This is a genomic window from Mesorhizobium sp. 10J20-29, assembly GCF_054130485.1.
Genome location: NZ_CP199156.1, coordinates 4,923,515 through 4,981,185 on the forward strand (window position 1 = coordinate 4,923,515; position 57,671 = coordinate 4,981,185).

Annotated in this window: 45 protein-coding genes (2 of these 45 running past the window's edge); 24 read left to right on the forward strand and 21 right to left on the reverse strand. The window is 65.0% G+C overall.

Going from position 1 to position 57,671, the window contains the following annotated elements:
• On the reverse strand, positions 1-412 hold the 5' portion of the coding sequence (locus ACT2BZ_RS23630; protein ID WP_457938274.1) for a hypothetical protein. Its footprint begins 92 nt before the window's first position; only the first 412 of its 504 coding nucleotides appear in the window; it begins with the start codon at positions 410-412; the stop codon falls past the left edge of the window.
• A 182-nt stretch (positions 413-594) separates the two neighbouring features.
• Here ACT2BZ_RS23630 and ACT2BZ_RS23635 point away from each other — a divergent pair, with 182 nt between their 5' ends.
• A complete protein-coding gene (locus tag ACT2BZ_RS23635) occupies positions 595-1,611 on the forward strand; it encodes an alpha/beta fold hydrolase (protein ID WP_457938275.1) in 1,017 nt (338 codons plus the stop codon).
• A gap of 27 nt (positions 1,612-1,638) precedes the next feature.
• On the opposite strand, the gene ACT2BZ_RS23640 is transcribed toward ACT2BZ_RS23635, so the two are convergent.
• A complete protein-coding gene (locus tag ACT2BZ_RS23640; protein ID WP_457938276.1) occupies positions 1,639-2,946 on the reverse strand; it encodes a DUF930 domain-containing protein in 1,308 nt (435 codons plus the stop codon).
• 164 nt (positions 2,947-3,110) lie between these two features.
• On the opposite strand from ACT2BZ_RS23640, the gene ACT2BZ_RS23645 reads away from it, so the two are divergent.
• The gene (locus ACT2BZ_RS23645; protein ID WP_457938277.1) at positions 3,111-3,893 is read left to right on the forward strand and encodes a BA14K family protein; all 783 of its coding nucleotides are present in this window, start codon (positions 3,111-3,113) and stop codon (positions 3,891-3,893) included.
• A 30-nt stretch (positions 3,894-3,923) separates the two neighbouring features.
• On the opposite strand, the gene ACT2BZ_RS23650 is transcribed toward ACT2BZ_RS23645, so the two are convergent.
• Positions 3,924-4,406, reverse strand: a complete 483-nt coding sequence (locus ACT2BZ_RS23650; RefSeq protein WP_457938278.1) for a hypothetical protein — start codon at positions 4,404-4,406, stop codon at positions 3,924-3,926.
• Positions 4,407-4,654: 248 nt separating this feature from the next.
• Between ACT2BZ_RS23650 and ACT2BZ_RS23655 the strand changes: the two genes are divergently transcribed.
• Both ACT2BZ_RS23655 and ACT2BZ_RS23660 read left to right on the forward strand, forming a co-directional pair.
• Entirely contained in the window at positions 4,655-5,017 is a 363-nt protein-coding gene (locus ACT2BZ_RS23655; RefSeq protein ID WP_457938279.1) for a hypothetical protein, read from the forward strand.
• Between the two features lie 144 nt (positions 5,018-5,161).
• On the forward strand, positions 5,162-5,596 hold the full coding sequence (locus tag ACT2BZ_RS23660; protein WP_457938280.1) for a hypothetical protein: 435 nt from the start codon (positions 5,162-5,164) through the stop codon (positions 5,594-5,596).
• Between the two features lie 310 nt (positions 5,597-5,906).
• Here the strand turns inward: ACT2BZ_RS23660 and ACT2BZ_RS23665 are convergent, their stop codons facing one another.
• From ACT2BZ_RS23665 to hutI, 7 genes are all read right to left on the reverse strand, one after another.
• Positions 5,907-6,554, reverse strand: coding sequence for an RloB family protein (locus ACT2BZ_RS23665; RefSeq protein ID WP_457938281.1), 648 nt, complete (start codon positions 6,552-6,554; stop codon positions 5,907-5,909).
• A complete protein-coding gene (locus tag ACT2BZ_RS23670; protein ID WP_457938283.1) occupies positions 6,554-7,222 on the reverse strand; it encodes an AAA family ATPase in 669 nt (222 codons plus the stop codon). The genes ACT2BZ_RS23665 and ACT2BZ_RS23670 overlap by 1 nt, the downstream gene beginning before the upstream one ends.
• On the reverse strand, positions 7,219-7,875 hold the full coding sequence (locus ACT2BZ_RS23675; RefSeq protein ID WP_457938284.1) for an AAA family ATPase: 657 nt from the start codon (positions 7,873-7,875) through the stop codon (positions 7,219-7,221). The genes ACT2BZ_RS23670 and ACT2BZ_RS23675 overlap by 4 nt, the downstream gene beginning before the upstream one ends.
• A gap of 94 nt (positions 7,876-7,969) precedes the next feature.
• Positions 7,970-9,640, reverse strand: a complete 1,671-nt coding sequence (gene hutU / locus ACT2BZ_RS23680) for a urocanate hydratase (RefSeq protein WP_457938285.1) — start codon at positions 9,638-9,640, stop codon at positions 7,970-7,972.
• Between the two features lie 93 nt (positions 9,641-9,733).
• A complete protein-coding gene (hutG, locus tag ACT2BZ_RS23685) occupies positions 9,734-10,540 on the reverse strand; it encodes an N-formylglutamate deformylase (RefSeq protein ID WP_457938286.1) in 807 nt (268 codons plus the stop codon).
• Positions 10,540-12,081, reverse strand: a complete 1,542-nt coding sequence (gene hutH / locus ACT2BZ_RS23690) for a histidine ammonia-lyase (protein WP_457938287.1) — start codon at positions 12,079-12,081, stop codon at positions 10,540-10,542. Before hutH ends, hutG begins: the two co-directional genes overlap by 1 nt.
• Positions 12,078-13,313, reverse strand: a complete 1,236-nt coding sequence (gene hutI / locus ACT2BZ_RS23695) for an imidazolonepropionase (protein WP_457938288.1) — start codon at positions 13,311-13,313, stop codon at positions 12,078-12,080. The genes hutH and hutI overlap by 4 nt, the downstream gene beginning before the upstream one ends.
• Before the next feature lie 87 nt (positions 13,314-13,400).
• Between hutI and ACT2BZ_RS23700 the strand changes: the two genes are divergently transcribed.
• The 6 genes from ACT2BZ_RS23700 (at position 13,401) to ACT2BZ_RS23725 (ending at position 22,735) form a co-directional block, all read left to right on the forward strand.
• A complete protein-coding gene (locus ACT2BZ_RS23700) occupies positions 13,401-14,756 on the forward strand; it encodes a formimidoylglutamate deiminase (protein WP_457938289.1) in 1,356 nt (451 codons plus the stop codon).
• Between the two features lie 149 nt (positions 14,757-14,905).
• Positions 14,906-18,268: a transglutaminase family protein gene (locus ACT2BZ_RS23705; protein ID WP_457938291.1), complete on the forward strand. Its 3,363-nt coding sequence runs from the start codon at positions 14,906-14,908 to the stop codon at positions 18,266-18,268.
• Between the two features lie 39 nt (positions 18,269-18,307).
• The gene (locus tag ACT2BZ_RS23710; RefSeq protein WP_457938293.1) at positions 18,308-20,719 is read left to right on the forward strand and encodes a circularly permuted type 2 ATP-grasp protein; all 2,412 of its coding nucleotides are present in this window, start codon (positions 18,308-18,310) and stop codon (positions 20,717-20,719) included.
• A gap of 59 nt (positions 20,720-20,778) precedes the next feature.
• Positions 20,779-21,657: a transglutaminase family protein gene (locus ACT2BZ_RS23715; RefSeq protein WP_457938295.1), complete on the forward strand. Its 879-nt coding sequence runs from the start codon at positions 20,779-20,781 to the stop codon at positions 21,655-21,657.
• 111 nt (positions 21,658-21,768) lie between these two features.
• The gene (locus ACT2BZ_RS23720; protein ID WP_457938296.1) at positions 21,769-22,116 is read left to right on the forward strand and encodes a hypothetical protein; all 348 of its coding nucleotides are present in this window, start codon (positions 21,769-21,771) and stop codon (positions 22,114-22,116) included.
• Positions 22,117-22,216: 100 nt separating this feature from the next.
• Entirely contained in the window at positions 22,217-22,735 is a 519-nt protein-coding gene (locus ACT2BZ_RS23725; protein WP_457938297.1) for a copper chaperone PCu(A)C, read from the forward strand.
• Between the two features lie 41 nt (positions 22,736-22,776).
• Here ACT2BZ_RS23725 and ACT2BZ_RS23730 read toward each other — a convergent pair whose 3' ends face one another.
• Positions 22,777-23,502: a GntR family transcriptional regulator gene (locus ACT2BZ_RS23730; RefSeq protein WP_457938298.1), complete on the reverse strand. Its 726-nt coding sequence runs from the start codon at positions 23,500-23,502 to the stop codon at positions 22,777-22,779.
• A 174-nt stretch (positions 23,503-23,676) separates the two neighbouring features.
• Here ACT2BZ_RS23730 and ACT2BZ_RS23735 point away from each other — a divergent pair, with 174 nt between their 5' ends.
• The 8 genes from ACT2BZ_RS23735 to ACT2BZ_RS23770 all read left to right on the forward strand — a co-directional run bounded on the left by ACT2BZ_RS23735 (position 23,677) and on the right by ACT2BZ_RS23770 (position 30,840).
• A complete protein-coding gene (locus ACT2BZ_RS23735; protein ID WP_457938299.1) occupies positions 23,677-24,486 on the forward strand; it encodes an FAD binding domain-containing protein in 810 nt (269 codons plus the stop codon).
• Positions 24,487-24,530: 44 nt separating this feature from the next.
• Positions 24,531-25,025 (forward strand): (2Fe-2S)-binding protein, encoded by a 495-nt coding sequence (locus tag ACT2BZ_RS23740; protein ID WP_457938301.1) that lies wholly within the window; start codon positions 24,531-24,533, stop codon positions 25,023-25,025.
• Between the two features lie 11 nt (positions 25,026-25,036).
• Complete coding sequence (locus ACT2BZ_RS23745; RefSeq protein ID WP_457938302.1) at positions 25,037-26,398, forward strand: xanthine dehydrogenase family protein molybdopterin-binding subunit; 1,362 nt, start codon at positions 25,037-25,039, stop codon at positions 26,396-26,398.
• A gap of 1 nt (position 26,399) precedes the next feature.
• Positions 26,400-27,419, forward strand: coding sequence for a xanthine dehydrogenase family protein molybdopterin-binding subunit (locus ACT2BZ_RS23750; RefSeq protein WP_457938303.1), 1,020 nt, complete (start codon positions 26,400-26,402; stop codon positions 27,417-27,419).
• Between the two features lie 12 nt (positions 27,420-27,431).
• Positions 27,432-27,740 carry an EthD family reductase gene (locus ACT2BZ_RS23755; RefSeq protein ID WP_457938305.1) on the forward strand — a complete coding sequence of 103 codons (309 nt, stop codon included), beginning with the start codon at positions 27,432-27,434 and terminating at the stop codon, positions 27,738-27,740.
• A gap of 330 nt (positions 27,741-28,070) precedes the next feature.
• Entirely contained in the window at positions 28,071-28,796 is a 726-nt protein-coding gene (locus ACT2BZ_RS23760) for an AAA family ATPase (protein WP_457938306.1), read from the forward strand.
• A complete protein-coding gene (locus tag ACT2BZ_RS23765) occupies positions 28,793-29,959 on the forward strand; it encodes a vWA domain-containing protein (RefSeq protein ID WP_457938307.1) in 1,167 nt (388 codons plus the stop codon). The genes ACT2BZ_RS23760 and ACT2BZ_RS23765 overlap by 4 nt, the downstream gene beginning before the upstream one ends.
• The gene (locus ACT2BZ_RS23770; RefSeq protein ID WP_457938308.1) at positions 29,956-30,840 is read left to right on the forward strand and encodes an amidohydrolase family protein; all 885 of its coding nucleotides are present in this window, start codon (positions 29,956-29,958) and stop codon (positions 30,838-30,840) included. The genes ACT2BZ_RS23765 and ACT2BZ_RS23770 overlap by 4 nt, the downstream gene beginning before the upstream one ends.
• Before the next feature lie 9 nt (positions 30,841-30,849).
• Here ACT2BZ_RS23770 and ACT2BZ_RS23775 read toward each other — a convergent pair whose 3' ends face one another.
• From ACT2BZ_RS23775 to ACT2BZ_RS23800, 6 genes are all read right to left on the reverse strand, one after another.
• The gene (locus ACT2BZ_RS23775; protein WP_457938309.1) at positions 30,850-32,274 is read right to left on the reverse strand and encodes a L,D-transpeptidase scaffold domain-containing protein; all 1,425 of its coding nucleotides are present in this window, start codon (positions 32,272-32,274) and stop codon (positions 30,850-30,852) included.
• Positions 32,275-32,280: 6 nt separating this feature from the next.
• Entirely contained in the window at positions 32,281-40,272 is a 7,992-nt protein-coding gene (locus ACT2BZ_RS23780) for a VCBS domain-containing protein (protein WP_457938310.1), read from the reverse strand.
• A 220-nt stretch (positions 40,273-40,492) separates the two neighbouring features.
• Entirely contained in the window at positions 40,493-41,809 is a 1,317-nt protein-coding gene (locus tag ACT2BZ_RS23785; protein WP_457938311.1) for an HlyD family type I secretion periplasmic adaptor subunit, read from the reverse strand.
• On the reverse strand, positions 41,802-44,000 hold the full coding sequence (locus ACT2BZ_RS23790) for a type I secretion system permease/ATPase (protein WP_457938312.1): 2,199 nt from the start codon (positions 43,998-44,000) through the stop codon (positions 41,802-41,804). Before ACT2BZ_RS23790 ends, ACT2BZ_RS23785 begins: the two co-directional genes overlap by 8 nt.
• A 51-nt stretch (positions 44,001-44,051) precedes the next feature.
• On the reverse strand, positions 44,052-45,368 hold the full coding sequence (locus tag ACT2BZ_RS23795; protein ID WP_457938313.1) for a TolC family outer membrane protein: 1,317 nt from the start codon (positions 45,366-45,368) through the stop codon (positions 44,052-44,054).
• Positions 45,369-45,576: 208 nt separating this feature from the next.
• Complete coding sequence (locus tag ACT2BZ_RS23800; RefSeq protein ID WP_457938315.1) at positions 45,577-47,826, reverse strand: CHASE2 domain-containing protein; 2,250 nt, start codon at positions 47,824-47,826, stop codon at positions 45,577-45,579.
• A gap of 277 nt (positions 47,827-48,103) precedes the next feature.
• Here ACT2BZ_RS23800 and ACT2BZ_RS23805 point away from each other — a divergent pair, with 277 nt between their 5' ends.
• Entirely contained in the window at positions 48,104-49,195 is a 1,092-nt protein-coding gene (locus tag ACT2BZ_RS23805; RefSeq protein WP_457938316.1) for a hypothetical protein, read from the forward strand.
• A 51-nt stretch (positions 49,196-49,246) separates the two neighbouring features.
• Here ACT2BZ_RS23805 and ACT2BZ_RS23810 read toward each other — a convergent pair whose 3' ends face one another.
• A complete protein-coding gene (locus tag ACT2BZ_RS23810) occupies positions 49,247-50,683 on the reverse strand; it encodes an aldehyde dehydrogenase family protein (RefSeq protein WP_457938317.1) in 1,437 nt (478 codons plus the stop codon).
• Between the two features lie 287 nt (positions 50,684-50,970).
• Between ACT2BZ_RS23810 and ACT2BZ_RS23815 the strand changes: the two genes are divergently transcribed.
• Genes ACT2BZ_RS23815 through ACT2BZ_RS23825 form a run of 3 tightly spaced genes read left to right on the forward strand, consistent with a single transcriptional unit; the run spans position 50,971 to position 53,614 of the window.
• On the forward strand, positions 50,971-51,930 hold the full coding sequence (locus tag ACT2BZ_RS23815; protein WP_457941426.1) for a dihydroxyacetone kinase subunit DhaK: 960 nt from the start codon (positions 50,971-50,973) through the stop codon (positions 51,928-51,930).
• Positions 51,931-51,942: 12 nt separating this feature from the next.
• Positions 51,943-52,587 (forward strand): dihydroxyacetone kinase subunit DhaL, encoded by a 645-nt coding sequence (gene dhaL, locus ACT2BZ_RS23820; RefSeq protein ID WP_457938318.1) that lies wholly within the window; start codon positions 51,943-51,945, stop codon positions 52,585-52,587.
• 46 nt (positions 52,588-52,633) lie between these two features.
• Entirely contained in the window at positions 52,634-53,614 is a 981-nt protein-coding gene (locus ACT2BZ_RS23825; RefSeq protein ID WP_457938319.1) for a hypothetical protein, read from the forward strand.
• Here ACT2BZ_RS23825 and ACT2BZ_RS23830 read toward each other — a convergent pair.
• The gene (locus tag ACT2BZ_RS23830) at positions 53,589-54,590 is read right to left on the reverse strand and encodes a hypothetical protein (protein ID WP_457938321.1); all 1,002 of its coding nucleotides are present in this window, start codon (positions 54,588-54,590) and stop codon (positions 53,589-53,591) included. The two genes, ACT2BZ_RS23825 and ACT2BZ_RS23830, sit on opposite strands and share 26 nt — an antisense overlap.
• Positions 54,591-54,800: 210 nt before the next feature.
• Between ACT2BZ_RS23830 and ACT2BZ_RS23835 the strand changes: the two genes are divergently transcribed.
• The gene (locus ACT2BZ_RS23835; RefSeq protein ID WP_457938322.1) at positions 54,801-55,670 is read left to right on the forward strand and encodes a glycosyltransferase family 2 protein; all 870 of its coding nucleotides are present in this window, start codon (positions 54,801-54,803) and stop codon (positions 55,668-55,670) included.
• Between the two features lie 22 nt (positions 55,671-55,692).
• Here ACT2BZ_RS23835 and ACT2BZ_RS23840 read toward each other — a convergent pair whose 3' ends face one another.
• The gene (locus ACT2BZ_RS23840) at positions 55,693-56,961 is read right to left on the reverse strand and encodes a Mur ligase family protein (protein ID WP_457938323.1); all 1,269 of its coding nucleotides are present in this window, start codon (positions 56,959-56,961) and stop codon (positions 55,693-55,695) included.
• Here ACT2BZ_RS23840 and ACT2BZ_RS23845 point away from each other — a divergent pair.
• Positions 56,858-57,136: a hypothetical protein gene (locus tag ACT2BZ_RS23845; RefSeq protein ID WP_457941457.1), complete on the forward strand. Its 279-nt coding sequence runs from the start codon at positions 56,858-56,860 to the stop codon at positions 57,134-57,136. The two genes, ACT2BZ_RS23840 and ACT2BZ_RS23845, sit on opposite strands and share 104 nt — an antisense overlap.
• A 10-nt stretch (positions 57,137-57,146) precedes the next feature.
• Here the strand turns inward: ACT2BZ_RS23845 and ACT2BZ_RS23850 are convergent, their stop codons facing one another.
• Positions 57,147-57,671, reverse strand: the 3' portion of a protein-coding gene (locus ACT2BZ_RS23850; protein WP_457938325.1) for a DUF922 domain-containing Zn-dependent protease. Its footprint extends 81 nt past the window's final position; 525 of the gene's 606 nt are visible here — the last part of the coding sequence; its start codon lies off the right edge, out of view; it ends in the stop codon at positions 57,147-57,149.

Here is a 57,671-nt window from a genome sequence, read left to right on the forward strand (position 1 = left end):
TTTGCCCGATATGCCGCCGCATCGCGCGCCAGCGGCCGATCTGGCGCTTGTCTTCTGCCTCGATCCGCCGCCCGAGATAATAGCGGCAATACCACTGGAACCAGCCGCGCGGGTCGTCCGCGAAGATCCAGCCCTTCTCCCGCCAGACCGACAGCGGCTGGCTTGCATCGACCCTGAAGAAGTTGAGCATCGGGTCGCGCCGCTCCGGCGACAGCTTCGCTCCGTCGAACCAGTCCTTCGGGAACTCGCCCTGCGTGTCGGTCATGTACTTGCCGCCGAACACGCCGAGCGCCAGCATCTCCTTCGGCGTCAGCTCCGGCTCGAAACCCTCGCCGAATTCTTCGCCCTCCGCCGCGACGAGTTCGTAGCTGTAGCCCTGCTGCATGCGGTCCTTGACGTGGATGGTGCGCATTGTCCGGTCTCTCCTGCCTGCGCAATACGCGCCATGCGGGCTTTCGGATCAAGGGCGGGCCGCTCTTTGCGCGTTCCGGGCCGGTCCCCGCGCTGCCGCATCGGTCGTTTCCGGAAAAGCCGCAGGGCTCGGCATGACATGCTTCTGGCATCCATCCTCACCGGACTCAAAGGAGCGACACCATGGCAGACCACCCCCAGAACCCCCTTTCCCGCACCGGGACCGCATCGCTGTCGCGCCGCTCGCTGCTCGAGCTCGGCGGCGCAGCCCTCGCCGCCTCCGCTTTTGCATCCACCCTTCCCGCTCCGGCCAGGGCCGCCTCGGCAACCGGCGCCCCCGCCACCGCTTCAGCGGAGGCCGCGACCATCGTCACCGCGGACGGCGTCGAGATCTTCTACAAGGACTGGGGCCCGAAGGACGCGCAGCCGATCATGTTCCATCACGGCTGGCCGCTGTCGTCCGACGACTGGGACACGCAGATGCTGTTCTTCCTGCAGAACGGCTTTCGCGTCGTCGCGCATGACCGCCGCGGCCACGGCCGCTCGGCGCAGGTCAGCGACGGCCACGACATGGACCACTACGCCGCCGATGCCTTTGCGGTCGTCGAGGCGCTCGATCTCAGGAACGTCGTCCATATCGGCCATTCGACCGGCGGCGGGGAGGTCGCGCGCTACGTCGCTCGGCATGGCGAGCCGTCGGGCCGCGTCGCCAGGGCCATTCTGGTCGGGGCCATTCCCCCGCTGATGCTCAGGACCGCAGGCAATCCCGGGGGGCTGCCGATCGAGCTCTTCGACGGCTTCCGCAAGAGCCTCGCCGACAACCGCGCGCAATTCTATCGCGACATCCCCGAAGGTCCCTTCTACGGCTTCAACCGCGAGGGCGCCAAGGCCTATCCGGGCGTCGTCGACAACTGGTGGCGCCAGGGCATGATGGGCGCCGCCAAGGCGCATTACGACGGCATCAAGGCCTTTTCGGAGACCGACCAGACCAGCGACTTGGAAGCCATCTCGGTGCCGACGCTGGTGCTGCATGGCGATGACGACCAGCTCGTGCCGATCGCCAATTCGGCCCTGAAATCGGTCAAGCTTCTGAAGAACGGCACGCTGAAGGTCTACAAGGGCTTTCCGCACGGCATGCTGACCACCCATGCCGACGTCCTCAATCCCGACCTGCTGGCCTTCGTGAAGGCCTCGGCCTGAGGCCGAGGGGCGAACGCGGCCGCCCGCTTACTGGGCCGGCAGGCCGCGCCGCTTCCATTCGCTGCGCGGCAGCGGCTTGCCGACCCGGTAGGAAAAGCCGACCACCCGGGTCGCCTTGCCGTCGACCTCGCAGCGATAGCTGAGATCGAACCAGCGCCCGCCGGTCCTGAAAGCCGCCTTGGGCACGTCGAGCACATTGCCCTGTTCCAGCTTGTAGGCCGGCAATATGTCGGGATAGTAGGGCGGCAGGCCGCGCCTCAGCTCGTCGCGCAGTGCCGTCACGCAAAGCCGCCCGGCACGCACCCCGCGCGGCACGTCGCCCATCGCGGTCGTCGCCACGGCGTCGTCGCTCGCCTCCGGGGACAGCAGTTTCGTCACGTCCTTCGGCGTCTCGTCCGCGGCCCCGGCGGCATCGTCCGGCTTGGGCACCAGCGCCACCGATCCCGCCTCGCCCGCAGCGCCCCCCGGTGCCGCCGTCAGCACCTCTGACTGGCCGGCCGGCGTCTCGCCGTCTCCCGCCGTCGCCGCCGCTTCCTCGGCGCCGTCGCCATCGGGCGCCTCGCGCGGCCCGGCATCCTCTTCGCCGTAGCGCTCGACCGGCTGCAGCACGCCGACCTTCGGCGACCCCGCCTCGGTCTCGCCTTCAGCCGCCTGTTCGCCGCCAGCCTCGTCCTGCGCCGCCGCGTTCGCCTCGGACTGCTGTTCCTGCGTCTTGGCTTCCTCCGCCGCCCTGGCTTCCTCAATCGCCTTGGCCACGTCGTCCGCCTTGGCTTCGGCCGCCGCTTGTTCGGCCGCCTGTTGCGCGGCCTTTGCTGCTTCCTGCGCGGCTGCTTCCGCTGCTGCCTTGGCTTCCGCCGCAGCCTTCGCCTCGGCCTCTGCTTCAGCCGCCTTCTGTTCCTCTCGCCTTGCCGCCTCGGCAGCGGCCTGCTCGGCCTCCGCCGCCACCTGTTCCGCCGCCTGCGCTTCCGCCGCCGCCTTCGCCGCCTCCTGCTGCGCCGCGGCCTGCGCCTGCGCTGCCGCCTCGTCGCGTTCCGCCAGGATTTTCGCCGCTTCTTGCGCCGCCGCGGCCTCGGCTTCGGCCTGCGCCTGCTCCTCGGCTGTCGCCTCGGCAGGCTCCGCCGGCTGCGCCTCGGGTCGGGCCGCCTCCTCCGCCGCCTCCGGGGCAACCGCCTCCTCCGGCGCCGGCACCAGCTCGACGCTGATCGCCTGCTCTTCCTCGGGCTGCTGGTGCGACGACGGCAGGCCGAACAGCACCAGCGCGCCGAGCGCGAGGTGCACCACGAGCGAGGCCGGCAGGGCCCCGCCGAACATCAGGCGCTGGTCGTCATCCTTCATGAGGGACGCATGTGGCGCTAAAAGCGGGCGGCATCAAGTTGCCCGCCGCAGAATGCCGAAATCGTGCGGCAGCCGTCGCGCTCCGTCGGGAACCCAAAGCCCGGCCGGGCATTCCATTCGAGACCGGCAGGCGATCACCCTGCCGGGCTGGAATGGAGGAAGACGTGAAACCCATCTATGGCGCCCTCGCCGTCACCGCCGGTTTCGTGGCCTCGCTCGGCATGTTCGCCGTCGGCGCCGGAACCGCCGCCTATTTCATCGCCGTCGAGCCCGCGCACAAGCCGGGTCCCAGCGTCGACGTCGCCGATCTCTGGAGCGCGACGCCGCGCGCCGTCGACAGCGCCGACCAGGATCTCGAGCGCCTGCCGCCCCGCGTGACGCCGCCCAGGCTCGAGCCCACAACCGCCCCGGTGGTCGGCGGGCAGTATGCTGCCCTTCCGCAGGAGGCCGTCGACCGCCCCGCCGACATCGACCCCGCCACCACCGCGTCCCTGCCCGCGCAGCAGGACCAGCCGCCCATCGAGATCCTGTCGCAGCACGTCGCCTGGTGCTTCGACCGCTACCGCTCCTACCGCGTCGGCGACGACAGCTACACGCCCTATGCCGGCGGCCGCAGCCCCTGCATCTCGCCCTGGTCCGGCGAAATCGCCGCCTGGGCCGAGGGGTCGGAGCCGGGCCTCGCCACCGGCTACGAGAACGAACCCGAACCCGCTACCGACGGCGACCTCGAAGCCCGCTACCAGAACGCCATGGACGACGACAATGTGCTCGGCGGCCCCATCGTGCGCGGCGCGGAGTCCGTCGAACTGCTCTACGCCGCCGACGACACCGGCTACGGGCTCTCGAACGATCATGTCGAATATTGCTTCGCGCGCTATCGTTCCTACCGCCCCGAGGACAACAGCTACCAGCCCTATGGCGGCGGCCCCCGCAGGCAGTGCCGGTAAGCCGCCGGCACGCCGCAGGCCCGCGCCGCCTCAGTCGAGCGCGATGATCTCGCCGCTCTCGCTCACCGTGCATTGCGTCGTGCGGCCGAGCGTGCCGACCGTCACCACCCAATGCCTGCCCGAGCGCCGGTAGCGCTTGACCAGGCTGGTGCCGATTTCCTCCTCCAGCAGCCTGTCGGTGCCTTCCATGCAGGCGTCCACCGCCACCCTCGGCGGCTCGGTCGCCGGCGCGCCTGCGCCTTCGGCAGCCGCCTGCATGCCGCAGTTGCCGGCCCCCACGATATCGATGGTCCTGAAATGCCCGTCCGCGACGCCGACCGTCACGCAGACGCCGCTTGCCGCGTTCCACCAGTTGCGGCCGCCCGCCTGCGCGTAGCCCTGCGCCTGCATCCTGCCTTCCGCGCTCGACACCGGCTGGCCGATCAGCCCGACGATGTCCTGCGGCGGCTCGGCCAGCGCCGGCAGCACGCCAAGCGCCAAGGCCGCCGCCAGCATCGCACCTGGTCTCCGCATCCTCATCCGCTCCCGCTCCTCGCCGGCGGCCTGGACGGGGCCGGCGAGGAAAGCAGCGAAACCGCCGCGGCAACAAGGTACTTCATCCCGACCTCCCCCAAATGCTTTGAAATTCGTAGGTGACTTGCGGACATGACGCAAGGTAAGCTTCCGTTCGAAGGCGCGCCTTGCGCACGCCGGACGCCGTTCCGTGCAATGCCGTCTTGACGGCGCCGCACGCCAACCGGGCGACAGGGGGAACAGGAACCGTGAAACCATCCGCAGCCAGGCTCGCGCTGGCCCTGGTCGTCCTGCCGCTGCTTGCCACCGGCGCGCCGGCCAGGACGCTCCAGACCTCCGTCGGCCAGAAGGTCGCGGTCACCGAACTCAGGAGCCCCTGCGAGGGCGGCCCCGCGCCGGGCCTCGCCCTGCTTGCGCAATGGCTGGTGAAGCCGCTCCGCTACGGCGCGCTGGAGGTCGGCCCCGCCTACCGGAAGCGCTCGCAAAAATGCCCGGGCAAGACGCTGTGGATGCGCCAGATGTATTACCGCGGCAACGCCAGGGGCAGCGACACGATCAGCATCGACTGGCCCGACGCAGGCGTCGTGAGCTGGAAAGTCAAGGTGAAGTAGGAGGCCCCCGGACACAGCCCTCCGCCGCGCGTCGCAACCCTTTCTCGGTTCCCGGTTGCATCCTGCGGCTACTGTCTGGCTGCGCGCGGCTGCGGGGCGTGGGCGGCACCCACCCTTTGTGAAAACCGGAAAGGAACATCCCTTATGACGAAATGCGCAGTTTCGCTTGTCGCCGGAGCCATGGCTCTTGTCTCCCTCACCGGCGCCGGCCTTGCCCAGGATGGCAGCGGGCTCACGGCCAGGCAGGCCGCCGAAACCCGATCCAGGCTCATGCTGGCAACCGGCGTCATTTCGCTCGGCCGGGCCGACAAGGACCCGATGATGCTGGTGGTCGGCGCAAAAATCCTCGCGAAGCTCGGCAGCGTCGGCGGCGAAGGAAGCACAAGCAGCGCCTATGACGTCTCGGCCGTCCTCGACGAGGCCAGGGGGCTTGCCGGCGACAACCAGTATCTGCTCGGCGAGATCGCCGCGGTTCCGACCGACCGTGCAGGCATCGCGCGCTACTGCAACTGGTACCAGAACTGCGGCTACAGCATCGTCGATCCCTTCGCCTGCGAGGAGGTCATGGTCTGTAACTAGGCCGCCCTGCGCCAAGCGCCCGCCTCCCATTGAGGGGGTGAGCGACCGGTTCGCCGAAGGCGAATTGGCCATGCCGGTGGCATGGTCAAAGGTCAGCGAACGCCGGGTCGCTGCTTTAGCAGCGGGGCACCCGGCCGGAGCGACCGGTTAATTCCGAAGGTTCGTCGGGAATATGTGCGCGGTCATCCTGTCGATACGCAAAACGGCTTGTCAGATAGCGGACCGCAGCGATGACAGGCACCTGAAAAGAATCAGCACAACTGCGTTTTCGATACAGATATTTTCGGTGAGTTAAGACTCCACCAGCAGGTCAGCCCGACTTCAACTTTTTCAGGGTGTCTACAAGTTCGTGCACGTCTGTGTAGGCATCCACACCAGGCAGGCGACTAAACTGCTGCTTAAGGGCGATTGCGCGATTTGTAGCAACCTCGAGATTTGCCAACGTTGCGGCGTATGTTCCTGCAGTACCTTTTGTGTACTCAATTAGGTGCTGTTGCAGTTGTGCCAAAGCTGCATGCCTGTGAATCGGAGCCATAATGTTTGCAAAGTGCAGCAGCAGCCACAACTCGAAACAAGGAACGCTGACACACGCTTCGAAGGAGACGGCTTTCTTCTCATCGCTTTTCAGCTTTTGGTCTCGTGCAACCGCCATAGCGATGGCATTTGCATATGTGAGATGCTCGTCGCGATCGAAGACGGCGTAGACTTTCTCAAAGCCCTTCGACTTAAGAAACTCCTCTTCGGCAGCTTCGACTACTTGCTGCGGTGCTGTTCCAAGTGGACTGTGGAGCACGCACACATTTACTGTTGGCAACCGCGCTTCCTGCCGAATTTCCTCGAAATAATTGACTTCTGTCTTGGCTCCTTCGCAGACAATCAGTACTCGCGGGTATGGCGCACGCTTCGGTGCCTTGCGTCTTAGGTCCCGGCCACTTCTCGCACGAGAGTGCCTAGCCATCACTTCACCTTCGGCGTGCGAAGGATAGGCACCCCACCATATCTTCCGGCAAGATATCCACGCTCAAGCGCCTCCCCCTTGCGAGGGGAGAAATCGGACAGGGGATAGAGACTTGAGGCTTGGTCCTCATCCTTCTCTGCGAACCAAATTTGATCGCGACGTAGCAGTTGACCGTCAAGCAGCGAGGTATCATGCGTTGTGAAGATCAGCTGCGCGCCGCTTTCGTTCTGTGTAGGGTCCTGAAACATCCCGATCAGTCTGCGTACCAATAGGGCGTGCAGACTGCGATCGAGTTCATCCACAACTAGCACTTGGCCGCGTCTGAGGATTTCAAAGATAGGGCCTGCAAGCGCAAAGAGCTTCTGTGTGCCCTCCGACTCGTCCTGAAAGTCAAACACCGCCGAACCGGTTCTTGCCACATGCTCGAAAGTCGGGACGGTGATCTCTCGAGGCTCGGTCGGAACAGATTCAAACTGCCCAGTTGCAAGATCGACCTTCATTCCACTCACAAACCCCTGCTGCTTCTTAAGCCTAATGTCGGTTATCCCGATATCTGCAGCCGAAAGAAACTCCCTCACACTATCAGCTTGATTTCTGGCAATATACGAGATCGTGTGGTCGGCAATGGGGCCGCTGCCATTCTCGAAGACCACCAAACCTTTGGTCAAGAATTGAATACTGGGCGCAGTTGTTCGCTGTTGAGCTGGACGGCAGTCGATAAAAACAGTGCATTATCGCGTGTCGCATCACTCCATATCGCCTTAGCCCCTAAAAGTTGCGAACTAAATTTGTACTCGTATTTTTGGGCAAGTTCATCGAATTTGCGATCATACCACGTTGCGGGTTGCGTCGATTTGTAAACGATCAGCCATTCGCTCAAGATTTTGTGCGGGGTGAGCGTGAATCCGAACTGATAGCGGACGTTCTTTAAAAGGAATGTGATTTCATATTCTATCGGTCGTTCCGCTTGGGCAGGATCAAGGCGGAATGGCTGGACGTTATACGTATGGCCTGCTTGCAATGTTGCAGAGTCGTTCACAATCCCCCGTAGTAATTGCATCGCGCGTACTAGGTTGGATTTTCCTCCTGCATTAGCCCCGTATATACCAGCGGCGCGCAATATCCGGGGAACAGACTTGTTTCCGGTGGTCTCTATGCTCGTTTTTTCATTGGTATCGTCCCGCGACGCCAACAGATTAAGAACGACCTCGTCCCTGAAGGACCTAAAATTCTTAACGCGAAACTCTATTAACATGGAGGCTTCCCTATTTTCCATGTCAATATCGCATAAATTCCGCAATAAATCCATTGAAACTTGCATTTAGATGATTCTATCATCGCAGCCAGCTGTCCTGCCATGAGCGAGAGTGGACCGACAACTTCTCGTGAGACGCAAACGACGTCTGTCCCTCCCCCTACCCCAAGATCCCCGGCAAATTCAGCTGCTTCTCCCGCGCGCACTCCAGCGCGATCTCATACCCCGCATCGGCATGCCGCATGACGCCCGTCGCCGGGTCGTTCCACAGCACCCTTTCCAGCCGCCTTGCGGCGTCGGCAGTGCCGTCGGCGACGATCACCATGCCGGCATGCTGCGAAAAACCCATGCCGACGCCGCCGCCATGGTGCAGCGACACCCAGGTGGCGCCCGACGCGGTGTTCAGCAGCGCGTTGAGCAGCGGCCAGTCCGACACCGCGTCGGAGCCGTCCTGCATGGCCTCCGTCTCGCGGTTGGGTGAGGCGACCGAGCCTGAATCGAGGTGGTCGCGGCCGATCACCACCGGTGCCTTCAACTCGCCTTGTCGTACCATTTCGTTGAAGGCGAGCCCCAGCCGGTGGCGGTCGCCGAGCCCCACCCAGCAGATGCGCGCCGGCAGGCCCTGGAAGGAAATGCGCTCGCGCGCCATGTCGAGCCAGTTGTGCAGATGCGTGTTGCCGGGCGTCAGCTCGCGCACCTTGGCGTCGGTCTTGAAGATGTCCTCCGGGTCGCCCGACAGCGCCACCCAGCGGAACGGCCCGATGCCGCGGCAAAACAGCGGGCGGATATAGGCCGGCACGAAGCCCGGGAAGGCGAAGGCGTTTTCGAACCCCTCCTCCTTCGCCACCTGGCGGATGTTGTTGCCATAGTCGAGCGTCGGCACGCCGGCGTTCCAGAAATCGACCATCGCCTCGACATGCGTGCGCATCGAGGCGCGGGCGGCTTTCTCCACCGCCTTCGGGTCGCTGACGCGCTTCTCGCGCCATTCGCCCATCGACCAGCCGGCGGGCAGGTAGCCGTTCAACGGGTCGTGCGCCGAGGTCTGGTCGGTCACCATGTCGGGGCGCACGCCGCGGCGGAAAAGCTCCGGCACGATCTCGGCGGCGTTGCCGAGCAGGCCGACCGATTTCGCCTCGCCGGCTGCCGTCCAGCGCTCGATCTTTTCCAGCGCCTCGTCGAGCGTATCGGCGCGCTCGTCGACATAGCGGGTGCGCAGGCGAAAATCGATCGAGTCCGGATTGCACTCGATGGCGAGGCAGCAGGCGCCGGCCATCACGGCGGCGAGCGGCTGCGCGCCGCCCATGCCGCCCAGCCCCGCCGTCAGGATCCACTTGCCGTTCAGGTCGCCGCCATAATGCTGGCGGCCGGCCTCGACGAAGGTCTCGTAGGTGCCCTGCACGATGCCCTGCGTGCCGATATAGATCCACGAGCCGGCCGTCATCTGGCCGTACATGGCGAGCCCCTTCCTGTCGAGCGCGTTGAAGTGCTCCCAGGTCGCCCAGTGCGGCACGAGGTTGGAATTGGCGATCAACACGCGCGGCGCATCGGGGTGGGTGCGGAACACGCCGACCGGCTTGCCCGACTGCACCAGCAGCGTCTCGTCCTCCTTCAGGACTTTGAGCGACGCGACGATCTGGTCAAAATCCTTCCAGGTGCGCGCCGCCCGGCCGATGCCGCCATAGACGACGAGCTCGTTCGGGTTCTCCGCCACCTCGGGATCGAGGTTGTTCATCAGCATCCTGAGCGGCGCCTCCGTCTGCCACGACAGCGCGTTGAGCTGGTCGCCACGCGGGGCTCGGATTTCGCGGATATTGTGCCTTGGATCGGTCATGTCACTGCCCTTCGCTCGAAAACCACGCGCCGTCGCCGGCTGTTGCCGCCGGAATGCCGGTTTTTTCCCGCGTCCCGGCCGGAGTGTACGAATTCAGCCGGCCCGGCCGGCCAGTCTGGGTGCAAGCTCTTGCAATTGTTCCAGAATTTGCCGGAGAACGCGGCGCAGGCGCACCGCTTTGTCCCCGCCGTCATAGGCGAAAGGCAGGGATTCGCTCACCAGATGCGTGCGCTGCGTCAGCTCCATCTGGATCGCATGGACGCCATCCTGCGGCCTGCCATAGTGCCTCGTCGTCCAGCCGCCCTTGAATCGGCCATTGACCACATGGGTGTAACCCTCTGATTCAGCGCATGTTTTCCGGACGGCTTCCTCGATCTCGCGGGCGCAGGTCGCGCCGTCATTGGTGCCGATGGAGAAGTCCGGCAATTCCCCCTCGAACAGGAACGGGCACACCGAGCGGATCGAGTGGCAATCGTAGAGGATGGCTATACCGTTGATTTGTCTCACTCTTTCGATCTCGTCGGCGAGTACCGCGTGGTACGGCCGGTGAAACTGTTCCAGCCGCCGCGCCGTCTCGGCTTCGTCCGGCGCCTCGTTCCAGAGCGGCTGGTCGTCGAAATCCGTCAAGGGAATCAGGCCTGTAGTGTTCTGGCCGGGGTAGAGGCTGGCGCCCGACGGGTCGCGGTTGGCGTCGATCACATAGCGGTGGAAAGTCGCCCGTACCGTCGTCGCCTGCGGCAGCAGTCCGGCATACAGCTCATGCACGTGCCAGTCCGTGTCGCGCAGCAGTTTGCCGTTTGAATTCAAATGCTTGGCAATGTCGTCCGGGACGTGCGTGCCGGTGTGCGGCAGCCCGAGAATGACCGGCGACGTGCCTTGGAAAACCTCGACCGGCTGCATCACAGATCTCCGGAAATGCCAGGCAGATCAATGGCTTGCGCCGCCTCGACCAGCGCGCTGGAGCGCACCAGCGCGATCGCCTTTTCCATGTCGGGGTGGAAATGCCGGTCGTCGTCGAGATGCGGCACCTGGTCGCGTAGGATTTTTCGTACCTTTTCAAGCACTTGGCTGGACTCCAGCGGGGCATGGAAATCGCAGCCCTGCGCTGCCGCCAGAAGCTCGATGCCGATCACCGCGGTTGCGTTCTCCACCATGCCGATCAGCCGCCTTGCGCCGTGCGCGGCCATCGAGACATGGTCTTCCTGGTTGGCCGAAGTCGGGATGGAATCGACGCTTGCCGGGTAGGCTTTCTGTTTGTTTTCAGACACTAAGGCCGCCGCCGTTACCTGCGGGATCATGAATCCGGAGTTCAGTCCGGGCTTCGGCGTCAGGAAGGCAGGCATGCCCGACAGCGCCGGATCGACCAGCATGGCGATGCGCCGTTCGGCCAGCGAGCCGATCTCGCAGACGGCCAGCGCGATCATGTCGGCGGCGAAGGCGACCGGCTCGGCATGGAAGTTGCCGCCCGACAGCGCCGTGTCATCCTCGGGGAAAATCAACGGGTTATCGGTCACGCCATTGGCTTCCGTACCGAGCGTTACGGCGGCCTGGCGCAGCACCGTGAGGGCCGCGCCCATCACCTGCGGCTGGCAGCGCAGGCAATAAGGATCCTGCACCCGCTCGTCGCCGACGAGGTGCGAGGCGCGGATCGCGCTGCCCGCCATCAGGTTGCGCAGGGCGGCCGCCGTCTCGATCTGCCCCTTGTGGCCGCGCAGCGCATGGATGCGCGGATCGAAGGGGGCGTCGGAGCCCTTGGCGGCGTCGGTCGAGAGCGCCCCGGTGACCAGCGCGGACTGGAACAGCACCTCGGCGTCGAACAGGGCGGCGAGCGCGTAAGCCGTTGAAAACTGAGTACCATTCAGCAGCGCCAGGCCTTCCTTGGGGCCCAGCACCACGGGCTCCAGCCCGTGCGACACGAAGGCCACCTTGGCCGGAAAGATGCCGTGCGGCGTGTGGCAGTCGCCAACCCCGATCATCGCCGCCGTCATGTGCGCCAGCGGCGCAAGATCGCCCGACGCGCCGACCGAACCCTGCCCAGGCACTACCGGGACAACGTCGCTCGCCAGCATCGCTTCCAGAAGTGCGACCGTCTCAGGCTTCACGCCCGAAGCGCCCTGGGCCAGGCTCGCAAGCTTCAGCGCCATCATCAGCCGGGTCACCGAAACCGGCATCGCCTCGCCGACGCCCGCCGCATGCGACAGCACGATATTGCGCTGCAGGGTTTCGAGGTCATCGGCCGGAATGCGCACGCTGGCGAGTTTTCCGAAGCCGGTATTGATGCCGTAGACCGGCTCGCCCCTGGCGACGATGCGGGCGACCGCTGCGGCACTCGCCGCGATCTTCGGGCCGCAGGCCGGATCGAGGCTGGGCACCGCACCCCGGTAGATGGCGCGCCAGTCGGCGAGCGTCGCATTGCCGGGCTTGAGCACGATTTCGGTCATTGGCCTCTCCAGACGCGGCGGTAAAGCGGGTTGAACCCGATGCGGTAGACGAGCTCGGCCGGGCTCTCGATGTCCCAGATGGCGAGGTCGGCCGATTTTCCGGTCTCCAGCGTGCCGGTGTCGGCGAGAAGCCCGAGCGCGCGGGCGGCCTCGCGGGTGACGCCGGCAAGGCACTCGTCGACCGTCATGCCGAACAGCGTCGCCGCCATGTTCATGGTCAAGAGCAGCGAAGTCAGCGGGGAGGTGCCGGGATTGCAGTCGGTGGCGACCGCCATCTTCACGCCGTAGCAGCGAAAAAGGTCGATCGGTGGCTTCTTCGTCTCGCGGATGAAGTAGTAGGCGCCGGGCAGGATCACGGCGACGCTGCCCGCGCCGGCCATGGCGATGGCGCCGGCCTTGTCGGTGTACTCGAGGTGATCGACGGACAATGCGCCGAAACTCGCCGCAAGGGCCGCGCCACCGAGGTTGGAAAGCTGGTCGGCATGCAGCTTGACCGGCAGGCCGAGATTCTGTGCCGCCTGGAAAACCGTTGCGATCTGTTCGGGCGAGAAGGCGATACCCTCGCAGAACCCGTCAACGGCATCGGCGAGACCTGCCGTGGCGATCGCCGGCAGCATATCGCGGGCGACGCGCTGGATATAGGCATCCTTGTCGCCGGCGGCCTCCGGCGGCAGCGCGTGGGCGCCAAGGAAGGTGGTGCGCACGGTGACCGGTCTTTCCTCGCCCATACGGCGCGCCGCCTTGAGCGACTTCGTCTCGTTGTCGAGGTCGAGGCCGTAGCCGGACTTGATTTCGATGGTTGTGACGCCTTCGGCGATCATGGTGTCGAGGCGCGGCAGCGACTGCGCTACGAGTTCATCCTCGCTGGCGGCGCGCAGCGCCTTGACCGAGGAGACGATGCCGCCGCCGGCCCGCGCGACCTCTTCATAGGTCGCACCGGCGAGGCGCATTTCGAACTCGTTGGCGCGGTTGCCGGCATGCACCAGATGGGTGTGGCAGTCGATCAGGCCGGGCGTGATCCAGCGGCCGCCGCAATCCTTGATGTCCGCGCCGTCCCCTAGCCCCGATGGCATGTCGGCCTCGGGTCCGGCAAAGACGATACGGCCGTCGCGGGCGGCGACGGCACCGGCTTCCACGATGCCGAGGCCCGGCGCGTTTTCGGCCAGGGTGGCAAGGCGGGCATTGCGCCAGATGCGCGTCTGTCCCGATACTGGGTTGCTGCGGTCCGTCATGAGTTTCCCGTTTTCAATCGGCCGCTCATATGTATATACATATCGGAATTGGACGCAAGCGGCTCTCGCACTACCGGAGACTATCAGGTGACCAGCATCTTCGCACGACAGGCACTGCTTCCCGGGGGATGGGCAAAGGACGTGCGGCTCGTCATGTCGGGCGGGCGCATGGTCTCCGTAACGACGGGTACGGCGCCCAAAGCCGGCGACGAGCGCCATGCGATCCTGCTGCCCGGCATGCCCAATCTTCACAGCCATGCCTTCCAGCGCGGCATGGCGGGCCTCGCCGAAATCAGGGGTCCCGGCGCCGACAGCTTCTGGTCCTGGCGCGAGGTGATGTACCGCTTCGCGCTCACCATGAATCCCGAGCAGGTCGAGGCAGTCGCTGCCCAGCTCTATATGGAGATGCTGGAGGCAGGGTTCACGCGCGTCGGTGAGTTCCACTACCTCCATCATGACACAGAGGGGCAGCACTTTGCCGACATCGGCGAGATGGCCGCGCGCATCGCGGCAGCCGCCGACACGACCGGCATAGGTCTGACGCTGCTGCCGGTATTCTATGCCCATTCCGGTTTCGGCGGCGCCGAACCGGTCGAAAACCAGCGCCGCTTCATCAATGATCTCAACAGCTTCGCCCGGCTGCATGAATCAGCCCGCAAGGCACTTGAATCGATACCCGAGGCCGTCATCGGCGTGGCGCCGCACAGCCTGCGCGCCGTGACGCGGGACGAGCTTGCCGCGGTCGTCGCAATGGCAGGCGGCGCTCCTGTGCACATCCACGTTGCCGAGCAGGTCCGCGAGGTCGAGGACTGCGTGGCCTGGTCGGGAGCACGTCCGGTCGAGTGGCTGCTCGACAATGCCGACATCGGTGACCGCTGGTGCCTCATCCATGCCACTCACATGACAGATGCCGAAACGACCGCCATGGCACGCAGCGGCGCGGTTGCCGGACTGTGTCCCGTTACCGAGGCCAATCTCGGCGACGGCACTTTTTCGGGACAGCTTTTCCACGCGAACGGCGGCCGCTTCGGCATCGGCTCCGACTCCAACGTGCTGATCGGCTTGCCCGACGAGTTGCGCCAGTACGAGTACTCGCAGCGCCTGTCCCATCGCGCGCGCAACGTGCTGGCCGAGCCCGGCCAGTCCAACGGACGCGCCCTGTTCGACGCGGCCCTGACCGGCGGCAGCAAGGCACTGGGTGCACAAAACGCCGGCCTCGCCGTGGGCGCGCCTGCCGACATCGTATCGCTCGATGCCGAGGCCGTATCGCTGGCCGGCAAGGCGGACGATGCCATCCTCGACGCCTGGATCTTTGCCGGCGGGACAAGGGTGGATTGTGCCTGGGTACGCGGGAAGAAACTGGTCGAAGGTGGCCGGCATTTTCGGCGAAGCGAGATTGCGCAAAAGTTCCGCGCTGCGATGTTGCAGCTTTCCGCGGCCTGAGCCGTCCGGACACCGCCACGGGCCGATGCCTGGAATCCGCCCAGGTTGTACCCACGCCAATTCATGCTGCTGTGCAATAAGAGCTTGGTGATTGGCCGGCAGATGTGGAAGAGTCCGGCCTTCAAGAAGAACCGGAATCTGAAGCCAACATGGCGATCCTCGCAGCCGTCTATCACCGCACCCACTACAAATATGACCAGCCCGTCACGCTTGGACCGCAGGTCATACGTCTGCAGCCGGCGCCGCATTCGCGCACCAAGGTGCTCAGCCACTCGCTGAAGGTGTCGCCCGACAATCATTTCGTCAACGTCCAGCAGGATCCGTACGGCAACTTCCTGGCGCGCTTCGTCTTCCCGGAGCCGGTGATGGAGCTGAAGATCGAGGTCGATCTGGTTGCCGACATGACGGTCTACAACCCGTTCGACTTTTTCGTCGAACCCTCGGCGGAGACCTATCCCTTCGAATACCCGGAAGACATTCGCGACGATCTCGAAATCTACCGCACGCCGGAGCCTGCCGGACCGCTGCTGAAGGGTTTCCTGGAGCGGGTCGACCATTCGCACACCAACACGGTCAATTTCGTCGTCGCGCTGAACGCGCAGGTGCAGCGCGAGATCGGCTACATCATCCGCATGGAGACCGGCGTCATGACGCCGGAGGAGACGCTCGGCGCCGCCAAGGGTTCGTGCCGCGATTCAAGCTGGCTGCTGGTCCAGGCGCTGCGCAATCTCGGCATCGCCGCACGCTTCGTGTCGGGCTACCTGATCCAGTTGAAGCCCGACCTGGTGGCGCTCGACGGTCCCGCCGGCACGGCGGTCGACTTCACCGACCTGCATGCCTGGTGCGAGGTCTATATTCCGGGCGCCGGATGGATCGGCCTTGATCCAACCTCCGGCCTGCTGACCGGCGAGAGCCATGTGCCGCTGGCCGCCACGCCGCATTACCGCAATGCCGCGCCGATTTCCGGCATGGCAAGCTTCGCCAATGTCGAATTCGACTTCGACATGCGCGTCGACCGGGTCGCCGAGCATCCGCGCATCACCAAGCCGTTTTCGGACGAAAGCTGGGATGCGCTCGACGCGCTTGGCAACAAGGTCGACGAGGTCCTGAAGGAAGGTGACGTGCGGCTGACCATGGGCGGCGAACCGACCTTCGTGTCGATCGACGATTTCGAGAGCGAGGAGTGGAACACTGCCGCCGTCGGCCCGACCAAGCGCGAGAAGGCAGATGCGCTGATCCGCCGGCTGCGCGAGCGCTTCGCGCCGAACGGCTTTCTGCATTACGGCCAAGGCAAGTGGTATCCGGGCGAGAGCCTGCCGCGCTGGACCTTTTCGCTGTTCTGGCGCGCCGACGGCGAGCCGGTCTGGTCCGACCCGGACCTGATCGCCAAGGAGAAGGCGACGGGAAGCACGAGCCCGGAAGATGCCGAGAAGCTGCTGACGGCGATGGCCGGCGAACTCGGCATCGAGTCCGAGATGGTCGCCGAGGCCTATGAGGATCCGGGCGAGTGGCTGCTCAAGGAAAGCCAGTTGCCCGACAACGTCGATCCGTCCAACTCCAAGCTGGAAGATCCCGAGGAGCGCAGCCGCATGGCGCGCGTCTTCGAGCGTGGCCTGACCAAGCCGTCGGGCTACGTGCTGCCCATCCAGCGCTGGCAGAGCCAGGCCGCGAGCGGACCGCGCTGGCGTTCTGAAAAGTGGAAGACGAGGCGCGGCAAGCTGTTTCTGGTGCCGGGCGACTCCCCAGTCGGCTACCGCCTGCCGCTCGGCACCCTGCCGCATGTGCCGCCGTCGCAATATCCTTACATCGTGCCCGTCGACCCGTCGCTGCCGCGCGGCCCCCTGCCCGCGCACGATGCTCTGGCGCATGAGCCTGCTCCGGCTGAACTGGAAGGCGCCGACGAAATGGCGCGCCGCCAGGCAACGGCCTCCTTCACTGCCGCAACCAGCGGCCAGGAACGCGTCGAGCAGGAGCTTGGCGAAATCGGCGGCGCAGTGCGGACCGCGCTCTCGGTCGAACCGCGCGACGGACGCCTCAGCGTCTTCATGCCGCCGGTCGAGGCGGTGGAAGACTATCTCGAACTGATCGCCGCGGCCGAGAACGCCGCCCGCAAGACCGGGCTGCAGGTGCATATCGAGGGCTACGGCCCGCCGCACGACCCGCGCCTCAACGTCATCCGGGTCGCGCCCGATCCCGGCGTCATCGAGGTCAACATCCATCCGGCATCGAACTGGCAAGATTGCGTGGCGACGACCACCGCCATCTACGAGGAGGCGCGGCAGACCAGGCTCGGCGCCGACAAGTTCATGATCGACGGCCGCCACACCGGCACCGGCGGCGGCAACCACGTGGTTGTCGGCGGCGCGACGCCCAATGACAGCCCCTTCCTGCGCCGGCCCGACCTGCTGAAGAGCCTGGTACTCTACTGGCAGCGACACCCGGCGCTTTCCTACCTGTTCTCAGGCCTGTTTATCGGCCCGACCAGCCAGGCGCCGCGCTTCGACGAGGCGCGCCACGACAGTCTCTACGAGCTGGAAATCGCCATGGCGCAGGTGCCGCCTCCGGGCATCGGCGAGGCACCGCTGCCGTGGCTGGTCGACCGGCTGTTCCGCAATCTGCTGGTCGACGTCACCGGCAACACGCACCGCTCCGAAATCTGCATCGACAAGCTGTTCTCGCCGGACGGACCGACCGGCCGGCTCGGCCTCGTCGAGTTCCGAGGGTTCGAGATGCCGCCCAATGCGCGCATGAGCCTTGCCCAGCAATTGCTGGTGCGCGCCATCATCGCGCGCCTCTGGCAGAACCCGATCGACGGCCGCTTTACCCGCTGGGGCACCTCGCTGCATGACCGCTTCATGCTGCCGCATTATGTCTGGGCCGATTTCCTCGATGTGCTCGAAGACCTGAAGCAGAACGGCTTCGCGTTCCGTCCCGAATGGTTCGATGCGCAGCTGGAGTTCCGTTTCCCGTTCTGCGGCGAGGTCGACTATTCCGGCGTGAAGCTCGAGCTTCGCCAGGCTCTGGAGCCCTGGCACGTGATGGGCGAGCAGGGTGCCATCGGCGGCACGGTCCGCTTCGTGGATTCTTCGGTCGAAAGGCTGCAGGTGAGGACCGAGGGGCTGAACCCCGAGCGCCACGCCATCGTCTGCAACGGTCGGGTGATGCCGATGAAGCAGACCGACAACCGCGAGGTTTCGGTTGCCGGTCTTCGCTACAAGGCATGGCAGCCTGCATCGGGCCTGCATCCGGCGCTGCCGGTCAACACGCCGCTGGTGTTCGACATCTACGACCGCTGGTCGGGCCGCGCCGTCGGCGGATGCGTCTATCATGTCGCCCATCCGGGCGGCCGCAGCTACGACACATTCCCGGTAAATGCCAACGAGGCGGAGGCGCGGAGGCTGGCGCGCTTCGAACCGCAGGGCCACACGCCCTCGGGCTACGAGCCGTTGCAGGAACTGCCCTCCGAGGAGTTCCCGATGACGCTCGACCTCAGGCATCCGTCCAGGTTGTGACGCGATGAAGCGGTGCAGACGAGGCCCGGTTCAGCCGACATGAGCGATCCAGCGCCAGCCCAACTGCCGCGCGGCAAAGGAACGGGCAGCCTTCTCGCCGGATACCGGCCGATCGCTGGCATCGTCGACGAGATGGTCGACGCCGCCGGTAACCCGAAAGCGATCTGGCAGAAATTCGTCGCCTCGCTGGAAGCGCTGGGCTCGGAGGAACTGACGCGGCGCTTTGCCCGCGCCAACCAGTACCTGCGCGACGCCGGCGTCTATTACCGCGTCTACGACAAGGCCGGCACCAACGAGCGCGAATGGCCGCTGGCGCATGTGCCGCTGCTGCTCGACGAGAAGGAATGGGCCGGCATCAGCTCCGGACTGATGCAGCGCGCCGATCTCTTCGAGGCGATCTGCGCCGACATATACGGTCCCAACCGGCTGGTCTCGGAGCGGGTGCTGCCGCCGGGGCTGATCGCCTCGAGCCCGGAATTCCTGCGCCCGTTCGCCGGCGTGAAGCCGGCTGGCGGGCACTTCCTGCATTTCTGCGCCTTCGAACTCGGCCGTGGCCCGAACGGCCAGTGGTGGGTGCTCGGCGACCGCATGCAGGCGCCCTCGGGCGCCGGATTTGCGCTGGAGAACCGGGTGGCAACGACGCGCGCGCTCTCCGACATCTATGGCGAGATGCATGTCCACCGGCTGGCCGGCTTTTTCCGGCGCTTCAGGGACGCGCTGACCGGCCTGGCGTCGGAACCCTTCGGCCGCGTCGCCATCCTGACGCCCGGCCCGCTCAACGAAACCTATTTCGAGCATGCCTATATCGCGCGCTATCTCGGCATCATGCTGCTGGAGGGCGAGGACCTGACTGTCGCCGACGGCCGGCTGATGGTGCGCACGGTTTCGGGCCTGCGGCCGATCAGCGTGCTGTGGCGGCGGCTCGACGCCGCCTTCGCCGACCCGCTGGAACTGCGCTCGGATTCGCAGATTGGCACCCCGGGTCTGGCCGAAGCAGTGCGTCGCGGCTCCGTGACTTCCGTCAACGCGCTGGGCTCCGGCATCCTGGAGACGCGCGCCCTTCTCGCCTTCCTGCCCAAGATTTCGAGGGCGCTGCGCGGCGAGGAACTGGAGCTGTCGTCGATCGCCACCTGGTGGTGTGGCCAGGAAACCGAACGCCGGGAAGTGATCGACAATTTCGACCGCATGATGATCGGCCCGGCGCAATCGACGCGCCTGCCCTTCGAGGACGACAACGCCACGGTGCTTGGCTCGACGCTGTCGGCCGGCGACCGCGCGGAACTGTTTGCGCGCATCGAGGCCAATGGCGGTGACTTCGTCGGCCAGGAGGCGGTGACGCTGTCGACGACGCCGGTCTTCGTCGGCGGCCGGCTCGAGCCGCGCCCGGCGAGCCTGCGCGTCTACCTGGCACGCACCCCGGACGGTTGGGTCGTCATGCCGGGCGGCTTTGCCCGCATCGGCTATTCGCTCGACACCACGGCCATCGCCATGCAGCGCGGCGGCCAGGCGGCCGACGTCTGGGTGGTGAGCGACAGCCCGGTGAAGAAGGAGACGCTGCTGCCGCGCGAGCGCGACGTCTTCAAGCGCAACGTGCCGGGCAGGCTGCCGAGCCGCGCCGCCGAGAACCTGACATGGCTCGGGCGTCACATCGAACGCTCCGAGGACACGGTGCGCGTGCTGCGCGCCTACCACGTGCGGCTGGCCGAAACGTCCGACCCGGCGATGCCGCTGCTCGCCGATATCCGCGACTACCTGAAACCCTTCGGCACCGACGCAGAGATCGCCGTTCCGCCGGGCCTGATCCGCAACCTCGACAACGCCGTCTACAGCGCCGGACAGATCCGCGACCGCTTCTCGCCGGACGGCTGGCTGGCGCTGCGCGACCTCTCCAAGACCATCCACCGCTTCGCCGGCAGCGTCGAGCCGGGCGATGACGCCACGCGCGCCATGACGATCCTGCTGCGCAAGCTCGCCGGCTTTTCGGGCCTGCTCGGCGAGAACATGTACCGCTTCACCGGATGGCGTTTCCTCGAGATCGGCCGCCGCCTCGAGCGCGCCATCCAGATCGCGCGCTCGCTCGGCTGGCTGACCCGCGAGGATGCGCCCGACGGCGCCATCGACATGATGCTGGAGATCGGCGACAGCGTGATGACCCACCGCCGGCAATATACGGTCAGCTCGGGGCGCCGCAGCCTGGTCGACCTGCTGGCACTCGACCCGCTGAACCCGCGCTCCGTCATCTTCCAGCTCGAACGGCTGAAGCAGGAGATCGACCACCTGCCGGGCGGCGGTCCGGGCGGACATCTGACACCTGCGGCCAAGGAAGTGCTTCGCCTGCACACCATGCTTGCGATCCAGGAGCCCGGCGATCTCGATTCCGATGCGCTGAACAAGCTCGCCAACGACATTGGCCGCCTCTACGACATCATCGCAAAGGCCTATTTCAGCTGACCTCGCCGCCGGGCCGGCGGCCGGACGCATCCAGAGACATCGCGGCATCAAGATAACCCATGCAATACGACATCCGCCTCAACCTCCATTACGACTACGCCAGGGCCTCGGGCGGCGGACGTCACCAGATTCGCGTTCTGCCGAGGACCATCGAGGGCATGCAGCGGGTAATCGCGTCGTCGCTGTCGTGCGACCCCAAACCGACCGAGCGGACGGACTTCGTCGATTTCTTCGGCAACAACGCAACCTCGATCCTGTTTCGAAAAGAGCACGCGACGCTCGACATCCATATGAGCGCGCGCGTCGCGGTCTCCCGCCCCGAGACAGGGCTCGACGTCTCGCCTGATCTCGCCGGCCTGCGGAAGCAGATCGCGGACGTCCGCTCGCTGGCTTCGGACGCGCCGCATCACTTCCTCGGCGCCAGCGACTTCGTCAGCATCACACCGTCGATCACAGACTATGCCGGTGCCAGCCTGGCCGGTGGCGCTTCCGTCCAGGCCGTCGCCGCGGACTTCTGCCGCCGCGTGCATCGTGACTTCGCCTATGACGGCGACGCCACGACCGTCGCCACCAAGGCCGTTGACGCCTTCGACCTCAAGCGTGGCGTGTGCCAGGACTTCTCGCATGTCATGATCGCCGGACTGCGCGGCCTCGGCATTCCCGCCGGTTATGTCAGCGGCTTCCTGCGGACCCTTCCGCCGCCGGGCAAGGAGCGTCTTGAGGGCGCCGACGCCATGCATGCCTGGGTGGCGGTCTGGTGCGGCCGCGACGCCGGCTGGCAGGAGTTCGACCCGACCAACGACATGCGGGCCGGCAACGAGCACATAGTTGTCGGCTATGGCCGCGACTATTCCGACGTGGCGCCGATCGTCGGCGTGCTCAAGACGACCGGCAAGCAGGCGGGCGAACAGTCGGTCGATGTCGTGCCGGTGGAATGACGCCACGTTGCCGCACCGGCGCTTTACGTTTTGCCGGCGGTTGGCCCGCGTGCTAGGCCTGCTGCGGTTTCAACGAGGCTGAACGTGAGCAAGCGGGGCACAGCAACGAGATTGGCGATCGTGCTGACCGCGCTCTGCGCGCTGGTCATCACCTCGATCTCCGGCGCCTCCGCCATGGCAGCCGGTCCGGTCCTGCTCGACATCTTCGGCAACCCGATCTGCGCCGACGGCAGCCTGGACGAAGGATCCTCTCACGGGCATGGCAAAGGGCACACGCCCGATTGCTGCGCTATCGCCTGCGCCAGCCTGCATATGCAGGCCGGCGAGCCGCCGCAGCCCGTCGTAGTCGCCCTTCCCGCCTACAGCGGCTCGACCAGTATCTATCCGCTGACCACGCTGCGACTGACGCGCAGCCAACGCACGCCGGCAAACCCCAGAGCTCCGCCCCGTACTGCGTGATTGCGCAATGCCGTTAGCCCGAAAGGGCCGGACGGCCAATCCCAGTCCATATCGTCCGCCAGCCGCCAGAACCAGCGCGGACATGCTTTCGGAGCACGTCATGAACCATTCACGCCTCAATTCACGCCCCCTCTCCGGCGCCCGCGCGTTGCGCGCCGCGCTCATCGGCCTTGCAGGCCTCATCGTCGCCTCGACACAGGCGTTGGCGCATGAATACAAACTTGGCGACCTCGTCATCGACCATCCCTGGTCGCGCGCCACCCTGCCCGGCGCGAAGGTCGCCGGCGGCTTTCTGGTGATCAGGAACACAGGAACCACGAATGACCGGCTCGTCTCGCTCACATCCGGCATTTCAGGCAGGGCCGAGATCCACAAGATGTCGCTGACGGACGGCGTCATGAAGATGCGGCCGCTAAAGGATGGGATCGAGATCCCGGCCGGCGGCGAAGTCAAGCTGGAGCCGGGTTCCTACCATCTGATGTTCATGGAACTGAAGGCACCGGCCGTCGAAGGCGAAAAGTTCGGCGCGACGCTGACCTTCGAGAAGTCCGGGACCGTTGACGTGGAGTTCGCCGTCGACAAGGCCGGAGGCGGCGATCATTCAACGCATGGCGGCTAAGAAGCCAGGGGGACAACCGAGGTCGCGGCGCGTCCGCGACCTCAGCGCGACCTGGCCGGCCGGACCTTCCCCGCATCCTCCTTCGAGGCGGTAGCGGCTGCCGGCACCGGCAGGTGCTCGAAATAGTCCTGATGCTCGCGCGCAACGCGAGCCGCAAGCTCGGCATCTCCGCTCCTGATCGCGTCGATGATCGGCTGATGGCTGTCGGCGATCCAGACCAGGTCGAGACCTTCCGTCAGCATGGTGATCGTGGTGCGTGTCTCGATCTGCAATGACTGCCAGATGTTGAACAGCAGACGGTTCCTTGCCGCCTCCATGATCGTGCGGTGGAAGGTCACCGAGTGTTCGATGACGCCGTGGATGTCGCCGGCAAGTGCTGCCTCGTGCATCAGGTCTGTTGCACGCTGCAACGCGTCGATGTCGCAGGCCTGCCTGGCGGTCACGATGCGCGTCGCCTGTTCCTCGAGCGCACCGCGAACCGTGTAGATCTCGCGCAAGCCCTCGCTCATGACCTCGGCGACATAGGTGCCGCGCCGTGGAATGTTGGTGACCAGCCCGGTGGCCTCGAGTTCCCGCAACGCTTCACGCACCGGCCCCTGGCTGGTGCCGAATTCTTCAGCGATGCGCAGTTCGATGAGGCGCTCGCCGGGATGGTAGTGGCCGCCGAGAATGCGGCGCAGCAAGGCTTCCTTGAGGCGCTGGCGAAGTGGCGTATTGACGAAATCGCCCTTGCCGGCACCCGTTCCCGCTGCTTTTGATTTTCGCACGTCGTCCATTCGCCGCCCAGCCGATCCAGCCGAATCCATCTGATTTTGCACCGCAGCTAACTATTCGGGCTGCGGCTTGTTGACAAATCCATTCTGATTTATCGATAATGAATAATCAAGTGGTTGCGCTGGGGAGAGCGCGGCCAGTCAACTTGACCTCTGGGAGGAGGCCTCATGCTGCAGACAGTTGCGACGCCGGGTTCGCTGCCCGAAACACACGCCCTGCTTTCAAAGCTAGACGGCGCCCGCCTCATTGCCGGCGGCACGGCGGTCATGCCGACGCTCAACGCCGGAACCGACGAATTCAGCAGTCTCGTGAGCCTGCGGGCGGCCGGGCTTTCGGGAATTGTCGTCAAGGACGGCGTGGCCACGATCGGTGCGGCGACCACCATGACGGAGCTTGCCGATGAACCTGCATTGGCCTTCCTGCTGTCTGCGCTCGAGACGATCGCGTCGCCCACGATCCGCAACATGGCGACGATCGGGGGAAACCTCTTCGTCAAGCAGCCCTACGGCGACCTCGCCGCCTGCCTGATCGCGCTGGGCGCCACCGCCACGGTTTCCGACGGCACGGCGACGCGCATCGAACCCGTGGAAAAGCTCGTCGCCTCGCGGCTGGGCCCCAAGGATATCGTCACCCAGCTGGCCTTCTCCATTCCGTCGCCTGGCAGCTTCAAGTTTGTCAAGGCCGGCCGAAAAGCGCTCAACGCAGCGGCGATCGTCACCGTCGCGGCGGTGGTGAGCGTGTCGGACGGTGTGGTCTCGCAGTGCCGTATCGGGCTTGGTGGTGTCGCGGAATGCGCGGTTCGCGCCCGCTCCGTCGAAGAGGCGCTGACCGGCAACCCGCTCGACCGTACGCATGCCGAGCAGGCAGCGGCCAAGGCCGACCGCGACATCGAGCCATTCGACGATTCCCATGCCAGTGCCTGGTACCGGGCGCGCGTGACGCCGGTTCACATCCGGCGCACGCTGGTCGGGGAATAGCGCGGCAAGGACGCGCAAAGCAAAAATCCACCGGGAGGGTAGCCATGAAACATTCAGTCGTCGCTTTGACGGTCAACGGAGCCGAGCGCCAGATGCTGGTGGCGCCGGGAACGACGCTGCTCGATGCGCTACGCGAGAGCCAGGGCCTGACAGGCACGCGGCGCGGCTGCGACCAGGGCGCCTGCGGCGCCTGCACCGTACTGGTCGATGGCAAGACGATGATGTCTTGCCTGCTACCGGTCGAGACGATCGACGGAGCAACCATCGAGACCATCGAAGGCATGACCCCGATGGAGGGGCTGCATCCGATCCAGGAGGCTTTTCTCGAGGGTTTCGCCACCCAGTGCGGCTTCTGCACCTCTGGCATGATCATGGCGACCGCCGGGCTTCTGGCCAGGAACCCGGATCCGAACCGCGAGGACGCGGTGCGCGCCATCTCCGGCAACATCTGCCGCTGCACCGGCTACGAAGCGATCATCGACGCCGTGCTCGACGCTGCTGCCCGCATGCGTGCAGCCAAGCGCGACAAAGCGGCCTGAGGAACACAGCCATGGAAAAGATCGACACCAGCTTCTTCAGCAAGGAACGCGAAGCCGACCTGTTCGTGGTCGGCGAGAGCGTGCAGCGCGCCGATGCGCGCGGCCACGTCACCGGCCAGACGCAGTTCTACGAGGACGTTACCTTCCCCAACACGCTGCACCTCAAGATGGTGCGCTCAGCGCATCATCACGCGCTGATAAAGAACATCGACATCGAGCCGGCCATGAAGGTGCCGGGCGTCGTGCGTGTGCTGACCCACAAGGACGTGCCCAACAACTGGTACACGATCCTCAAGTTGATCGGCGTGGGTCCGGATGATGAGCCCGTGCTGCCGGAAGACCGGGTGCTGTTCAAGGGCGAGCAGGTCTGCGCGGTGCTGGCCGAGACGGAACAGGCAGCGCTCGAAGGCGCAAGGCGCGTCGTCGTCGACTACGAGGAATTGCCGCCGGTCTTCGACGTAGAGGAGGCGATGACCTCCGAGCCGTTCAAGCAGGCCGGCACAAACTACTTCGTCTATGAAGGCCACAATTGCCGCCGCATCCGTTTCGGCGACGTCGACAAGGGCTTTGCCGAGGCCGATCACATCATCGAGCACCGTTACGAGTCCGCGCCGATCGAGCACGCCCCGACCGAGACCACCGGCTGCACCGCCAAGCCCGAGGGCAGCGGCCGCGTCACCGTCTATTCCAACACCCAGGCGCTCTACTTCACGCTCGACAACATGGCGCTGATACTGGGCGTTCCGTTCAACAAGCTGCGGCTGGTCGGCGGCACGGTCGGCGGCGGCTTTGGCGGCAAGGTCGACGTCATCGTCGAGCCGATTGCCGCCCTTGGCGCGATGCTGACCAACCGGCCGGTGAAATACGCCTATTCGCGCGCCGAGGAGATGCAGGTCTCCTCTCCACGCGCCGCCGAGCGCCTCTACATCAAGGACGGCGTGATGAAGGACGGACGCATCGTCGCCCGCAAGATCACGCTCTATGTCGATGCCGGCGCCTATTGCCGCCACTCGACCTACGGCACCACGAAAGCTGCGGCGCACATGCCCGGCCCCTACTCGATCCCCAACGTCCATGTCGACGCCTACTGCGTCTACACCAACCGCACGCCCTCCTCCGCCATGCGCGGCTTCGGCGTGACTATCGGTGACTTCGCCCTGGAATCGCAGATGGACCAGGTGGCGCGCCACCTCGGCATGGACCCTATGGAACTCAGGCTGATCAACGCCTACCGCGACGGCGATACCAAGGCGCACCGCAAGACGGTTGAAGGCGCGGCACTGGTTGAAGTCATCCAGGCCGCCGCAAGACAGACCGGCAAGGAACTGGCGCCGCGCTTCGCGGCGATGTCGTCCTACCAGAGGGAGGCGTGACATGGCCTGGCTGAACGGACGCGGCGTTGCCGCGGTGAACTATCCGACCGGCATGAACCTGGGCGGCGACCCGAGCCAGGCGCTGATCCACGCCACCACGACCGGGGGCTTCGTCATCACCCTGTCCTCGGTCGATCTCGGACAGGGCATCAAGACGGTCGGCGCGCAGATCGCCGCCGAGACGCTCGGCGTGCCCTATGAGAATGTCGTCATCGACACCGCCGACACCGACACCGGCCCGCATTGCATGGGCACCTTCGCCAGCCGCGGCACACATCGCATCGGCAACGCCATCATGATGGCCGCGCGGGAAGCGCGCGAGGTGATGATGAGCGTCGCGGCGACCGAACTCGAAGTTGATGCCGGCGATCTTGTCACCGACGGCAAGGGCAAGATCCATGTCAACGGCGCACCGGACAAGGGAATTTCGGTGGTCGACGTGGCGCTTGCCGCTCACTTCAAGCACGGCAAGACGATTTCGGGCCGCGGCATGTTCATGAAGCCGAAGAGCGAGGTGGTTCCCGAAACCGGCGAGATGGACCCGGATTCCTGCCAGGCGCATGCCTGCACGGTGGCCGAGGTGGAAGTCGATGACGAAACTGGCGAGGTGCGCGTCAAGAAGCTCATCAACGCCTACGAGATCGGCCGCGCCATGAACCCTGCGCTGGCGCACCAGCAGATCGTCGGCGGCGCCTGGATGGGCATTTCTCATGCGCTCTACGAGACGACCGAACCCTACTACCCCGACCGTGGCCACGGCCCGACCGACTTCTCGCAATATCTGATGCCCGGTCCCGGCGACCTTGCCGAGATGGAATCCGTGATCATCGAGCGGCCGGCCGCCAATGGCCCCTATGGCGCCAAGGGCATCGGCGAGATGACCGCCAATTCGCCGATACCGGCAATCGCCAACGCCATCTTCGACGCCTGTGGCGTACGCGTTCAGTCGCTGCCGATCACGCCCGAAAAGATCCTGCGGGGACTCGATTCCCTGCGCGAGCAATCGAACCCAACCCACTGAAAGGACTCTCATATGATCAAGGTAATGTCGCTGATGAAGCGCAAGGACGGCATGGATTTCGCCGAATTCAAGAACTGGCTGCTGAACGAGCATGTGGCGTTTGCCAAGAACCTGCCGGGACTGAAGAAATACACCGCCAATGCGCTGATCAACGAGAACCCCGATGCGCCCTATGACGGGATCACCGAGCTTTTCTTCGACAGCGAGCAGGCGATGGCCGACGCTTTTGGCACCGATGCCGGGAAGGCCGCCGGCGGCGACGCCGCTTCGCACTGCTCCAACCGCTTCCGCATGGTTTGCGAAGAGAAGCTGCAGTTCTAGGAGCCATAGGGGAATTCAGGACTTGGCACTCGACCTACCCCCCCTCTGCCCTGCCGGGCATCTCCCCCTCAAGGGGGGAGATCAGCTGGCATCCGCGTCGCCGTTCACAATTAGACGGTGGAGATGGGCGGAGCGGGTGCAACAGACAATCTCCCCCCTTGAGGGGGAGATGGCCGGCAGGCCAGAGGGGGGCGCTTCATAGTGCCCTCGCCCCTGACGCAGGACCAACTCGACGCCGAGCTCTCCGCCGCCGGATATCTGGCCGATGACACGCTTGTCACCGCGCTCTATCTGGCGCTCGAGCTCGGCAAGCCGCTGCTGCTCGAGGGCGTGCCGGGCGTCGGCAAGACCGAAGTCGCCAACCGGCTGGCCGGCATCCTCGGCCGGCAATGCATTCGCCTGCAATGCTATGAGGGCATCGATGCCGGCAAGGCGCTCTACGACTGGGACCACGCGCGCCAGCTGCTGCAGGTCCGCGTTGCCGAACGCGGCGGCTCGATCGACACCTCGGAGCTCTATGCCCCCGAATTCCTCATCGAGATGCCGCTCCTGAAGGCGCTGAAGAACGCCGGCACCAGCATCCTCCTGATCGACGAGATCGACCGCGCCGACGACGCCTTCGAGGCGTTCCTGCTGGAATTCCTGTCCGATTTCCAGATTTCCATTCCCGAGATTGGCACGGTGAAGGCCAGCCAGCCGGTGGTGACGATCCTGACGTCCAACCGCACACGCGAGTTGCACGACGCGCTGCGGCGGCGTTGCCTTTACCACTGGATCGATTATCCGGAACGGGCCCGCGAACGCGCCATCATCGAGCTGCATGCGCCGGGCATCGCGGCCGAAGCAGCGGAACATCTGATCGATGCCGTGGCGGCCGTCCGTCGCCTGCCGCTGATCAAGAAACCCGGCATCGCCGAGAGCATCGACTGGGCGCGCGCCGCCGGCGTGCTGCACCGCGACGGCGCGTCTTGGCCCGACGCGCTGAAGCGGTCGCTCGGCCTGCTGGTAAAGGACCAGGAGGATTTTGCGGTGATCGAGGAAGCGGCGGTGCTATGAGCAGCGCACGGCCCATCGGCGTCGCGACCGATCTGCTGGCTGACTTCCCGGCAGCGCTGCGCGAGGCCGGGCTGGCGATCGACCCGGGGAGGACCGAAGCCTTTTTGCGAGCCACGGCCACCTGTCGCCTACGAGGCGTCCACGACCTCGCACGGCTCGGCCGCGTGACGCTGACCGGCTCGCCGGACGATTTCCCGATCTTCGACGCGGTCTTCGACAGCATCTTCGGCGAGGCAACCTTCGACGGCAAGGTCGAGGATCCCGAAGACGAGCAGGCACCGCGAAGCGCGACCAGCAACCAGGAGGCCCTGTTGCAGATGGTCGAGGGCGATGCGGCGGGAGCGGCGGCGGCCGACGATCATTTGCGCAACCGCAAGAGCTTTGACCGGCTCGGGGACGACGACCGCGACGCGCTGGCCCGGCTGAAGCGGCGGCTTGCCGAGATGCCACAGGTCAGGAGCCGCAAGCTGGTGCCACATCAGCGCGGTGCGCGGATCGATCTTGCCGCGACGACGCGCGCCGCACGCCGAACCTTCGGCGAGACCTTGCGGCTGATGCGCAAGACGCGGCCGGAAAGGCCGCGCCGCCTGCTGCTCCTGATCGACGTGTCCGGCTCGATGAAGGCGCAGTCCGAGATCTATCTGCGTTTCGCGCATCTGGTTTCGCACCGGCTGCCCAAGGTCGAGACCTTCTGCTTCGGCACAAGGCTGTCGCGGGTGACGAAGACGCTCAGGCATCGCGACCCGGCGACGGCGCTGGAGCGGCTGGCCGACACGGTTTTCGACTTCGACGGCGGCACGCTGATCGGCGCCTCGCTGGAAGAATTCCTCTCGGTCTCACGGCACGCCGCGCTGGTGCGCGGCGCCGTCACCATCGTCTTTTCGGACGGGCTGGAGCGCGGCGACCCGCAGCCGATGATCCATGCCGTGGAGCGCCTGGCGCGGCTAAGCCACCGCCTGGTCTGGGCAACGCCGCTGGCCGCCGATCCGCGCTATCGCCCGGCAACGCGCGGCATGGCCGGCGTCCTGCCGTTTCTCGACGCGCTTGCCGACGGCTCGAGCCTGCCGGCGCTGGAACGGATGATCGCGCAGCTCGACGCCGTCGAGCGCATGGGGCGCGGCCAGGCGGGCCAGAGATTTGCCGAGAGGAGGAAAGCCGCATGATCCCGATCATCGACGCCCATCACCACATCTGGCGCCAGGCCGATCTGCCCTGGCTGCAGGGACCAATGGTGCCGCGCATCTTCGGTCCCTATGAGCCGATCCGGCGCGACTATCCGATCGAGGAGTTTCTGGCCGACATATCGGGCTCAGGCATCGAGAAATCGGTCTATGTCCAGTGCAACTGGGCCAAGGACAAGGCCGTCGAGGAGGTCGCCTGGGTGCAGTCGGTGGCTGACGCGCATGGATGGCCGCACGCCATTGTCGGCTATGCCGACCTCTTGGACGAGAACGCCGGGGAGACGCTGAAGCGCCAATCGGCCTTTCCATTGATGCGCGGTATCCGAATGCAATTGCACTGGCACGAGAACGAGATGTACCGTTTCGCGCCGATCCCCGACCTGATGAACGATCCGCGCTTCCGCAAGAATATCGCCCGGCTGGCAGATTACGGCTGGTCGTTCGACCTGCAGGTCTTCGCATCGCAGATGGGCGACGCGGCAAAGCTTGCCGCCGACAATCCCGACATCACCTTCATCCTGCAGCATGCCGGCATGCTGGAGGACCTGACGCCTGCCGGACGCGCCGCATGGCGCGACGGCATGAAGCGGCTGGCTGACCAGCAGAACGTGGTCAGCAAGCTCTCGGCGCTCGGCACCTTCATCCATCGCAACGACAAGGCGCATATCGCAAGCGTGGTCAGCGAGACGATCGAGATATTCGGCGCGGGCCGCTGCCTGTTCGGCTCCAACTATCCGATCGAGAAACTGTGGGTCAGCTACGCCGACCTCGCCGCCACCTATCGCGACGTGCTGTCATCCTTCAGCGACGAGACGCAGCAGGCCGTGTTCTCCGGCAACGCCAAGCGCGTCTACCGGCTGTAGGCGACAGCCTCAGTCAAGCTGGAGCAGCGCTGCAAGCCTTGCGTCGCGGCCATGCACGTCGCTGCGGAAATGCACCGAACCGTCGCGGTTCGCCCATGCCGTGACATAGGTGACATAGAGCTGGATCGGTCGCTCGAAGGTGACCGTCTGCGGCGAGTCCGCGGCCATCAGGCCCTCGATCGTCATGCCGGGAGCTGCATGGCTGGCGAGAAGGTCGCCGGCAAACAGGGGGGCATCTGTGATCGCCAGCGTCCTGTCGGACGCCTCCGTGCCGATCTGGTCGATTGATGGCGAAGAAACCGTCAGCACGATCCGAGCCGGGGCGCCCGGAACAGTCCGCACTCCCGTGATCATTCCGAAGAAGGTCGGCAGGCTGCTCAACTGCTCGGCATTGGTCACCTCGATGGCGCGACCGGACTCGCCGCCCAGCACGACCTTGACGCCGCTGTCGGCCAGATTGACGTAAAAACTGTCGTCGCCGAGATCGCGGTTCTGCCAGCGACGCCGCTCAAGGTTGATCTGGATCTGCCGGATGCGCCGTTCGATCGGCACACTCATCTCGGCAAGCGTTGCAGCGTCGATCTCCCCGGTCGGCTCAAGCCCATGCCGCTCTTGGTAGGACTTGACCGCCGCCACGCTGCCCTCGTCGTGCTTGTCGCCGTCGTTGATCGCCGAGAACGGCAGATCGTCGACCAGGGCCAGCAGCTTGCGGATGGCCGGCAATCGCTCGTCGCTGGCTCCCGGCGCGATGGCGGGGCCGCCGTCGTCGATCTTCGGCCATTGCCCCGAAGCCCGGATACGACTGAACTCCGCCAGCTTGGCGATCAGCCGGACATAGCGATAGTCCGCCGTCAGCAGCGTGCCTGCAAAATCCTGCAGGTCGTCTGCCTCTTCGGCGCCGGCAATGATCTCGGACGGATCGACCAGAACCGGCTCGACCGCATTTTCGTCAGGCGCGATGTCCGGGCCGATGCGCCCGTTGGCGAGGTCGTGACCATATTCGGCGATTGCGCCGGACAGCAGCATGTCGAGACGGGCAAGATCGGCAGGCTCGGTCGAGCCCATTAGCGCCTCGATCTCGTCGACATGGTAGAATTTTGGCGACAGGCCGTTGACTGCCGAGATCTTCAACTCGGCCAGCAGCGCCTTGGCCTTGAATTTAGGCCCGTTGTCACGCGTCCAGATCGGCTTGTAGGCGCGGATCTCGTAGACGCTGCGCACCTTGTCTATCTCGGCATTGGCGGCATCCGAACCGGTGTCGACCTCGCCGGACTGGAACAGCGCCTGAAGTGCCGCCGCGACCGCTTCGTTGTCGGCGGCGCGGAGTGGGATCACAGACAAGAGAAAAAAGATCAGCACGAGGAAGAGCCGGCCGGGAAATGCTGGCGGTCGCATCATCACGCTACGCGAGGGCCAGACGTCCGCTGCTGCCATGTGCCGTCACACGCTCGCAGTCATAAGCGAAACCACATAGTGGTCGTCGACATAGGCAACGTCGAAGTCCGTGATCGACGGGGTGAAATCGAGGGTCGGAGCGTAGTCTAGCTTGGCGACCGTGGTCCCGTTGACCTGCAAATCGCTAGAGCTCTCCGTCGAATTGGTCAGGCTGAGCACCGCTCCCGGACCGAAGTCATGCAGCGTGATGAAGTCTTCTTCCGAGAAATCGAGGATTTCGTCGATGCCCGTGTCGCTCGCCGAAAACCGGAACTCGTCCATGCCGGAGCCTCCGAACAGCACGTCACTGCCGTCTCCGCCGATCAGTATGTCGTCGCCACCGAAACCATAGAGCGTGTCGCTGCCGCCAAGACCTTCGATCGTATTCGCGTCTGAGTTGCCGGCCAGCACGTCATCGCCGGACGTGCCCGAAATGACTGTGGCATCGAAGATGAAGACGCTTGCGAGATCAACGCTGGGGTCGGTCAGGTCGACCCCGTAGAGGGTGACAACGTCGTTACCGGGCGACGTCCCGTTCAGATCGATGATCGTATCCGTGCCGTCGGAGGTAAAGCTGTGGAAATCGGTCTCGTCGGTAAAGCCGTAACCGGATACGTCGATTTTGTCGCGGCCGACTACGAAATCGTTGACCTCGTCAATGCCACTGCCGAGGCCGAAGCTGAACAGATTGCCATCGCCGCCAGCGCTGAGGGTATCGGCGCCGCCGCGGCCCTCGAAATAGTTGAAGCCGCCGCGCGCGTCGAAACGCTCCTCGCCGGCCGAGCCGATGAACTCCGTCGTGCCGACGCGCCCGCCGCGCACCGCCTCGATATTCGTCAGCGTGTCGGTGAAGGCCTGGCCATCCCAGATGCCGCTGACGGTTGCCGCACCTTGCGCCGAGTAGACGACACTGAGGTTGGTGACGCCATTGCGGTCGTAGCGCAGCGTGTCGAAACCGCCGCCACCATCCACCGTATCGTCACCGCGGCCCGTGATGAAGTGCTCGTTGCCGCCCGTTCCGATGAAACTGTCGTCGCTGTTTGTACCGCGCCACTGATTGACGAAGCCGGTGACATCCAAGCTGGAGGAACCGTTGACCTCCTGCACGGTGCCCGTCGTCTGGTTGGCATCGACGGTCACACCGTCATAGCCGCTGAGCGTGACCCGGATAGCACCACTACCGGAAACATTCAGTGTATCGTTTCCGCCGCCAACAGCGATTTCGATCCAGCCGACGCCGCTGGTGTCGATGACATAGCTGTCGTCGCCACCATAGCCGGCATAGATGCCGAGCCCCCCCAGGGTGCCGTCGATGAGATCGAGATTGCTCAGCGCGTCCGTGCCGTAACTGCCCTTTACGATGGTGCCGCTGGTTGCCCCAATGGTGACACTCAGGTCGGTGTAGTCGCCTAGCGTCCAATAGGACATGCCGTAAAAGCCATCGACAGAACCGTTGAAATCGATCGTATCGCTCCCCAGGCTGGCATAGATTTCGTCGCCCTCGTCGGGCGTGGCGTCCATCGGCAGATAGAGATCGTTGCTGGAAGTGCCGAAGAGCAGGTCGTCACCGTTCGTGCCCTGAACGACATTCGCACTGCCCGAGAAGATGAAGGCTTCGTTCGGATCGGCCAGGGATGAAATGTCGAAGCCGTACAACGTGACCTGCTCGCCACTGCCGAAGGCGATGACGGTGTCGGTTCCCGGCGCGATGCTGCCGCCATTGTCGGTAATGTCCGCCACGGACGTATAGCCGAAGGCCTGGATGTCGATCCGGTCGCCATCGGCGAAGGTGAAGTCCTCAATCTCGTCCTGCCCGGTGCCGGGCGCCACGTAGAATGTGTCCGCACCGGCCCCGCCAAGCAAATAGTCGTCGCCGAAGCCGCCATCGATTTTGTCATCGCCGCCGAGCCCGCGCAGGTCGTTGGAACCACCGCCACCGATCAGCAGATCGCCGTACTGCGAGCCACGGGCGTTCTCGATGCTGATCAGTGTATCGGTGTCGCCAAAGCCGTCGGTCGCCGTGCCGAGCGCCAGGTTGACGGTGACGCCGCTGGTGCCGCCGCGGCTGGCGTCGCGGTCGTAGCGGACGGCATCGAAGCCGCCGCCGCCGTCGAGAATATCGTTGCCGGCCATGCCGCGGAAAGTGTTGTCTCCGGCGTCGCCGATGAAATGGTCACCATATTGCGAGCCGCGCAGCACCTCGATGTTCTTGAAACTTTCCGCATTGCCATAGGTATCGGTGCCCGAGGCGAAGCCGCTGCCGTCGACCACTCCCAGGTTGACATAGGCACCCGAGCCACCGGTTTCGCCGTCATAGGAAACCTGGTCGAAGGTACCGCCGCCGCCATCATAGCTGTCCGAACCGTCGAACCCGCGGAAGAAGTTGTCCCCATCGTCGCCGATCAGCGTGTCGTCATTGTCCGAACCGGCAATGTCCTCGATACCGCTCAGCGTCTCGCTGTTGCCGTAGGTATCGGTCGCCGTGCCAGCGGCCAGGTTGACGACAACCCCAAGCGTGCCCGTCTCGTTTTCGAAGCTGACCGTGTCATATTCGTCGATCCCGTCGCCGCCAATATAGCGGTCGGCCCCTGCGCCGCCTTCAAGATAGTCGTCGCCGGCGCCGCCATCGAGAAGGTCATCCCCTTCTCCGCCATGGAGATCGTCATTGCCATTTCCACCGAACAGCTGATCGTTGCCATCGAGGCCGAACAACTGGTCATTTTCGGCATAGCCGAAAATGCGGTCAGACGCTCCGGTGCCTTCGAGGTTGCTGTTTGCGAACGCGTCGCCGAAAATATCGTTGAACGGCGTGATGCTGACCGTGCTGGTGGCGGCGAGGCTCTCGCCTTCGCCATCGTCCACGCTGAAGCTGATCGTGCGGTCGTCAGGCGACGGATCATCCGAGGTGTTGAGATAGGTGACCGACCGCAGCGCATCCTGGTAGGCGGCCTTGCTGGCCGCGCCGGACAGCACCAGTTCGCCCGTCGCCGCGTTGAAGCTGCCGGTGATGCCGCCCCCGTCGACGAAACCGAGAAAATCCTCGCCCTCGACGTAGCCGGTGCCGATCGACACCGTCGCGCCGACGAGTTGCGCATTGTCGACATCGGCCACGGTGACGCTCGCGTCGATGACTTGCGCGCCGTCGTTCCAGCCATATTCCAGGGTTGCGCCCGCGGTGACGACAGGCACATCGTTGGTGCCCGTGATGGTGATGGTCACATCGACCGTATCGGTCGCGCTGGCGGTCCCCGAACCGTCGTCGACCGTGACCGTGTAGGTCAGCTTGATCGTGTCGTTCGAGCCGAGCGCCTCGAGGTTCAGACCGGAGGCGTCATAGGTCCAGGCGCCAGCCGCGTCGATGGAGAAGGCAGCGCGGATCGCCGCTTCATCGAGGCCTACGGGCAACGTGGTCGGCGAACCGCCTTCCGGGGTATAGACCAGCGCTGCGCCCGAACTGACGACGCTCGCCGTCGGCGTATCGCTCGCATCGACGTCCGAGAAGTCGACCTGGCCGTTGACCGCCGCCTGCAGCGCGCCATTGGCCGCAGTATTTTCGTAGAGCGCGCCCGACAGAACGCTGGTCAATTCATCGATCACCGGCGCGTCGTTGGTGCCGGTGATGGTGACGACGACCTGCTCGGAATCGGCTGCATTGCCGGCTCCAGAACTGTCGGTCACTGTCACCGTGTAGGTCAGGGTGATGGTCTCGCCGGCGGCAAGAAACTCGACCAGCGCATTGTCGACCGTGAAGTCCCAGCTGTCGCCATCGGCCGAGAAGCCGGACACGAGGCCGGTGATTTCCTCGGGCGTCAGCACGCCGGTCAGGTCGCCGCCGCTCCAGACCGGCGGGCTGGCGAGCTCGGACCCGACAGTGTGTGTGTCGATCAGATCGACATCGGTAAACGACAGCGTGCCGCTGGTCAGCAACGCGGGATTGGTGGCATCTTCGGTAACGCCGCCGGTGGCATCGACGGTCAGGACAGGCGCGTCGTTGGTGCCGGTGATGGTCACGGAGATCGTGCGCTCGACCGTGCCGCCATTGCCGTCGTCGAGCGATATGATGAAGGTTTCGAGCTTGGTCTCGGCCTCGGCGAGATACTCGACGTCGGCGGCGGCAACGGCGTAGTTCCAGGTGATCACGCCGCCTGTGCCCGAACCCGTGGTGTCGCTCGTCACGCTCGCCGTCAGCCCGCCCAGCGCACCGGCCGAGGGGGTGATCGTCGCTTGGATCGAATGCGTGTCGGTCAGGTCGACGTCGTTGAAGTTGATCGTGCCAGTGTCCGTCAGGTCGTCGCTCGGCGTCACCAGTTCGGTGACCCCGCCGATCAGGTCCTCCGCCGTGATCACCGGTACATCGTTGGTGCCCGTGATGGTGATGACCACCTCGCGCGTCACCGTGTTGTTCAGGGAGTTCTGGTCGTTGAGCACGACGGTATAGGTCTGGGTGACGCTCTCGCCCTCGGCGAGGAATTCGACGGCGCTGGCAGCAACCTGGAAGTCCCAGGTCACGACGCCGCCCAGGCCATCGGGAGCGGCGCCACCCGGACCGTCGGCGTCAGTCTGCGTGGTGACCGAGGCTGAGAATGTACCCAGCGGCCCACCGCCCGGGATGGTGACTCCGGCCGACGGCACCACCGCAGGGGCGGCAATCGGATTGATGATGTGGGTGTCGGTCAGGTCGACATCGCTGAAGCTGATCGTGCCAGTGTCCGTCAGATCGCCGCTCGGCGCCACCAGTTCGGTGACTCCGCCGATCAGGTCCTCCGACGTGATCACCGGTACATCGTTGGTGCCCGTGATGGTGATGACCACCTCGCGCGTCACCGTGTTGTTCAGGGAGTTCTGGTCATTGAGCACGACGGTGTAGGTCTGCGTGACGGTCTCGCCCTCGGCGAGGAATTCGACGGCGCTGGCAGCAACCTGGAAGTCCCAGGTCACGACGCCGCCAAGGCCATCGGGAGCGGCGCCACCCGGACCGTCGGCGTCAGTCTGCGTGGTGACCGAGGCTGAGAATGTACCCAGCGGCCCACCGCCCGGGATGGTGACTCCGGCCGACGGCACCACCGCAGGGGCGGCAATCGGATTGATGATGTGGGTGTCGGTCAGGTCGACGTCGTTGAAGTTGATCGTGCCAGTGTCCGTCAGGTCGTCGCTCGGCGTCACCAGTTCGGTGACCCCGCCGATCAGGTCCTCCGCCGTGATTACCGGCGCATCGTTGGTGCCCGTGATGGTGATGACCACCTCGCGCGTCACCGTGTTGTTCAGGGAGTTCTGGTCGTTGAGCACGACGGTGTAGGTCTGCGTGACGGTCTCGCCCTCGGCGAGGAATTCGACGGCGCTGGCAGCAACCTGGAAGTCCCAGGTCACGACGCCGCCCAGGCCATCGGGAGCGGCGCCACCCGGACCGTCGGCGTCAGTCTGCGTGGTGACCGAGGCTGAGAATGTACCCAGCGGCCCGCCGCCCGGGATGGTGACTCCGGCCGACGGCACCACCGCAGGGGCGGCAATCGGATTGATGATGTGCGTGTCGGTCAGATCGACGTCGTTGAAGCTGATCGTGCCAGTGTCCGTCAGGTCGTCGCTCGGCGTCACCAGTTCGGTAACCCCGCCGATCAGGTCCTCCGCCCCGATCACCGGCGCGTCGTTGGTGCCCGTGATGGTGATGGTCACGGTCTGGTCGTCATAGGCATTCTGGTCGTCGGTCGCCCGGACCACATAGGTGAGGACCAGCGTTTCACCTTCTGCCAGATAGTCGAAATTGACGGCAGCGGAATTGAAGTACCAGGAGAATTGCGCCTGGGTGGAGACCGTGTCCGTCAGGATCGTGCTCGGCGTCAGCGATAGCATCGCCTTCAGCGTCGCATTGTCCGGCTGACCCGCTATCGGCCCGACGCTGCCGCTCGGCGTGACCGACACGACCGAGAGATCGATCTCGTCGGTGAGATCGACTTCAGTGACGGTCAGGGTTCCATTCACCGCCAGGGTCGCGTTGGTCTCGGTCAGGCCGGTTGCTGCCAGGTCGCCATCTGCGCCAACAACCGTGATGATCGGCGCGTCATTGTTGTCGGCACCCTCGGTGGCGCCGAAGATGGTGATGGTGACGTCCTGCGTGGCAGTGCCGACACGTGGGTTCGACCCGCTGTAGCCGTCATCCACGGTAATCGTGAAGACGACGACGACCTTCTCGCCGGCGCCCAGAAAATCGATCGCATTCTCGTTGATCGTGTAGTCCCAGGTGACGGTGCCGTTATTGGTGTTGCCAGCCACATTGGTGATCGTGAAGGCGTTCTCGATCGCCGCCTTCTGCGCGGCAGTCAGTTCCGGCGGTGCCGGCTGCCCGGCCTGGCCGAGCCAGACGATCGACTTGGTGGCCTCCGTCGCGACGGGCCGGTTCGTCAGGTCGACATCGGCAAAGGTGATCGACCCGGCCGTGTTGAGCAGACTGTTCTCTTGCGTGGGATCCGTTTCGGCGACATCGAATATCGTCCCCTCGACATCGATCGCCGTGATGACGGGCGTGTCATTGCGCCCCTCGATGGTGATCGTCACCGTGGCAGTGTCGGTGTAGCCGCCCTTGTCTCGCAACGTGTAGGTGAAGGTTTCGGTGCGGAATTCACCTGCGGCAAGGAAGTCGAAGGCGCTCGACGGATCGTAGGTGAAGGCACCCGAGGCGCGGATCAGCAGGCTGGCGCCGACGGTCTGGTCTGCGGCGTCTGCCGGCAACACCACAGAGGCCACGCCTGACGCGTTGAACGATAGAGGCACGCCGTTCACCTCGGTGACGGCAAGCAGCGTGTTGAAGCCGTCAGGGTCGAAGTCCTTGCCTGCAGTACCGCCGGGCTTGGACAGTCCGATCACATCCTCGACGAGAGGCGCATCCTCATTCACCGCATAGGTGTCGTCATTGGCGACTGGCGGGTCATCGACATCCGGTGTCGGGTCGTCGAAATTCTGGTTGCTGCCAGACACGCCGCCACCCGAACCATCGCCCTCGCCGCTTTCGTCGCCGCCGGTACCGGAATTCGAATCGTAACTGACCTGCTGGAACGTGCCGGGTCCGTTGGCCTGCGTGCGGTCGCCCAGGGCATGGGAAACCACTTCGCGGATGTCGGACATCGCGATCTCGTCCTCGAGCAGGTCGAGGCCGGACTTGGCGATCTTTACCGCCTCGTTGGACAGCGTGTTGACGACCCACTTGTCGCCCACGGATTCGACGGTGCCGAGAATCTCGCCGCTCGACTTGTCGATGATCAGGTAGCTGCCGACCTTGCCCGAATCCGGATCGGGCAGGATGCTGAACTCGGTGACGCCGAGTTCGGTGCTGATCACCACCTTCGGCGTGGTGCCGCGGATGCCCATCGTGGCGACAGGCGTCTCGATTTTCATGTTGCCGGTCGGCGCGATGGCGCCGGTGACGAAGACGAACGAACCCTGCACGAGGTTGATCACCATCGAGCTGTCTTGCGCGTTGGCAGGATTGTAGACCAGTTCGTCGAGCACCATGCGGCCGTTGGCCGACATCGAGAAAAGCGAATCGTCGAGGAATGAAACGCCGAGCTTGGAATCGGGCCCGGTCTGGACGACATCACCCTGGTAGACGACGTCACCGACCGTCAGCGACACCTTGACGCCGTCGGAATGGGTGGCCTCGGCCGTGCCGCTCAGCGTCAGGATCTTGCCGATCTCGACAAGCGCCGACTGGCCGCCGACCTGCGCATACTGACCAGGCGCCTGCGGACCGGCAAGCGCGGAAACCACGTCGGGCGTTAGGTAGGCGCCGTTGGGTGCGGAGAGGTTCGGGGAAGTGGACGCGGCGAAGTAGCCAACTACCAGAGTCGCGGCACCGTCATGCGTGATGACGAGATCGCTGCCGTGGCGCGCATAGTCGCCCAGAAACAGCGTCTCCGGCTCGGGAATGAGAACCGAGCCGGATCCGTCATGAAATAGAATTGTCGCGGCAGTTGACGGCCCTACGTCACCCGCACCCCTGATTGCCATAATCTTTCACCGCAGCCCTGACGGTCGATCGATCGCGAAATAACGTTCAGTGGAGGACCTTACCGGCGAAAAGTTTGGGTGTCCACATTACTTGCAGGAATGGTGAATCGGCGAGCTGGAGCGCTAGATGCGACTCCCGAATTCATGGTCAATGTTTTCTGTATTCTTACTTATCGCAAAAGTCTTGTTCGAATTAACCCAACGTAAATCGCTATTTAGTCTATCTAGCCTCACGAAACGCCTGATCGCGAATCTTGAGAATCGGCTTGAGAAGGTACTCGAGCACTGTCCGGTCGCCGCTGGACACGTCAACAATCGCGATCATTCCCGGAATCACCTTGATTTCATCTGATATTCCGGGCGCATCCGGGTCAGTGCTGACGATCACCTGATAGAAGGTTTCGCGGTTTTCGTCGGTGATCGTGTCGGCGCCGATGCGCTCCACAATGCCCGGCAGCGTGCCGTATTTGGTGTAGTCATAGGCGCTGAGCCGGATCGTCGCCTTCGAACCGGGCTGGATGGAAGCGACGTCCTGCGGCCTTATTCGCGTCTCGATCAGCAGCCTGTCGTTGAGCGGCACGATCTCTACGATGCTGGCGCCGGCCGGAATGACCTCGCCGATGGTTGCCACATTGACGCTGTTGACCACGCCGGCGACCGGCGAGCGCAGCATCGCGCGCTGCACCTTGTCGCTTGCCGAGCGGAGGCTCTCCTGCACCACCGAGAGGTCGGTGTTGACCTTCGAGATGCGCGCCTGGACCTCGGCAAGGAAGGCCGATTTCTCGGTCTCGACCAGCGCCTCCGCCTCGGCCACTTCAGCCTGCAGCCGCAGCCTTGTCGCCTGCCAGATATCGAGGTCGCCGCGCAACTCGCTGACTGCCTTCTGGACGCGCAGAAATTCCAATTCCGGCACCGCCTTCTTGTCGAACAGGTTGCGCACCAGTTCGAGCTCGCGTTCGGACAGCTTCAGCGTCTCGGCCTGCTTTCGTGCCGTTGCCTCGGCCTCTTCAAGGCTCTGCCGGCGCTGCACCAGTTGCTGGCGCCTGATCTGCAACTGCTCGTTCAGCTTGCGCCGGTCGGCCATAAAGATGGCGTTCTGGTCGCGGTAGAAGGGCTCCGACTCCGCGTCCAGTCCTTCCGGAAAGGCGAAGACGTCGAGTTCGGCGGTCTGCGCCGCGAGCCGGTCGAACTCCGCGCGCAGGGCGCGCTGCTGCTGGCGCAACTCGCCAAGCCGCGAGGAGGCGCCGGTATCGTCTATGCGTATGAGGCCCTGCCCCGCCTCGACGCGCTGGCCTTCCTCGACAAGGATCTGAGCGACAATGCCCGGCTCCAGGCTCTGCACCACCTGTACCTGGCTCGACGGAATGACGCGGCCGACGCCGGTCGTGATCTTGCCTACATGGGCGAATGATGCCCACAGCACGGCGCCCGCGAGAATGGCGGCAATGGCAAACAGCATCTTCCACGCGCCCGGCGTCACCGCGGACTCGATCGCGCCGCGCGCGTCATTGGCAAAGTTCATGTCGACGTTAGACATCGACAGCCGCCTTGGTGCCCGGCGCACCGACGACCTTGCCCTTCAGCAGGGATGCGAGGACCTTCTGCTTGGGCCCGTCGGCAACAACCTTGCCACCGTCGAGGACGATCAGCCTGTCGACCAGTTCGAGCAGCGAAGTGCGGTGGGTCGCGACGATCAGCGTGGATTGCGGCTTCAGCCAGTTGCGGAAGCTGCGGATGAAGGCGGCTTCGGTCAGATTGTCCATGGCGCTGGTCGGCTCGTCGAGGAACAGCACCTTGGGCCGGCCGAACAGCGCGCGCGCGATCGCCACGGACTGGCGCTGGCCGCCTGAGATTGCTCGCCCGCGTTCGCCGACCGGCATGGCGTAGCCGAGCGGGTTGACCTGCGCGAAGGCCGTTACCCCAGACGCCTGCGCACAGGCCGAGAAGGCGGCTGGGTCCTCCTGCCGGCCGAACACGATGTTTTCGCTGAGCGACCCCGAAAACAGTTCAGGCTCCTGCCCGACATAGACGATGGCCTTGCGCAGGTCGGCCATCCAGAGATGCCTGACATCGGTGCCATCGACGATCACCGCACCGCCGTCGCAGGGATAGAGTCCAGCGAGCAGCTTGCCGAGCGTCGACTTGCCGGACGCGACCCTGCCGACGATGCCGACGCGCTCGCCCGGCGCGATCTTGAGCGACACGCCGTTCAACGCCTTTGCCTGGTGCTGGCCATAGGAAAAATCGACCTCGCGAAACTCGATCCTGGCCTGGTCGATCATGGCCCCGGAGGTCGGCGGCATCTTGTGGTCGCGGTCGAGCTTCATCATCGCGTTGAGCTGCCGCAGCGCCGAAAACGAGGTCTGTGCGCGCGCCAGCGTCATGGCGATGTTGCCGAGCGGCGCAAGCACCCGCCCGGCGAGGATATTCGAGGCGATCAGCGCGCCGATCGTGATGTCGCCAGCGGCGACCAGATAGACGCCCCAGATGATGATGACCACGCTGACGGCCTGCTGCACGAACATCGAAAAATACATCGCCAGCGACGACCAGAAGCGGGTCGCCGAACTGGCCCGTACCGAGCCGGCGACAGCGTCTTCCCACTTTTTCTGCAACGAGGCCTCGCCGGCTACCGCCTTAACGGTCTCGATGCTGACCATGGATTCGACCAGGATGGCGTGGCGGTTCGACTGGGTGGCCTGGGTGCGGCTGACCGAGCGGGCCAGCGGCACCTGCACGGCCAGCGTCATGAGGAGCACCACCGGCACGGCAAGCAACGGGACCAGCGCCAGCGGTCCGACGATCATCCAAAGGATGCCGAGGAAGATGCCGATGAACAGGAGATCGATGGCCGAGGTGATGCTGGTCGAGGTGAAGAAATCGCGTACCGTTTCGAACTCGCGAATCTGGTTGGCAAACTCGCCGGCGCGGCCGGAACGGCTGGACATGGTGGCGTCAAGCGCCTGTTCGAACAGGCTGGCCGAGACCTTCATGTCGACGCGCCGGCCGGAATTCTCGATCACCGTGGCGCGCAGCATGCGCAGGACGAAGTCCGAGAAGAGTGCGATCAGGACACCGGCGGCAAGCGCCCACAGCGTCGCCGTCGAGTTGTAGGGGATGACGCGGTCGTAGACGTTCATCACGAAGAGGGGCAGCGCCAGGCCGAGCAGGTTGATGACCAGCGCGGCGAAGACGATGTAGGCCCAGGTCGGCCAGAAGCGAATGACCACCGACCACAACCAGTGGCCGGGGGCGCTGCGCATGAGCGAGGCATCGGTCGCGACGGCCTCCTGCTGCCGCCGGTCGGCGATATAGATGACGGTGTCGAGGGCCTCGCGGTCGAGGTCTCGCAGCCGCATCTTCTTGGTATCGGAGACGCCCGGAACGACGACCGGAACCTTACGGTCGCCCTGCCGCCTTTCGAGCAGGATGCCGACATCTCCGGACTTCAGCAGGACGACGAAGGGGCAGACCAGGCCAGACACCTGCGAGGGCTTGCGCTCCACGATCTTGGCGTCGAGACCGAGCCGGTCGGCGGCGCGGGCGAAAAGATCGAGCGTCAGCAAGCCGTCGCGCAGCGGCAATCCGCGCAGTACGGCGGATTTCGAGAAGGGTAGTCCGTGATGCCCCGCGAGAAATTCGAGCGCGGCCAGCAGAGGATCGTGGATTTCCGTCGTGCCGGCATGGGTACCGGCCGGGTCTTCAAGAAATCTCTCTCGCTGCTCCACCTGTTACCTTGATCCGCTTGGCAATGGTCGCTCTATCAGGAACCGCGCCCCCTACCTCTGGCTCAGCGACGGTATCGAGTAGCCGGTCGTCGTAGAGCTCGAGAAGATGCCGGGCAGAGGCGCGTTTTCGAGCTCGGGGAGATCGGGCGCGTTGACGTCGAGATTTTCGAGCAGCTTGCCCATCAGGGCCAGCAGCTCGTAGCTGGAGAAAATGTGCAGCGCCTCGACGTTGGACAGTTCGAATTGCGAGCTGAAGCGTGCGTTTTCGGCATCCAGCACGTCGAGAAGACTGCGCTTGTTGGCGTTGTATTCGTCCTTGTAGGTGGCAACGACCTTGGCGTCCTGGTTGGACTCCACCCGGATCGCCTCGACCTGGGCGCGGCCTTCCACCAGACGGGCCCATGCCGTCTCGACTTCCTGCGTGAGCTGGCGGCCAAGGATCAACTGCTCGGCGATCTTTTCGGAATGGCGTTCGCCGAGTTCGGCGACCCGGTTGCGCCGCACGCCGCCGTCGAAGAGCTTCCAGCGCAGCACGACGCGGCCGTTGAGCTCGTCATTGCGGCCTTCGGTGCCCTCAAGGTCCTCGCCGCGCGTTGCGCTGCCCTCGAGGTAGACCTGGGGAAACAGCGTCGAGCGGAACTGCTGCTGCTCGAAATAGCTTGCATCCGTCTCGGCGATGGCGGCCTTGACCCGCGGGTTGTTGTGCAGCGCCATGCTGTTCACCTCGGCAAGCCTCTTGGGGATGCCCCGCGCGTAGGAAACGGCCTGAAGGGTCGATGGCGTGGTGCCGACGAAATTCTTGAACTTGGCATAGGCGCCGGCCTGGGCAACCTTGATCTGGGCGACCAGTGCCTTGGCCGCCTCGACCCGTTCGATCGTCTGTTCGAGATCGCCGATCGGCGACTTGCCGCCTTCGAAGCGTTCGCGGATGATCTGCAGCAGTGCCCTGTGGCGGCGGACATTGTCCTGCGCCAGGGCGAGAAGGTCGTTGTGGCGCACCACGTCGATATAGGCCTCGACGCTCGACAGGCCGACAGCTTCCGAGCGCACCAGCACGCGATAGGATGCGGCCGATATCGTCGCCTGGCTGCGGTATATGTCGTTCGCCCTGTCCCAGCCGTCGAACAGTACCTGCCGGATGCTCAGCGTCGCTTGGCGGCGGTTGCGCCACATGTCATTGGTTTCGGGCGCAATTCCCTCCGGCCGGTCGATGCGCTGGGCGCCTACGTCGGCGTTGAGTTCAATCTCCGGCAGCAGCCTGCCTTTAGCCTGGTCGAGCCCGTAGCGGGTGGCGCGCTGGTTGGCCTGCGATGCCTCGATGCGGGGATTGGTGAGAACGGCCTGCTGCACCGCCTCGCGTAGCGACATGGCCTGCGCCGGCCCCGCCAAGAGCAGCACCCCAAGCAACGATGTTTGTGTGAAACCACGCCAGAACATGCACGCAAACCCCCAAAGCCCCTACGTCATAGCCCATTTTGGCTGGGTTGGACAGCGCAGGCGGCCTGCCCGGCCGCCATGCGCGCGAACAATGTGACAAATTTGTTCCGTAACGGCACATTGCTTCCGGCCCACGGCGTCATTTGCTCGAAGCCGTGTAGACGCCATCCCAGTCCGAGCCGGGCGGGTTCGCCCTGAATTCCTCGATGCGTGCCCGGTAGATGGCGAGATACTCCTTGACCCCGAAGCCGACGCGCTCGGCCAGCGGTCCGATCTCGACAAGCGCATCGAGGGCAGTCTGCCACTCCTGCCCGCGATAGCTTGCGAGCATGCGCCGATTGACCGCCTCGAGAGCCACGAAATCCTGGTTCTGCAGCATGTCCTCAAGCCCGATCAGGGCGTGGATACGCTCCGGTTCCAGCTTGCCCTTGACCCTGATCTGGTCGATTTCCATCGTCGCGACCCTGGGCGAGACGATCGCTGCCGTGTTGTCGCCGAGGATGATCGGCACGCCATAGGGCTTCGACTGCCCCTCCAGCCGCGAGGCGAGGTTCACCGTGTCGCCGAGCGCGGTGTAGTCGAAGCGCATGTCGCTGCCCATGTTGCCGACGACGCACTGGCCGGTGTTGATGCCGATGCCGATGTTGATTTCGTGGAAGGGCTCGTCCAGGCCTTCCTCCACGGCCTTGCGGCGCGAGACGTTGAGCTCGTCGACGCGGCGGATCATGTCGACCCCTGCGTAGCAGGCTCGCAGCGCGTGGTCGGCGAGATCGACCGGTGCGTTCCAGAACGCCATGATGGCGTCGCCCATGTACTTGTCGATCGTGCCGTCGCGGTCGAGGATCGCCTTGGACAGCGCGGTGAGGAAGTGGTTCATCAGCCGGGTGAGGCCCTGCGGATTGGCCTTGTAGCTTTCCGAGATGGTGGTGAAGCCGCGCACGTCGGTGAAGAGCAGCGTCAGGTCGCGCGTCTCGCCGCCGAGCACGAGCTGGTCCGGATTGTCGGCGAGACGATCGACCAGCGCCGGCGACAGATACTGCCCGAAGGCGCTGCGGATCTGCCGCTTCTGCTGTTCCTCTCGGATGTAGTTGGCCGTCGCCATGATGACGAAGACGGCGGCGATGGCCACTGTCGGGAAGGTCGCGTCGATCAGCAGATGCTTCGCCTTGAAGGCCCAGATCGATCCGCCGACCACGATGACGGTGACCGAGACCGCAGCGACGAAGGAGTAGATGGCGCCGGTACGCGGCACCAGCCAGATGATTATAAGGCCGAGCAGCACCACGATGACGACTTCCATGCCGATGGCAAAGTTGGGCCGGAACAGGAACTGCTGGGTAAGGATGTTCTCGATGATCTGGGCATGGATCTCGACGCCCGGCATGAAGGCCGCGACCGGCGTGGCACGAAAATCCTCGAGACCGACGGCGGACGTTCCGACCAGCACCATGTGCCCTGCGATGCGCTCGACCGGCGCCGAACCGTCGAGCACGCTGCCCGCCGAGACGTAACGCGAGCGATCCGACCCGTTGAACCAGGGATGCACCTTGCCGCTGCCGTCGGTCGGCACGAAAACGCCGCCCACCACGATGCCGGAAATGCCGGCGTCGTCGGTGCGCGTTGCGAAGGCCTGGCCGCCGGTTGCGATGCGCAGCAGCTCCGCCGACAGGCCGAGCCGCATCTTCTCCTGCACCATCATGACCAGCGGCATGCGCCGGTAGATGCCGTCCGGATCGGGCTCGACGGTGAACATGCCGTGGCCGGCCGCTGCGTCGGAGATCACCTTCAGGTTCTGCACCAGGCGCGGAAACTTCAGCAGGAAGGGTGTCGGGTCGGCGCCGAGTGCGGCGTGCGGCACCTCGGGGATTTCCTGAGCCGGAGGCGCTTCGCCACCGGAGGCATCGCCGTGGCGCACGCTGGTCTCGCCGACCACGACGCGCGAACGCCCGATCGCCTCGGCGAGAAGGATCTCGTTGGAGGGCAAGGTCAGCAGGTCAGCCTTCACCTCCGGTGAAAGACCGGCATTGTCTTCGGCGATCCTGTCCGGCGAAAGCCTGTCAGGCTCGGCGAATACGATGTCGAAGCCGATCGCCACCGCGCCCATAGCGGTCAGACGGTCGACAAGCTTGGCGACGACGGAGCGCGGCCAGGGCCATTGCCCGACGCCGGCCAGGCTCTTCTCGTCGATATCGACAACGACGACCGGTTGCTTGACCTGCGGCCGCGGGTTGAGGCGCTGGTAGAGGTCGAAACTCTGGTTGCGCATGGTCGACAGGAAGAGCGGATCGGCGATCCTGATCGCCACGAGCAGCACCAGCAGGCCGAGTCCGGCCAGCCGGGCAATGGCTATGCCGACGGATCCGGGATGTCGGAACAGACGCAATTGCATTCAGTATCGCTTACGGCGGGCGCCGTACTCGACTCCCCCCGCCCCCAATTGGAGACAATTGATCAACTGTCGCCCTCATGGAGTCAATGACGCTGCGGCATCCGGGCATTTGGGTCGATCCGAGCAGCCGCTGCTGGCCCGCGCCGCGAGCAGGCGCCCGCTCTCCTGTCATGCGCCAGATCGGCCTTCCATTCGAGCCCGGGAAAGCGCTACACCGTGCAGCGAAAGAAAGAACTGGGCCGGCGAACCGGGCGTTGCACAGGGACAGGAGCGCGCAGTGTCAGCACTGACTATGATCGAGGCCGACGGGATTTCGGTGGGGTTCGACCGCACCTTCGGCATGATCGCCGAACTGCGCGTCGTGCGCGATGGCCGGACAATCTCGATGCTGCACAAGGCGCCGTGGTACGGCGAACAGATGCCACCCGATGCAGCACCGCATCTCGGCCGCCTGGCAGGCGACTTCTTCTGTGCGCCCTTCGGCGACGCCTCTGCCGATGGCGCGCCGGGGCATGGCTGGCCGGCCAACAGTCCGTGGTCTTCGCTAGGCACAGTGCGAGAGGGTGAGGCGACCGTGGCACGCTTCAGCCTCGAACGGCCGGTGATGGGGGCGACACTGGTCAAGGAGTTGCGGCTCGTCGACAGGCACCCCTTTGTCTACCAGCGCCATGTCTTCACGGGCGGGCGCGGGGACGAAATCGCCGTGGCCAACCACGCGATGCTCAGCCTGCCGCATGGCGCAAGGTTGAGCTTTTCGCCGAAACGCTGGTGGGAAACGCCAGCGACCGGACTGGAGCCCGATCCGGCACGAGGCCGCGGCCTGCTGGCCTATCCGGCGGTCTCCGAAGATGCCCGACATTTCCCCCTCGCCGACGGCAGCACAGGCGACCTGACGCGCTACCCCGTCGGCCAGCGCCACGAGGATTTTGCCGTCGGAGTCGAGGCGCCCGGCCGCTCGTTTGGCTGGACGACGGTCGCACGAAACGGCGAGGCCGACCTGTTTCTCAGCCTGCGCAATGCAGCGCGGCTGCCAATGACGATGCTGTGGTTCTCAAATGGCGGGCGCGACTACGCTCCGTGGAACGGACGCCATGTCGACGTGCTTGGCGTCGAGGAGGGCCTGAACAGGTCGCTGCTCGGCCATTCCGCGCAGCAGGTGCCCAATGCGCTGGATGCAGCCGGCGTACCGACTGCACTGCCACTTCGCGCCGGCGCGAGCATCGAGACGCGCCACATCATCGGCTCGCTGCCCTGGGAGGGCGACGGAGAGATCGCCGAGATCGAAGCTGCCGAGGGCGGGCTCGCGCTTCGCACGCCCGCAGGACCGGCACGCCACGTACCCTGCGACCTCGCCTTTCTGGAGCTCTGACGCTTTTCGAAGGGCGCCGCCGCCCTGTTGGGACGGCGACGCCGAAGGAGTTCAAGGCAGCGTGTAGGCCGTCTTGACCGTGGTGTAGAATTCCGCCGCGTAGCGACCCTGCTCGCGCGGACCGTAGGAAGAACCCTTCCGGCCGCCGAACGGGACGTGATAATCGACGCCGGCCGTCGGCAGGTTGACCATGACCATGCCGGCCTCGGCGTTGCGCCGGTAGTGCGTAGCGTGCTTCAGGCTGGTCGTGCAGATGCCCGACGACAGGCCGAACGGCGTGTCGTTGGCGGCTTCGAGGGCCTCCTCGTAGTTCTTCACCCGCATCACGCTCGCCACCGGGCCGAAAATCTCCTCGCGGTTGATGCGCATCTCCGACGAGGTCTCGGTGAACAGCGCGGGCTGCAGGAAGAAGCCCGGCGTCTCGCGGTTCAGCCGCTCGCCGCCCCACACCAGATTGGCGCCCTCGGACTTGCCGATCTCGATGTAGGAGTTGTCCTGGTCGAGCTGCGACTGGTCGACAACCGGCCCGATCTGGGTGCCGGACTTGCGGGCGTCGTCGACGACGAGGCCCTTCAGGCGCTCGGTCAGTGCGGCGACGAAGCGGTCGTGGATGCCCTCTGTGACGACAAGGCGCGACGAGGCGGTGCAACGCTGTCCGGTGGAGAAGAAGGCGCCGTTGACGGCACAGTCGACGGCGATGTCGAGATCAGCGTCGTCCAGCACGACGAGCGGGTTCTTGCCGCCCATCTCGAGCTGAAACTTGCGCATCCGCTCGACCGATGCGACGGCCACCTTCTTGCCTGTTCCGACCGAGCCGGTGAAGGTGATGGCGTCGATGCGGTCGTCGTTCAGCATCGCCTCGCCGACTACCGAACCGCGGCCCATGACGAGGTTGAAGACGCCTGCCGGCACGCCGGCGCGAATGATGATGTCAGCCAGTGCCCAGGCCGAGCCAGGCACCAGGTCTGCCGGCTTGAACACGACGCAATTGCCATAGGCGAGCGCCGGCGCGATCTTCCAGGCCGGAATGGCGATAGGGAAGTTCCAAGGCGTGATGATGCCGATGACGCCGACTGGCTCGCGCGTCACCTCGACTTCGACGCCCGGTCTTGTCGAGGCGATCTTTTCGCCGGCCAGACGCAGCACCTCGCCGGCGAAGAAGTCGAAGATCTGCCCGGCACGCGCCACCTCGCCGATGGCTTCCGGCAGTGTCTTGCCCTCTTCGCGGGCAAGCAACCCGCCGAGTTCTTCCTTGCGGGCCAGGATTTCGGCAGCGACCTTGGCCAGAATGTCGTGTCGCTGCTGGATTCCGGAGCGCGCCCAGGCAGGGAAAGCCGCGCGCGCGGCCGCGATCGCTTCCTCCGCCTGCTGCCGCGTGGCGCGGGCATAGCGGCCGACCACGTCGCCGGTATCGGAGGGGTTGATGTTGTCGCCGGCTTCCTGTCCGCCGGTCCAGTCTCCGCCGATGAAATTCTGATGTACTGTCATGTCGTAGCTATTTCCTGCTTGCTTGCCGGATACCGCGTTCTGCGGCCTGCTGTGCAGGCTCCCTGCGCCGCCAGCGGTCCGGCCATTTCCGGGACGCCGTCATATACGGCAAACGTGGACAAAAATCCCGCCCCAACGCCAAGAATCCGCCCTTGGGTTCCAAAACAGCTTTTCTTTCAAGGCACTGGATGACAAGTTCCCGCACGGAAAATCGCTTCGGGGAGGAAAAGCAGCTCGTGACGCAGACCAAGAAGATCATCAACGAAGGAAAGAACGCCGTTGACGAAATGCTCGCCGGCATACTGGCCGCGCATCCGAAGCACCTCGCAAGCGTCGAAGGCAGCCCGCGTTCAGTCATCGCACGCGACGGACCCCGGCCTGGAAAGGTGGGTATCGTCGTCGGTGGCGGTTCGGGACACGAGCCGACCTTTCTCGGCTTTGTCGGCAAGGGCCTTGCCGATGCGGCGGCCGTCGGCAACGTCTTCGCCTCGCCGCCGCCTGACCCGATCCTGGAATGCGCCAAGGCAGTGAACGGCGGCGCAGGCGTGCTGTTCATGTACGGCAACTATGCCGGCGACGTGATGAACTTCGACATGGCGGCCGAGATGGCAGCGATGGACGACATCGAGGTGCGCACCGTGCTGACCACCGACGATGTCGCTTCCGCGCCACGCGACCAGGTCGAAAAGCGGCGCGGCGTTGCCGGCAATTTCTTCGTCTTCAAGGCGGCGGGCGCGGCGGCAGACATGATGCTGTCGCTCGATGAATGCGAGCGCATTGCCCGCAAGGCCAATGAGCGCACCTTCACGATGGGAGTGGCGCTCGGTCCCTGTTCGCTGCCGCAGACCCGCAAGCCGAACTTCGAGATCGGCGAGGACGAGATGGAAATCGGCATGGGCATCCATGGCGAACCCGGCGTCGAGCGCGGCACGCTGCGAACGGCAGACGCCATTACCGACGCGATGCTCGACCGGATTCTCGAGGAAATGCAACCGGCGAAGGGCGACCGGGTCGCGGTGCTGGTCAATTCACTCGGCTCGACGCCGCTGATGGAGCTCTACATCATGAATCGCCGTGTGGCGGAGCGCCTGGCCGATATCGGCGTCTCGGGGCACGCAACCTGGGTCGGACATTATTGCACTTCGCTGGAGATGGCGGGAGCGTCGGTGACTCTGTTCCACCTCGACGACGAATTGCAGACCATGCTCGACCATCCGTGCGATTGCGCCATGTTCCGGGCCGGCTGAAGGAGGAAGACCATGACAACAATCGATTCCTCTCACCTCGTTCGCATGTTCAACCAGGTCGCTGCGGCGCTCGACGCCGACAAGGACAGGCTCTGCCAGCTCGACGGCGTCATCGGCGATGCGGACCACGGCATCGCGATGGAGCTTGGCTTCTCGGCCGTGCGCGATACGCTGGCCAGCCTCGACGTCTTGGGGCTCGACCCCACGGCTGTCTTCAACACCGCGGCGAAATCCTTCCTCAACGCGGTCGGCGCTTCATCAGGCCCGCTCTATGCGACCGCTTTCATGCGCGCCGGCGCTGCGGTGAAAGGTAAGCCGGCGCTCGAAGAGGCAGACTTGGTCGCGGCGCTGCAGGCAATGGCAAAGGGCATCCAGGACCGTGGCAAGGCCGAGATCGGCGAGAAGACGATGATCGACGCCTGGGTGCCGGCAGCCGACGCTGCTGGCGCGGCTTTCGCGGCTGGCAAACCGCTGGCGCAAGTATTGGAAGCGGCAGTCGTCGCCGCCAATGAGGGCGCAGAGGCAACGAAGGCGATGGTCGCCGCCAAGGGGCGTTCGGCGCGCCTCGGCGACCGCTCCATCGGCCACATGGACCCGGGTGCGGCATCGGCGGTCACCGTGCTGGAGGCGATGCGGCAGGGATTGACAGAAGCCTAGTCGAAGCCGTCTGAATCGACGTGCCCGAAACCCCGTCCGGAACCGCATGGCTGATGACGATCGACACGCCCAGCGCGACGCAGGCCTCAAGCCCAAGAAGCTGAGGCTGTGGCGCGGCGCCGACCTGCGCGAATCGGCCTTGCTCGCCCTGTTCCGGATCGTCATCGCGACAACGCCGGCATCCGAGTGGGCGGGCTTTGCAGAAGGCGCCACACGGTTCGGAAAGGGTCGACGCTCTTCGCGCTTCAAGCGCTTCGCCGGCCGCGTCAAGGCGGTGCAAGGCGCTGACGACGAGGCGGTATTGCGAATGTGGCGTGCCTATCGCGCCGCGGTCAACCGCAGGCGCATCTCCATCCTGGCCAGCCGCTATTGCCCTGGCTGGAAGCCACGAATCGAACTGACAGGGCGCGAGCATCTCGACCGGGCGATCGCGGCCGGAAACGGGACGATCCTTTGGCTCGACAACTTCATCCACCACCCGGTGATCGGAAAGCGGGCCTTCTCGGACCTCGGCTATCAAGCGTGGCAGATGTCATCGGTAGACCACGGCTTTTCGTCCTCGCGCCTCGGCCGCCGCTTTCTCAATCCCATTCAGCTGGCCGCCGAGATTCCGCTGGTGCGCGGACGCATCGAGTTCGACGCCGGCTCTGCCCTGACCGCGACCCGGGAAGTCACGCGCTGCCTCGCGCGCAACGAGATCGTGCGCATCACCAACAATGCCTATATCGGCCGTCAGCGCTGCTGGGTGCCCTTCGGCAAGTCAGCGCTGCTGCCGGTGGCAACAACGCCGTTCAACATCGCGAGGCGGACGGGGGCAGCCATCCTGCCGGTCCAGGTCGTGGAGCGCGAGCCCTTCGCCGACTATCTCGTCGCCGTGGCGCCACCTCATTCTGTCGGTACGTCACGGCATGAAAGTTTTGAAGACGCCGCCATCGCCTACGCCCGCTATCTCGAGCCGCTTGTAGAAGCCTATCCTGACCAGTGGCGCGGCTGGGAAGGTGTCAGGACGAAGTCCGAGGACGCCTGACCAGGTCGAGAATCCGCTGCTCCACGCCGCGCCATGCGCCTTTCGGGCCTCCGTCAACCGGCCGCAGCCTGTCGAAATCGTGCCGGTGGCCGTAGTGGCCGGGCGGCGAGGAATCCTTGAACATCGTGAAGCTGTTGATGTCGACGAAGACCGGCGACTGGTCCGCCGGCCGGCGCAGGAAGTCGACGGTGAAGAAATCGAGCCCCGACACTTCGGCGATCCGCCGGATGTGGCCGATCTCGGCGGGTGTCAGCAGCCACGTCGCGTCGATCTTGCGGGCGTTGCGGTAGCGCACGATCGGCTCGTCTGCCCGCATGCAGGACGCGGCGAATACCTCGCCGAGGAAATAGCAGGCGCGGTAGCGCGCAAAGCCCCCGTCCGCCTCAGCGACGTCGAGATACTCGAACGGACGCTCCCCGGCGATATCGCCTTCATAGGCGACCGGCCCGCGCGTTGTGGACTGCACCCCGACCGGCTTCCAGATGACCTTGACGCCGTGGTCGGCCGGTCCGAACCGGCTGCGCGGCACCGGAACGCCTGCAGCCTCGAGCCGGCGGAAGGCGTCCTCGGCATGATAGAAGTCGTAGGCTTCCGGGCCGTTTATCACCGGCGTTCCCGGCCTTGCCCGCGCGATTGCATCCTTGATGCTGCGCAGCCTGTCCGGCGGCAGCGGATCCTGGCTGTAGATCCAGAGCACGTCGGCGGTCGAGGGATCCGGATCGACCGAAACCCGGCAACGCTCCAGCCGCTCGTTCGCCCAGTAGGCGTGCAGGTCGATGATGTTGGGGAATCGCAACCCGCCGGTCAGCAGGCCGATATGGACCTCGCGGTCTAGCCGCGCGTGCGCCCGTACTTTCAGCGCTGTATGCAGTCCGCGCCGATCGTAGCCCATCCGGTCCGCAGGCACGAGCAGGGCCCACCAGAATTGCTGAACAAGGAGCGTACGGATGCCCGAACCGAGGCTCGACTTGACCACTCTGCGATTCTCCCGCGCCTAGATGGGAATGTACAACCCGTGTTGCCGCGACAGCACGAATGCCGGCCCAGTACACGACACGCCCCCTGTTGACGATGGTGTATGAACCGAAACTGTAATAGGAATGAGGCGATAGCCGGCTCGGAGGTGCGGCCACGGTGCGCATCCAGACCTTCTGACACTCGTTTTGTGGTCCAGCAACAACTCTCAATGAACGCCCACAGCCAGCCAGCCGTCACGGTCATCGTTTCGACCTACAACAGCCCCCTTCACCTGATGCGCACGCTGAGCGGCTTTGCCGTCCAGACTGCCCCGCTGGCAGAACTGATCGTCGCCGATGACGGCTCTGCCGACGATACGCGCGAGCTGGTCGAGAAGTTTGGCCTTTCCGCGCCCTTTCCGGTACGCCACGTCTGGCAGCCGGACGAGGGATTTCGCAAGCCGGCCATCCTGAACAAGGCGATCGACGCCGCCGCCGGCAGCTATCTCCTGTTCACCGACGGCGATTGCATTCCACGCAGCGATTTCGTCGCCATGCACATAGCCAGGGCGCGGCCGCGGTTCTTCCTGTCAGGCGGCGTCGAGTATCTGTCAGCCGAAGCCACCGACCAGGTCGGCGAGGCTGACATCAAGAACCAGACCATCTTCGATCCGGCCTGGCTTGCCCGCAACCGGGAACGCCCGCGCATGATCGGCAAGGTCAATGCCAGCCGCCTGCTGGTTGCCCTGGCGCGCCGCCTGACCACCACGCGCCCGAGCTTCAACGGCCACAATACCTCAGCCTGGCGCGAGGACGTCCTGGCCGTCAACGGCTTCGACGAGCGGATGACCTATGGCGGTCTGGACCGCGAACTTGGCGAGCGGATGAGCAACTATGGCATCAAGGGGCTGAGCGTTCGCTACGACGCCATCGCGGTGCACCAGCACCACAACCGGCCCTATGCGACTTCGGCGGGCTGGCGCGCAAACGACCTGATCCGGCAGGAGAGCCGACGCAACCGAGCGGTGTGGACCGACTGGGGAGTACGCAAGCCAGGAGAATCGGAACCGTCAACGGAACCCACCCTGCACGAGACCTGAAGCGCGCGGCCCGGCGTTGTCGCTACAGTTTGGGCGGCCGCCGGTCGGCAGACATGGCCATGTAGCGCGCAAACAGACTGCCCTCCCGCCATACAGCCTTGCCGTCGTCGAGGCGGGCCCTCAAACGGTGTCGCGCCCCTCGTTTCATCGGTTGCTCGGAGCGGGGGATCCCGTGCATTCGGCAGCCAAAGCAGCTTCCAGACTGCCCGCACAACTCACTCCAGCAGCGAACAGGCGCGAGGAAGGAGATGGCCAGGCGTTCTAGATGAAGGTTCTGAGCGCTCTTCAGCAGGATTATCTCGCCCTCGATAGCGGTTTCGCGCAAATGCGCCGCCAGTGCCTCCAGACTGTCGAACCGTGCGAACTCGACCCCCTCGCGCTCGAACCTGGCCTTCCCCTTATGGGCGTTGGGCCCGACGGCATAGACCCGGTCTGCGATCGAAGCGGCGAACGAGATTGCCTCTGTGTATTTGCGTTGCGCGTTGCCGGGAAAGTCGGAAATCTGGCCGATGACGACTGTCTTGCGCGGAGCGTCGGTCCCGGCCAGCGCATCCATGGGCAGAGTGACCGAATGATACGGCGCCTTCTGGGTGTCGCAAACGAAGACTGGGCCCTTGTCGACCGGCAGGACGCCGCACCGGTTTATCATGCCCTGGTAGGAAGCCACCGCGGCGACGATCTCGTCATCCGGGATGCCCAGTTCAAGCGCACAAGCCACGGATGCCAGCACGGGAAGGTAGAAATGCTTGCCGAACAGTGGTGCCGAGACGTCGAGGCTGCGGGTCGGACCGATGATCGACATGCGCAGGCCACGCTGCATGTCGAACTCGACGTTCGTCGCGCGGTAGTCGGCGCCCTCGCCCAGCCCGAAGGACACGACCCGAGCCGAGGTGCGTGCAGCCATCGACATGACGTATGCGTCATCGGCATTGAGGAACGCGATGCCATCAGCGGGCAGAGCCGCGACCAGGTGGCCCTTCTCATGTGCCACCGCTTCGCGGGTCCGGAACGCCGAATAGTGCTCGAGGTCGATCATCGTGACGATCGCCACGTGTGGCCGCGAGAGTTGCGCGCCCCGCTCGACGCTCGTTCCCTGTCCCGCCGCCACTTCCAGGACTACGAAATCGACGTCCTGGGGCGCCTTGCGTATGGTGCGCGCTATCGAACTGATGCCGTTGCTGAACTCGTTGAACGCCACCGTGTGGCGCTCGGAAACTATCCTGCGCAGGATCGCCGAGGTCGTCGACTTGGTCGAGCTGCCGGTGATGGCGATGAAGCGGGTCCGCGTCATGCGGCGTCGTTTGGCAGCCGTCACGGCAAGCTTCAGCCGGAAGAAATGGGTCTCCCTGAAGTTTCGGATCCAAGCACGCAACACCACTACAACCCCCGGTCCCGACATCGCAGAACTGCGCGATGAAGGACTGCTTCATAAAGGCAATCGACGGAAATCTCTATGTAAACCGTAGTCTTGGCGCTTCAGCCGCCATTCACCAGCATCAGCACGAGTTGCTGGATATTGCCGTTATTGCCAAGCTCGTCGCGGTCGAAATCGCGGCTGCGCTGGCGCTGTTCGAGCGACAGCTGCGTCAGGCGCTCGGTCAACACCTTGCGGATCTTGCTGCATTTTGGATCGTCGGCGACGCTCAACCCGACCGAGTAGGCCTCGATCTTCCTGACCATCTCCTCGATGATCTTGCCGTGAATCTTTTCGTGCTCTCGCACCCCGGCGGTGAAGACCTCCCAGTTGCGCAGCGTAACGCCCGAAAGCGTGTCGGCCGCCTTGGGAAGCGTATAGGTTATGATCAGCTTCGGCCGCGCCGAGACGATGGTGCAGCCGCCGCCGCGCGGCTGGTAGTCACGCGACCAGGTCAGCTTGAAGTGGGTGTAGGCGATGGCGCGGCCCGAACCCCCGACCTGCGGCCCCCGCTGACCTATCGAAGCATAAAGGTCCGGCCCGCTCGTGCCCGATACGGCATATGTCTCGATCTTCTCACGCGGCTG

Coding starts and splice junctions, on each gene's coding strand:
- ACT2BZ_RS23635 (WP_457938275.1), top strand. CDS start 595: ATGGCAGACCACCCCCAGAACCCCCTTTCCCGCACCGGGACCGCATCG.
- ACT2BZ_RS23640 (WP_457938276.1), bottom strand. CDS start 2,946: ATGAAGGATGACGACCAGCGCCTGATGTTCGGCGGGGCCCTGCCGGCC.
- ACT2BZ_RS23650 (WP_457938278.1), bottom strand. CDS start 4,406: ATGCGGAGACCAGGTGCGATGCTGGCGGCGGCCTTGGCGCTTGGCGTG.
- ACT2BZ_RS23660 (WP_457938280.1), top strand. CDS start 5,162: ATGACGAAATGCGCAGTTTCGCTTGTCGCCGGAGCCATGGCTCTTGTC.
- ACT2BZ_RS23665 (WP_457938281.1), bottom strand. CDS start 6,554: ATGGCTAGGCACTCTCGTGCGAGAAGTGGCCGGGACCTAAGACGCAAG.
- ACT2BZ_RS23675 (WP_457938284.1), bottom strand. CDS start 7,875: ATGCAAGTTTCAATGGATTTATTGCGGAATTTATGCGATATTGACATG.
- hutU (WP_457938285.1), bottom strand. CDS start 9,640: ATGACCGATCCAAGGCACAATATCCGCGAAATCCGAGCCCCGCGTGGC.
- hutG (WP_457938286.1), bottom strand. CDS start 10,540: ATGCAGCCGGTCGAGGTTTTCCAAGGCACGTCGCCGGTCATTCTCGGG.
- hutH (WP_457938287.1), bottom strand. CDS start 12,081: ATGACCGAAATCGTGCTCAAGCCCGGCAATGCGACGCTCGCCGACTGG.
- hutI (WP_457938288.1), bottom strand. CDS start 13,313: ATGACGGACCGCAGCAACCCAGTATCGGGACAGACGCGCATCTGGCGC.
- ACT2BZ_RS23705 (WP_457938291.1), top strand. CDS start 14,906: ATGGCGATCCTCGCAGCCGTCTATCACCGCACCCACTACAAATATGAC.
- ACT2BZ_RS23710 (WP_457938293.1), top strand. CDS start 18,308: ATGAGCGATCCAGCGCCAGCCCAACTGCCGCGCGGCAAAGGAACGGGC.
- ACT2BZ_RS23715 (WP_457938295.1), top strand. CDS start 20,779: ATGCAATACGACATCCGCCTCAACCTCCATTACGACTACGCCAGGGCC.
- ACT2BZ_RS23725 (WP_457938297.1), top strand. CDS start 22,217: ATGAACCATTCACGCCTCAATTCACGCCCCCTCTCCGGCGCCCGCGCG.
- ACT2BZ_RS23735 (WP_457938299.1), top strand. CDS start 23,677: ATGCTGCAGACAGTTGCGACGCCGGGTTCGCTGCCCGAAACACACGCC.
- ACT2BZ_RS23740 (WP_457938301.1), top strand. CDS start 24,531: ATGAAACATTCAGTCGTCGCTTTGACGGTCAACGGAGCCGAGCGCCAG.
- ACT2BZ_RS23745 (WP_457938302.1), top strand. CDS start 25,037: ATGGAAAAGATCGACACCAGCTTCTTCAGCAAGGAACGCGAAGCCGAC.
- ACT2BZ_RS23750 (WP_457938303.1), top strand. CDS start 26,400: ATGGCCTGGCTGAACGGACGCGGCGTTGCCGCGGTGAACTATCCGACC.
- ACT2BZ_RS23755 (WP_457938305.1), top strand. CDS start 27,432: ATGATCAAGGTAATGTCGCTGATGAAGCGCAAGGACGGCATGGATTTC.
- ACT2BZ_RS23765 (WP_457938307.1), top strand. CDS start 28,793: ATGAGCAGCGCACGGCCCATCGGCGTCGCGACCGATCTGCTGGCTGAC.
- ACT2BZ_RS23770 (WP_457938308.1), top strand. CDS start 29,956: ATGATCCCGATCATCGACGCCCATCACCACATCTGGCGCCAGGCCGAT.
- ACT2BZ_RS23775 (WP_457938309.1), bottom strand. CDS start 32,274: ATGGCAGCAGCGGACGTCTGGCCCTCGCGTAGCGTGATGATGCGACCG.
- ACT2BZ_RS23780 (WP_457938310.1), bottom strand. CDS start 40,272: ATGGCAATCAGGGGTGCGGGTGACGTAGGGCCGTCAACTGCCGCGACA.
- ACT2BZ_RS23785 (WP_457938311.1), bottom strand. CDS start 41,809: ATGTCTAACGTCGACATGAACTTTGCCAATGACGCGCGCGGCGCGATC.
- ACT2BZ_RS23795 (WP_457938313.1), bottom strand. CDS start 45,368: ATGTCGCTACGCGAGGCGGTGCAGCAGGCCGTTCTCACCAATCCCCGC.
- ACT2BZ_RS23800 (WP_457938315.1), bottom strand. CDS start 47,826: ATGCAATTGCGTCTGTTCCGACATCCCGGATCCGTCGGCATAGCCATT.
- ACT2BZ_RS23810 (WP_457938317.1), bottom strand. CDS start 50,683: ATGACAGTACATCAGAATTTCATCGGCGGAGACTGGACCGGCGGACAG.
- ACT2BZ_RS23815 (WP_457941426.1), top strand. CDS start 50,971: ATGCTCGCCGGCATACTGGCCGCGCATCCGAAGCACCTCGCAAGCGTC.
- dhaL (WP_457938318.1), top strand. CDS start 51,943: ATGACAACAATCGATTCCTCTCACCTCGTTCGCATGTTCAACCAGGTC.
- ACT2BZ_RS23825 (WP_457938319.1), top strand. CDS start 52,634: ATGGCTGATGACGATCGACACGCCCAGCGCGACGCAGGCCTCAAGCCC.
- ACT2BZ_RS23835 (WP_457938322.1), top strand. CDS start 54,801: ATGAACGCCCACAGCCAGCCAGCCGTCACGGTCATCGTTTCGACCTAC.
- ACT2BZ_RS23840 (WP_457938323.1), bottom strand. CDS start 56,961: ATGACGCGGACCCGCTTCATCGCCATCACCGGCAGCTCGACCAAGTCG.